The sequence below is a fragment of the Aquabacterium sp. genome (assembly GCF_049317225.1).
Taxonomy (GTDB): Bacteria; Pseudomonadota; Gammaproteobacteria; order Burkholderiales; family Burkholderiaceae_C; genus Aquabacterium.
In genome coordinates, this window is sequence record NZ_JBMOIR010000010.1 from 56945 (window position 1) to 106181 (window position 49237).

Consider the following 49237-nt stretch of genomic DNA (forward strand, 5'->3'; position numbering starts at 1 on the left):
GCCTGAAGGTCGCTGTTTCGCTGTTGAGCGACATTGGCGATGCCAAGACCGCCGAAGCCACGCTCAAGACCTGCAAGGAAATCGACCAGCTGGAATCGGATGCCGACCGCGTGCTGCGCTCTGCCATGAGCAAGCTGTTCCGCGAAGAACCCGATGTGCGCGAACTGATCAAGCTGAAGGCCATCTACGAGTTGCTGGAAACGGTGACAGACCGCTGCGAAGACGTAGCCAAGGTCATCGAGGGCGTGATCCTCGAGAACTCCTGATCAGGGGGCACACATGGGAACAATGCAGGTGGCCCTGTGGGTCATCGTCCTGCTTGTGGCGATGGCTTTGCTGTTCGACTTCATGAACGGCTTCCACGACGCGGCCAATTCGATTGCAACGGTGGTGTCAACGGGCGTGCTGCGCCCCACCCAAGCCGTTGTGTTTGCAGCGTTTTTTAACTTTATCGCCATCTTCATCTTCCACTTGAGTGTCGCAGCGACGGTGGGCAAGGGAATCGCCGACAAGGGGGTGGTTGACGTCTATGTGGTCTTTGGCGCCTTAAGTGGCGCCATCACCTGGAACGTCATCACCTGGTTCTACGGGATCCCCAGTTCGTCTTCGCACGCGCTGATCGGGGGCATCGTGGGCGCCGTCATTGCCAAGGCGGGCACGGGCGCGCTGATGGCGACCGGCATTATTCGCACGGTGGTCTTTATTTTCGTGTCGCCACTGCTGGGATACATCTTCGGCTCGCTGATGATGGTTCTGGTTGCTTGGTTGTTCCGTCGCGTGGCGCCGTCCAAGATCGACCGCTGGTTCCGCCGACTGCAGTTGGTGTCCGCAGGTGCTTACAGCCTGGGCCACGGTGGTAACGATGCACAGAAGACCATCGGCATCATCTGGATGCTGTTGATTGCAACGGGCTACGCACAGGCCGGTGAGACATCGCCACCGACGTGGACCATCATCGCTTGCTATGCCGCCATCGGCTTTGGCACCATGTTTGGCGGCTGGCGCATCGTGAAGACGATGGGCCAGAAGATCACCAAGCTGAAGCCCGTGGGTGGTTTCTGCGCCGAAACTGGTGGCGCAATGACGCTGTTCATCGCCACGGCCTTGGGTGTGCCCGTGTCGACCACGCACACGATCACCGGCGCCATCGTCGGGGTCGGGTCCGTGCAGCGTGCCAGTGCCGTGCGCTGGGGCGTTGCAGGCACGATTGTCTGGGCCTGGATCCTGACGATTCCCGCATCTGCCTTTGTGGCCGGTGTGGCGTATTGGATCAGCCGCCAACTGTTCTGAATCCGCTGAACCAAGCGAAGAAGTCGCGAGCAATCCTCGCGACTTCTTCATCCAATATACTTTCCACGATGTATATTATGTCAACTCTCAGACGAATGTCCGATTGGCTGAAATCAAGTCTGCTGAGACTGCTGCCGATGAAGTTGGCATGAGAACACCTCGCCACCTGCCGACGCTTCCAGTCATTCTGGACAACCTCGGCAATCCTCCTTTGGATGACGTGGCGAAAGAGCTTGGCGTGTCTGTGGCCACAATCAAGCGTTACCTGAAGCACGGCGCCCCGCGGCCCGTGCTTTTGTCTTTGTGGTGGTTCACCAGTTGGGGGCTGTTTGACCTGGACAACGAGCAGCAATACAAACTGCACATGAGTGAGTCACTGCTGCGGGCCACAAAGAAGGAATGCCAAGCTGCCAAGGATCAGGCGGCACGATTGGCGCGCATCGGCAACTTCGGCACCGCCAACGAACCGATGTTTGGTCTTGATGGCGCGAACACGTTGCCAGTGTTGCCACCGAACGAACTCGCGGCCTACGACCTGGACACGCGACCGCCTTTGGTCTTCCTGGTCAAACGCTAACTGTCTGATCCGGCTCCTGCGTCGCCACCACGCAACCGTCACCCCTCTAAGTCGTGCGACGATCACGACATAGCAAAAGGAGGTCGGTAAATGCCATTTGAGCAGCGTAAAGAACCTGTGAGTGTCTGGACGATCGCCATGGGCGTCATGCTGGGCATGCTGTTCGCCCATGCCATCGAATTTGCAGCAGGAGCCATCGTTGCCCGCTACCAAATCGTGACCGCTTTAGAGAGCATGCAGAAGGACGCCGAGCGCATGGAGCGTGAGCAGCGACAACGTGCACAGATCGAACAAGATGCGAAAAGAAATGCAGCTATGCAGCGAGAAGATGCAATGCGCCAAGCAAATGAGGCAGCACAACGCAAAGAAGCAGCATGGAAGGCGTATTTCACACCCGCTGCAGTTTGCTCAAACCCGCCAGATACAGCGACATTCACCAAGTGCGCAAACGATCACCTCAGAGCAAAAACACAGTTCGAGGCGACATACAAGCCTTAACGCCGTACACGAGGCCGTGCAGGGTCTTGCTCAACAACGGCAGGTGACGTATCAGCAAGCGCAACTTGACGACGTGAGAGCGGGATAGCTTGCGTGTAGGGTGTCTCGGCCGGAGGCTTCGCAGGCTGTGCTTGCGCCTGCTGTGCCCTCGGAGACGGGGCGTCATCCCAAGCCATGAAGAAACCACCCTCGGCAATAGACCTACACATGTCATTGGGCACATCGAGCTTGGTGCCCTGCTGCGTGTAGCACTGGCAGCGCGACTTGTTGGCGACGCACGCGGCAGGATATGGCGCACGCACGGGCGTCGTGACTTTGTCGTAAGCGGGCGCTGTGTACGCAAGCCCCCTAACGCGTGGCTCCATGGATTCGACATATTGCGCCGGAGTCATCGCCGCACCGTTGGCCTGGCCGGACTGGACAGGTTGCACGACCTGATCAGCATTTGCCGGCGCCACTGCGCCAACATTCTTACCGGCACGCTGGTTGAGAAAGATGTTCACAACGACATAGACAGCAACAGCCAGGACAACAGGAACAAGCAACAGCAACCAAACCCGCAGGGGTATCGAACGCTTGATTGTGTGCACCTCGGCGGACTTGTACCAACCGAACACCTCTTTTGGATAGGAGAACTTGGTTGCGACGGCATCCTTGTTCGACTTGTCGCAGTTTTCCTTGACCTTGGGCCATTCGTAGACGGTCGCTTTCTGCAAACCGAACGGCCTAACGACATTCATGTGACGACCACAACGCCGACGAACGGCACTGTCAATCTCCATCGGATGCTGCGTGATCAGAATCAGGCTGTGCCCTTGGTGACGCAGCTCAGCAATGGGCTCAACATGCGGGGGCACCTTGGACCCGGTAGGCCGATTGGGAAAGGTCTTATGGGCCTCATCGATAAGGATGATCGCGCCATGAGGGCACTTATGCCAGTCCTCAGGGTTCTCCAGTTCGACCCACGGCAATGCGGCCTTATCAAGAATCTCGATGCCGTGGTAATACACCTGACGGTTTTCCCGCTTAGCCCATTGGCTGACTGCCCAAATAGCGAAAAGCGTTTTGCCGTTGCCGGGTAAGCCAGTGACAAACTGAACGGGTGCGGTAGAAAGCGCGCTCACTTGGTCACCCAACGCTTGATTGAGCCGTTAGTAAGGCCATTGAGTGCGAGCCGCACCAAGTACGCGGAGAACCAGATGTTGACGCAGGTGCCGACTTGCAAAAGGCCCATGTACTGCCCAACTTGAGAGACAGCCGCAGCCTTGTCCAACTGCGAAAAGGCGGCAGTCTTGGCAACATCAACCAACGACGAAACGCCGCTAAAAGTGACAACACCGAGGCCAAAGGCAACAAGCGCCCTACCCGCCAACGTAGACGCAGCTTGAGCAAGAGCACCGATAAGGGAAGCGATCAATACTGGCATATCAACTCAACACGTAACGGGTTGCACCGAGCAAGGAACCAAGGACCGCGCAATAGCCAACGAAGGCCAGGAACGGCGATGCCTTGCTGAACGGGATAGTGAAACTATGAGAGCCAACGGGCACGACCAAATCAGATGGCCCAACAGTGGGGTAAGGGTTCGACTGATCGAATGACCCAACGTCAAGAGAGCCATGTGTAGACCTAGGGTCAGCATTGGGCATCTGGCCCGTGGTGGACTTTTGCCCATCGCCGACCGTGGTATCACCCGCCCCCGGCTGCGTGCTGCAGTAGCTTTGCCAAGCAGCTTGCGCCTGCGCGCACTGGACAGCATCACCGCTGCACTGATACCCGGATGCGCAAGAGCCGCCCCAAGTCCCTTCGCGATCAACCTTGCAGACGATGGCATTGGGATTCTTGTTGCAGAAATCGGCCATGGACTCGGTGACGGTTTCCGTCTTGCTGGCAGACGATCCGTCCGAGTTTTTTTCCGTGGTGGTGCTCTTGGTCGTGCACTTGCCGTCCTCGCAACTGGTGACCTTATCAACGGTGCCTTCGCTGCTTTTGTCGGTGGTACTGCCTGGAATGTCGTTCCCGCTGGCATCCTTGGCCGTGGCCCCGGTTGAGCTACTGTTGCTGTTGCTGCTGCCGGAGCTTGACTCGGTGACACCCTTACAGGCCACACAAACAGACGTGCCGTTGATCGTGCCGGGACACTTGCCGGGTCCGCAGGACGTAGGCGGGTTCGATTCATTGCCACTGCCAGCCCCTGCGCCATCAGACGGCCCGCAACTACCACCAGTTGATGTCCACGGCCCATAGATGTACGTCCACCCACCCTTGGAGCCATTCGAGGAGCCCTTGACGGCGCAACCACCGTCGCAGAACGTCATTGCACCGGCCCGATCCGTTTTCCACGCCCCGCCCTTGTGTGCATCGTCATCACCCCAAGGCTTGCCCTTATCAGCGGCACAGTCCTTTTGACAGTAGCCCGTCTTGGTGCTTTGAACCTGACCGGCAGGACACGTAACCCTTGTGACCTTACACATCGGGACGCCGTTCACGATGGCGATATTGCCCGGGCTACCTTGACAGGTCGCATTGACCTGAATGCCACCGGAACCAGTGCCACCAGAGTTACGGTTTTTCACGTCATAACGGCAGATAGTCCACACGCGAGACAGGAACGCATCGCACCCTGTAAAGATGTAATCAATGTAGCTTGGCTTAACCAAAGCATCCATTGCAGCCCTGCCGACAGTCTCAGCAGCGGAGCCATTAATGCTCGGCGTGTCATACGCGTAAAACATCGTGGGCGGCGTACAAATGGCGTCAGTCGGGCAAGTGCTGTAGCTCGACTGCGCAAAGACCGACGGCGACCACATGGCCACGAGGACAAGCATCAAGCGGACAAGATAAGCCACGCGGCCCCCAACACTGCAACCAAAACCCACACGCCCATAGCGCACCCCTAAAACAAAAGCGGGGGCCGAAGCCCCCACCCAAAGCACCGGATTAGCCGCCTGCGCCGCGAATCCACTTCCAGACCTTGCCGCCAAACGCCATCGCAGTGACAGCAGCGCCAACCACAGCAATGGCAGCACCAGCAGCCGTGACGGCCTCAATGACGGACGAGGTATCGACCGAGGTAGCGGCATGAGCCGAACCAGCGGCGACGGTTGCGGCCAGAACGGCCAAGCGAGCCGCAATGCGGCGACGAGAACTCAAGAACTTGGACATAAGTCACTCCTCATTACCCCCTGACAATTTGCGGATGCTGCGCCAGCAGTACCCAATGCCCCACACGCCCAGGACGGCAGAAGCGAGCAGAGCAGCCTCATCGACGCCCAACCTGAACGGGTTGGACGCCATCAACTCATATTCAGCAGGCGTCAACACGACGGCCGTGGTGCAAGGCGTGGCCTCAACTGGTGACAACACAGTCACACCATTGACCAGGACGAAGGCGACGCACTGAGCCATATCAGGCAGGCGACTTCACAGCCGGGGCCTGACGCATGCCAAGGGGCACAACCGAGACGATCTGCGTCTCACGCTTGCCAAACACCATCACATCCTGCTGCTCGACCTCTGCGTCGAACGGGCATTGCAGGTGCTTGATCTTGTCCAGGACGGAAACGTCCAGTCGGTACGTGTCCCCCATGTACCCCACAGCAGCGTTACCCTCGCCACGAGCAGGAGCCAAAGGCAAAGCGCAGTGCAGCTTGCCGATCGCGTAGGGGTTGCCGGTCTTCTTCGAGATGCCGGAGGAGGTCTCAAACCCGATTACTTGGACTTTCATGGTCGTGTCCTTTCAGACAGATACGCGGAAGGCGACGCCGCAACTTGAAAACCCCCAAGGCTCGCCTTTTCGAGTCGCTTCGGAACACCCGGGAGTGATAGACAAGTGATGACCTCATCCGCCGTCAAGGACGCGCGGAGGGTATGAACAAGCCGCCCGTATGCCTGGCGGCTATGAATGACGAGGTTCTCAAGGGCAATCTCGCCCTCGGCCTGATGCGTGCGGATACGTTCTGCAGCTGCATCAAGGACACGCTCAAGACACCGATACGCACCTACAAAGTGCTCATTGCAACGGATCAACACATCGAGGGGGATGTCACGATCCTTGTTGCGGATCTCGACCTCAAAGCGAGTCCACGGGCTTTGTGGATCGCCCAACTGGCGACCTTTCTCGTAGGCCCGGAGCATCTTGCCGTTCTCCCGGCGCCCTACTTCCAACGTCCGGCCATACTTGGGATCGAACCAATCACCAGGCGTCGAATGTCGAGGCATACGCCCGCCAGCGTTGAACTCGCCCGCCAAATACCAATCACGGGCGTCCTCTACATCGAACTCACCATTCAGGCAGTCGACAGCCAGGTCAACACGCGTCAACGTGTAATCGAACTGCTGACCGATCCAGGTGTGCACAGCAAGCCAATCACGCACCTTTGAGCAGGCCGAACCGGACAAGTCAAGGCGCGCCCTCCCCTTGTGATGGTTGCCACCAAAGTCCAAACGGGCGACGTGATGACTTTTGCCGTCATCCAGGGCGATGAAGTACCGAACACCGGACTCATAGCCAAGCATGCCCGGAGCGTCCAGGCCCTGAACATCACCTAAGACCTCGACCAGGAAGTCATGAACCTGCCGGGGTAGACATTCATCGGGTTCAGGCAACCAGGTCACAGTCAACCAGTCCACCTTTGCACCGCTTCGGAGCCGTGCGGGACTTTCCCCCCCTGTTAGAGCAGGGGGGCAAGTCGCGCGCCGCTGACGCTCGCGCGCCTGCGGCATCGCGGCGCCCTCGGCTCGCGCCTTGTCATTGCGCTCCACCAGTTCGCGGAAGGTCTTCCTGGTCATGCCTGACCCTCCATGCGCCAGGCGCGATTGCGCAGCGCCCAACCGGACGCCGTGAAACCCTGCTTGAACATCAAATCGGCCCGCTGATGCAGTTCCACTGCCTCAGACTGGTGACGACCAGGACGTGCAGACACTCCGGCGGCAACGCCGCAAGAAGCCCCTTCGGTGGCCTGCAAATGCACCTGATCGCCAAAGGCAAAAGCCCTGACCAACGACTGTCCGTTTAACCGGGTTGATGACATAGGTGTACAGTTGAGTTCGCGAAATACGCGAATCGCGCTTAACGCGATCACGTTTTCCGCGAATGTATCACACTGTTCACGCAAAGCGCGAATCAAGGACCCGACATGACGCTCGTTGAACTCATCGAACTGGCTGCAGAGAAGCGTGGCTCACTCAAGGAACTGGCTGCCGATATGGGCAAGCACCAGAACCGACTGACCGAGTGGAAAAAAGGCACGCACAAGCCAGACGCGGACGAGATTGCGTTCTTGGCAAAAACTGCAGAACTTCCAATCGTCGAAACCATCGCGCAGATTCAAAACGAACTCGGCAACCGATATGCCGAAATCTGGCGCGAAACACTGGGAAAACTGACAGCGGCGGGAGTCGCCGCGACCGTGGCCACGATGATGATCGTTACCCCGAAGACCGCTGACGCCTCCCCTTCCCAGGTGAGCGCCGCCACGGTCAGTCTGTATATTATGTCAACTCACAAAGACGAGGAACAAACGTTTGATCAGTGACGTGTCGCACAGATGTGCGCGACAGCGTGGGTCAATGTAGGGAAAGCGACAAGCTCCCGTGGCGCGCAATATCGCCCCCATCTCGTACAGTCATGAAACTTACACACGATGAGTGTTGCGGTTAATGTACGTAGTGTCTTCGGTCTCTCCCAGCTTGCTGAACTACGAATCCACAGGGTTCGTGCCGTCCCAGCTAGAAGTGTCTCAGTTGCCCGAAGACAGGCCTGTAGATGGGCAACTTGTTGACAGTCAGCTTGCCAGCGGCATTCGTACGCTTCGCTTCCCGGCCCAGCTTGAAAAGTACTATCAGGAAGACACCGCAGCCGACAGACTAAAGCTAATGATCAACAGCGGGCTGTTGGTCTGCCTGATGTTCAACTGGATGCTGGTATCTGACTGGTTGTTGATTCCAGACCAGTTCGAGTTGGCGCTGCGGCTACGGCTTTTCATCTACACCCCGGTCACGCTGGTGGGGCTGTTCGTCCTCACGAGGATTCAATCGCCCAGCCTGCGCGAAGTCTTGCTGATCGTCCATGGCAGTGGCGCAGCGTTCATTTCCATCGCTTTGTGTGTTGCGAGCTCAGATCCCTATGCAACGCCCTATGTCGTGAGCCTGTCATCCATCGTGATGTTCACCAACTCCGTCATGCGGATGCGCTTCTACCAGGCCGCCGTTCTGGACGCCATCATTTTGGGGCTGTACGTCTGCGCAGCATTCCTGATTCAAGACGCGCCTTACGAGTTGATCATTCCGGGCGGCTTACTGCTGGTGTCCACCATCGCCTTCACGCTCTATGGGGCCTATCGCCAGGAACAGGACACCCGCATCAACTGGCTGCTTCACCTTCGCGAGCGCTTGCTGCTCAAGGAGCTGGAGACAACCAATCAAGCCTTACATGATGCGTCACGCAGCGACATGCTCACCGATGTGGCAAACCGTCGTCATTTTGACGAACACATCCGTGCGTTGTGGGATGCTGCGCTTGAGGACGGTCGTGAAATTTCGCTGATGATGATCGATGTCGATCACTTCAAAGCCTATAACGATCGCTATGGGCACCCAACTGGCGACGCGTGCCTGAAAGAAGTTGCCGGTGCACTCAAGCGTCGGCTAAGACGTCCTGGCGATCTGATTGCCAGATTCGGGGGAGAGGAATTCATTGCCGTGCTGGATGGCACCCCTCTCAAAACCGCTGCAGGTGCTGCAGAACGGGTACGCAAGGGCATTGAAGGGCTCAATTTACTGCATGCAACGTCCAGTACACACGCGGTAGTGACTGCCAGCATTGGTGTGGCATCGGCGCGCCCTAAAGACGGCACGATGAGCATTCAGCAATTGATCTCTGCTGCTGATGATGCGCTCTACAAAGCGAAGCAAGCTGGCAGAAACCGCGTGCACACACACGGCATGACTGAACTGGAGGCAGCGTGATGACCATCGCCTCGCCATCCATGCCTGAGATCGAACTGGCTGCCTCAGCGCCCGCAGGAGATCAAGCGCACGTCGCCTTGGTGCGAGGCACCTTGTCCAGCGGATTTCCTTGGCTGCTGTTCCCCGCGGCCTTGGAGCAGCGCTTTCTTACAGCACAACACGAGATTCGGCGTCAGCACTTCCTGATCAGCGGATTGTTGGCCCTGCTGGTGTTCAACGGCTTTCTGTATGCAGACTATTTGATGGTGCCCGACGCCTTTGAATTGGCCGTCAAGTTGCGGGTCGGCATCTTCACGCCCACTGCCCTCCTCCTCTTGTACCTGTTTTGGCGCAGCCCATTTTTCACCCAATCTGTGGCGCCATTGACAGTTGAACTCGTCTGCATGACCGCAGGCCTGGTCGCGGCGGTGTGCCTTGCTTTCATCCTGTCCAGCACCGTGAGCCCATACGCCCATCTCTACCATGTCGGGTTCATGGTGGTGATCATGTACGGCAACGTGGTGATGCGCTTGCGCTTTTGGTATGCCGTGGTCTATTCGCTTGCACTGACGGCCATTCACGTGGCGGGGGTCTTCATGCTGCCGGGTTTTCCAGAGCGCATGATCGTTCCCATCATGTCGCTGGTGACATCCACTGCGGCCTTTACGCTCACCGCTTGCTATGTCTTGGAGCGCGACGAGCGTCGGCGCTATCTGATGACCGAGCGTGAGCGTGGCTTGATCTACGAATTGTCGGACGCGCAAGAGCGCCTACGTGAATCGTCCCGTGTCGATGATCTGACCACCCTGTACAACCGCAGACATTTCCAGGAGCAGGCGCAGCAAATGTGGCAGCGCGCACAGTTTGACCGAAGCGCCATGGCCATCTTGATGCTGGACGTCGATCACTTCAAGAAGTTCAATGATCGTTACGGCCATCCCGCTGGAGACACATGTTTGAAGAAGGTTGCCGCGGTTATCCGCGCCGCCATCACGCGTCACAGCGGTTTGGTGGCGCGCTATGGCGGCGAGGAATTCATCGCCGCCCTCCCCGGCCTCAACCCAGATCAACTCCACGCCTTGGCGGCTGAAATTGGGCAGGCGGTGGAAGATCTTGGCATCGAGCACGACGCATCCACTACGGCAGCCGTTGTGACAGCATCCATCGGCGCGGCCAGTTGCGTGGCATCGCCCAAATGGACCTTTGAAAAGCTACTCAATGCAGCAGACGAGGCGCTGTATCACGCCAAGCACGAAGGCCGCAATCGCGCTGTTGTTCAGTCGTGGTGAGCCACAGGGTCCAAGTGAGCCAGCACGTCCAGAACGGGGAGTTGCTTCATCACCCGCTCACGTGCACTGACGGCAATGTCGTGGCCTTCGCGAACTGACAAATCACCATCCACTTCCAGATGGACATCCACCATGATCATGTCGCCCATCTTCCGGGTGCGCAAATCATGAACTCCCAGCACGCCCGGCGCCGAAAGCAGCACCTCACGGATTTGCGCAATGTGCTCATCTGATGCCGAACGATCCATCAGATCGTTCAAGGCATCCCACGCGAACTCCCAGCCCATGTGCGCCACCATGAAGCCGACGATCAGTGCGGCGACCGGATCCAGCAACGGGTAGCCCAGCAAATTGCCCACGATACCCACGGCAACCACCAGTGAAGAGGCGGCATCGGAACGTGCGTGCCAGGCATTGGCCACCAGCATGCTGGAGCGCACCCGCTCGGCTGCAGCCAGCATGTAGCGGAACAGCAATTCTTTGGACGCCAGCGCAACCAGCGCCACGTACAGCGCAACCGGCTTCACCTCGACAATGGTCTCCGGGGATGACAAACGCGTCACCGCAGACCACAACATGCCGATGCCAACGGCCAGCAACAAACCGCCGAGCACAAAGGAGGCGGCGGTTTCATACCGGTGGTGACCATAGTGATGGTCGTCATCCGCCTCCTTGCGGCTGTGCTGATTGGCCAGCAGCACCACAAAGTCAGCGATCAGGTCTGACAGCGAGTGAATGCCATCGGCCACCAAGGCCTGCGACCCCGCCAACACACCCACAACCATCTGCACTGCCGTCAGAAACAGGTTCACCACCACGCTGACGAGCGTGCTTCGTTTGGCGACCTGGTGACGCTCGGGCGTGTCCTGCTCGGGATCGTCTTGTGGCAGGTTTTGCATCACCATGTTCAATCCAGCCAATCAATGTGATGGCCGAGCTTGCGCGCCTTGGTACCCAGGTAGCGCTCGTTTTCCGGCTGAACATCGCTGCGCACCGGCACACGTTCTTCAATCTTGACGCCCGCAGACTCCAGCGTGCTCACTTTGCGTGGATTGTTGGTCATCAGCTTGACCGACGAAACGCCAAGCTGAGACAAGATCTGCGCAGCGATATCGAAGTTGCGCAAATCAGCCGGAAAGCCCAAGTGCTGATTCGCCTCGACCGTATCCATGCCTTGATCCTGCAACTGATACGCGCGCAACTTGTTGGCCAAGCCGATACCACGCCCTTCCTGGCGCAGGTACACCACCACCCCACTGCCCTTTTTGCCGATTTCGCGCATCGCAAAATCAAGCTGTGGGCCGCAATCACAGCGGAGGGAACCGAACACGTCTCCAGTCATGCACTCAGAGTGAACGCGGACCAGCGCACTGCCGGTCACATCCCCCATCACCATGGCAATGTGCTCCAGCCCCGTCGAAGGCTCGCGGAACAGCTTCATGGTGAAGCTGCCGTGCGCTGTGGGCACCCGTGCTTCCGCCAAAAATTCGACCATCGCAGCAGTCACGGCGGTCAAGGGTTGTGGTGGTGTGTTGGCGGACTCAGGGATGGACATTTGACTTCCTCAGGGGGCCGTATTTTGCCAAAAGGCCGAGCCCAGCGAACGGCGGACGAGAAAAAGACCTCAGTGGGATTCAGGCACGGGGGCGGCAGCTTCGGCAACCGCCGCAGCCAACAACTCGCGCAAACCAGCCTCGTCAAGGATTGGTACGCCCAGCGACTGAGCTTTCTCCAATTTGCTACCGGCTTCTTCGCCAGCAACGACGTAGTGCGTCTTCTTGGACACCGAACCGGATACCTTGCCGCCAGCACTCTCGATCATCGCCTTGGCTTCATCTCGTGAAAGGCTGGGCAGGGTTCCGGTTAGCACCAAGGTCTTGCCAGCCAAAGGCAAAGTAGATGAATCGCTTTCGGATAAAGGCTCGTGTTCAGGCCATGTCACGCCCGCAACCCGAAGTTGCTCCACCACCTCACGGTTATGGGGCTGGTCAAAGAAGGTTCGAATGCTGTGTGCGACCACGGGCCCCACATCTCGCACCTCCAGCAACTGTTCGACGCTGGCGTCCATGATTCGATCCATTTGACCGAAGTGGCGGGCAAGGTCTTTTGCCGTGGCCTCACCCACGTGCCGGATACCCAGACCGAACAGGAATCTGGGCAAAGTCGCTTCTTTGCTTTTTTCCAGTGCTGCAAGCAGGTTCTGTGCGCTTTTATCTGCCATGCGCTCCAGGGCGGCAAGCTTGGTCAGGCCCATCTTGTACAACTCAGGCAAGGTGCGCACCAAGCCCGCATCGACCAACTGGTCCACCAGCTTGTCACCCAGCCCCTCGATGTCCATCGCGCGGCGTTGCGCAAAGTGCAGCAAAGCCTGCTTTCGCTGTGCAGCACAGTACAAGCCACCCGTACAGCGGTGGTCCACCTCGCCACGCTCTCGCACGACGTCGCTGCCACAGACCGGACACGATTTCGGCATGGCGAAGTTCGGCACGTAAGACAAACGCTCGCCAGCAACCACGCCAACCACCTCAGGGATGACGTCGCCGGCACGCCGGACAATCACGGTATCACCCACGCGCACCCGCTTGCGACGCAACTCAAAGAGGTTGTGCAAGGTCGCATTCGTGACGGTCACGCCTCCCACAAATACGGGCTTCAGACGTGCCACGGGCGTCAGCTTGCCCGTCCGCCCCACCTGAATGTCAATCGCCTCCACTTGCGTCAACTGCTCTTGCGCCGGGTATTTGTGCGCCACTGCCCAGCGAGGTTCACGCGTGACAAAGCCTAACTCCTCTTGCAAGGCTCGGCGATTGACCTTGTAAACCACGCCGTCAATGTCAAAGGGCAATTGGTCTCGCAATGCACCGATGCAACGGTGAAAACCAACCAAGCCTTCCTCACCCGACGCCCCCTGTGCCACCTTGCGGTGCTCACAAACTGGCAAACCCCATGTAGCGAGTGCATCCAGCAGTTCGCTGTGAGTAGGTGGTACAGCCCAACCTTGGACATCACCCAGGCCATAGGCGAAGAAACTCAATGGACGCTTGGCCGCAATCGCCGGGTCCAGTTGGCGGACCGCACCTGCCGCGGCGTTACGCGGATTGACGAAGGTCTTCTCGCCATGTTCGCGCTGACGCTCGTTGAGACGATCAAAATCGTCACGGCGCATGTAAACCTCGCCGCGAACCTCCAGCACCGCGGGCGCATCGCTACCTGTTGATTTGAGCTTGAGCGGAATCTGTCCCACCGTTCGGATGTTCTGTGTCACATCTTCGCCGGTCTCGCCGTCGCCCCGGGTTGCTGCTTGCGTCAGGACACCGTGTTCATAACGCAAATTGATGGCCAAGCCGTCAAACTTCAGCTCAGCAGCGTATTCGACAGGCGGCGCATCATCCGACAAGCCCAGCTCCCGACGAACTCGGGCGTCAAACGCCTCGGCGCCGCTGGCCTCTGTATCAGTCTCTGTGCGGATGGACAGCATCGGAACGGCATGGCGCACCGGCGTGAAACCATCCAGCACCTTGCCCAACACACGCTGAGTCGGCGAGTCGGCAGTCAACAACTCAGGATGCGCTCGCTCAAGCGCCTGCAATTCATTGAAAAGGCGGTCGTACTCCGCATCTGGAATCAGCGGATCATCCAGCACGTAATAACGGTGCGCGTGAGCATGTAACTGCTCACGTAGAGCGCTGGCACGATCTTGCAGTGATGCCGTTTCATTGTCTGCCGGCAAGTCGGCATCAAACATGTCCGTCTGGGGCATGACAGGCCTTCGTCAGCTGAACAGGCGACGGGTCGACGCAGCACCCGCAGCCAGATCACGTGACGCCAATGCTTCATAGAGGCCGGACAGCGCCTGCTCAATCGACGCAAATGCGGCAGGGGTAAATGGCTGTCCTTGGTCGTCAACCATGATGCCGTCCATGCTCAGCGCCAAAGCCTCACCTGCTGCACACCAGGCCTTGAAGGGCTCTTGTTCGACTGCGGTTTGTGGAACGTCGAAGGAGAGGCTTAGCTCGCGCACAGTGGCCTGATCAGGGTCATCGGCAAAAGCCGCTTGAGCGTCGTATTGCAGCGTGAGAATGGGTGGCGCACCTTCCTCGTGTGACGACAACACCATCCGGCCAGGCAAGGCGCCGGCAACGAACCCATGGCGAGCCGCTTGCTGCTGAACGTAACCGATCGACCAAGCGCTGCCTCGGGCGTAAAGCCGCATGGCCAGTTGTGCATCGTGGTCACTGGCAAAAGCATCCAGCTCTTTGGCACGCGCGACCACATCGAGCATGTCCGGGAACTCCACAGCACCGCCCAAAGCGTCCGCCATGGACTGCACTTTCTGAACAAACTCGGAGTACTCGATTTCATTGAGCCCGCCCGTCCGATTCGCCAACAAGACACCGGCCTGCAATTCGGTGTATTGGACACCAGCTTGCGGAGCCTCCCACTCGCCGCAATCGCGACGCAACCCCTCCACCAACACAGGTTTGCTGCCCGCCCGTCGTGTGGGCGGCATGTGCAGCAAGATGTGGTCACCGCTCAACGGTGAATCGATGGTGACGGTTGCGATGGCATCGATCAGTGCATCCAGTCTTGGCCCGTGACGCTTCACCGGAGGGACCGCTGGCAACCGCCCCCCGCCATCATCCAAGCCCATGGGCTGCGTGGGCTCACCATCGAGCATCGGCTCGGTGTGCGTCAAACCGGACTGGCTGTCTCCGTCAATGGGCTCCAGCGTGGCGCGCTTGGGATGTCGGGCTGCTGCACGCCGTGCTGTCCAGGTGCCGTGCGCGATCACGGCCGCCAAAACGATGCCACCCAGGATCGCCAAGTACAGAGTCAGGGAATGATTCATGGTGTCTTGTCCTTAAGCGGTGTGGGCCATGCCCAATGCCGCTTCCATGTCGACCGCCACAATGCGGGACACGCCTTGTTCTTGCATGGTGACGCCGACGAGCTGTTCGGCCATCTCCATGGCAATCTTGTTGTGAGAGATGAAGAGGAACTGGGTTCCGCCCGACATGTTCTTGACCAGGCGCGCATAACGCTCGGTATTGGCATCGTCCAGCGGCGCATCGACCTCATCGAGCAGACAGAATGGCGCCGGGTTCAGTTGGAAGATGGCGAACACCAGCGCGATGGCCGTCAGGGCCTTTTCACCACCAGACAAAAGGTGAATGGTGCTGTTTTTCTTGCCAGGAGGATGCGCCATGACCTGCACGCCGGCATCCAGGATCTCATCGCCTGTCATCACCAGCTTGGCGCTGCCCCCGCCAAACAGGCTGGGGAACATGCGACCGAAATGCTCGTTGACGGTGTTGAACGTGCTACCCAGCAAGTCACGCGTCTCGATGTCGATTTTGTGGATCGCGTCTTCCAGCGTTTTGATGGCATCCAGCAAATCCGCCATTTGCGAGTCAAGGAATCCCTTGCGTTCGCGCGCCGCCGTCAACTCTTCCAGTGCAGCCAGGTTCACCGCACCCAGCGCGTTGATGTCCCGCTGAATGCGATCGATTTCGGACTGCAAACCATAGAGCTTGATGCCGTCACGTTCGATGGCTTCGGCCAACGCGACCAAATCCACTTCCGCAGCCGTGAGCTGCTCCAGGAATTGCGCGCCGCCCAAGCTGGCAGCCTGCTCTTCCAGCTGCAGCTTGGTGATTTGGTCACGCAGCGGCTGCAAGCTCCGCTCGAACGACATCCGCTGTTCGTCAGCACGCCGCAGTTGGGCAGACAAATCGTCATAGCGATTGCGCGTCTGGGCCAGGGCCGACTCTTTCTCCAGCTTCAATGCCAGGGCTTCGTCCAGGCCCGTGTTGGCGGATGCGTCGCTCAACCGGGCTTGTTCCTCGAGCAATTGCGATGCCGATGCTTCGTTTTGTTGGATCTGTTGCGCTGCCGTCTCAATGCTGCGCTGCAACTCGCCCCGACGGGAGGCCAGCGCACGCGCGCTGAACTGCGCCTCTTGAGCTTGACGCTCCAGGCCGCGCTGCTGCTCACGTGCCTGGGTCAAGCGGCGTTCAGCTTCAATGACCGCTTCTTCAAGCTGTGCGTGCCGCTCTTGCGCATCGGCCAGGCTAAGATCCAGTTCTTCAAAACGAGCTTCCCCGGTCGCGCGGCGCTCTTGAAGATCATCCAACTGCGCGTCAATCTCGGCCAGTTCTTCTGATATCTGCCCGTGGCGTGCACTTGCCTGCTCGGCTTGCTGGCTCAGGCGCAAAACTTCCACCTGCAACTGGTGCCCGCGTTGCTGTGCCTCCGTCGTATCGCGACGGGTCGTCGCCAGCCGCTGCGATGCGTCGGTGTAGGCTGCTTCGGCGCGAATCAACGCCCCACGCGCGTCCTCCGCAATCAAGGCCTGCGCCCGAACCTCTTTTTCAAGGTTTTCGATTTCTTGCGCACGGGCCAGCATGCCTGCCTGTTCCGAGTCAGGCGCATAGAAGCTCACCGCAAACTGACTCACCGCATGTCCGGCCCGCGTCATGATCACTTCGCCATGGGTCAACCTGGCGCGATTGGCCAAGGCCTCTTCCATGGTGGACGCGGTATAGACCCCTTCCAGCCAGTCGTTCATCAGCGCCTTGAGCGAAGGCTCGTGGAGCCGCAGCATCTCAGACAGCCTGGGCAAGGTCTGATGACTGTTCTGAATGGCCGCAGCCGGTGCACTGTAAAACGCCAGCTTGGCAGGCGGCGCGTCCATCTCGAACGCTCGAACGGTTTCAACACGCCCGACCTCAATGGCCGACAGCCGTTCACGCAAAGCTGCTTCCAGGGCGTTTTCCCAGCCAGACTCAATGTGGACACGCGTCCACAAGCCCGGAAGGCCATCCAGGCCATGCTTGGCCAACCAAGGCTTCAATTTGCCTTCGGTTTGCACCTTCTCCTGCAAGGTCCTCAGGGCATCCAGGCGGGCAGCCAGCTCCGCTTGCTTGGCTGCTTGTCTTTGACTCTCTTGCTGCTGGGCTTGTCGAGCCTCGTCCAAGGCCGGTACGGTTTCACCCAACTCACCAAACTGGGCCTCGAACAGCGCCACGTCTTCTTGCGCTGCATCCAGTTGGCGCTTCAAGTCTGTCAGCCGATGCTCGTCAGGCAAGGACAAAGTCTGCTTCTCTGACGCGAGCCGCTCGCGACGCAAGTTTAGCTGTCGTGACTGATCATCTACGTTGCGTGACTCTGCGGCGAGCAACTGAATCTGCTGCTGCACTTGTGCCGCGACACCACGCTGTTCGTTGGCACGTTGCGTAGCCGCGCGCACACCGTCTTCGTAGCCCGGAATGTTCATCGCCAGCTCTTCGGCCTGCGCAGCCAGAATCTCGGCCTGTTCTTCGGCCGCGACCATCTTCTCGGCCAGTTCCTCCAGCTCGAACTCGGCCGAAGTGCGGCGCTCCTCCCACTGATCGTTCTGCGCCTTGATCTCAGCCAGTCGCTGCTCGACCTTCTGCCGGCCTTCAATCACATAGCGGATACGCTCTTCCAACCGGCTGACAGCCAGATTGGCCTCGGCCAGCTCACCTTGCGATGTGTGCAAAGCGTCGCTGGCGGCATAGTGATCCTGTCGCACTTGCTCAAGCTCTGCCTCAACCGAGCGCAGTTCGGCCACTCGTGCCTCCAGGGCGTTCGTGGCCTCGGCCACCGCCAAACGAATGCGCGTTTCCTCTGTCGCGGCGTCGCGGTGCTTCAAGAACCACAGCTGATGCAGTTTCTGCGTGCCCTGCTCTTGCAAAGCGTGGTAGCGAGACGCCACCTCGGCCTGTCGCTCCAGCTTGTCGAGGTTGTTGTTCAACTCCCGCAGGATGTCTTCCACCCGGGTGAGGTTTTCGCGCGTGTCCTTCAGGCGGTTTTCTGTTTCACGACGGCGTTCCTTGTACTTCGAAACACCGGCTGCCTCCTCCAGAAAAAGTCGCAACTCTTCTGGTTTGGATTCAATGATGCGGCTGATCGTGCCCTGCCCGATGATGGCGTAGGCGCGGGGGCCCAGGCCCGTTCCCAGGAACACGTCCTGCACGTCACGACGACGCACAGGCTGGTTATTGATGAAATAGCTGGACGTCCCGTCTCGGGTCAGCACACGCTTGACTGCAATTTCAGCGAACTGGTTCCACTGTCCACCAGCGCGCCCCAGCTCATTACTGAACACCAACTCCACGCTCGCGCGACTGGCAGGCTTGCGGTTACCTGAGCCATTGAAAATGACGTCTTGCATGGACTCGCCACGCAACTCAGACGCTTTCGATTCGCCCAGCACCCAACGCACCGCGTCCATGATGTTGGACTTGCCGCAACCGTTTGGGCCGACAACACCCACCAGCTGCCCAGGCAGATGGAAATGGGTAGGTTCAGCGAATGACTTGAAGCCAGACAGCTTGATCGAATTCAGTCGCATGCTTCAACGGTCTGCAGCACAGGTGCCGACTTTCTAAGTCCTTGATTTATCAAGAGAAACCAACATTGACAGAGGTCAAGGTCAATCAAAGATGATAGCATCGCCTCTTTGCTGGAAAACTGTTACCCCCTGAGTTGATCATCATGGCCAAGAAAACACCCGCATCGACCACGAAAGCCAAAGACGAGACCAAGCTGAGCGTTGGCGAGCGCGCCAAGCCTGCGACCCCGCCTTCGGCCCCCTCCCGCACGCTGGATGTTTTCCCAAACCCTGCGCCTGAGCGTGACTATGTGATCCAGTTCCAGGTGCCCGAGTTCACCTGCTTCTGCCCTCTGACAGGCCAGCCCGATTTTGCGCACTTCACGATTGACTGCATTGCCGACAAGCTTTGCATCGAACTGAAGAGCCTGAAGATGTACATGTGGAGCTACCGTAACGACGGCGCTTTCCACGAAAAGGTCACCAACGACATCCTGACCGACATGGTCAAGGCCATCGACCCGCGCTACCTGCGCATCACCGCCAAGTGGTATGTCCGTGGCGGCATCTACACCAACGTCGTGGTCGAGCACCGCAAGAAGGGGTGGAAGCCTGCGCCCAAGGTCGAGCTGCCCCAGCACAACGCCGAAACGGGTCTGCTCGGCTAATTCGCCCATCAGTCCTCGCGCGCAGTGCCCACCACCCTTCCAACGGGTGACATGCTGGTGATGCTGGCCGTCCTCGCGACGGCCTTTGCATTCAAGCCCTGGCTACCGCTGTCACACCGTCCACTTCAGATGCCATGGCTGGGTGCCATGACTCTGCTGCCGTTCGTCTGGTGGACAGAGCATCTGCTGCCGAATGGGATGGCTCTGCACATCACCGGCTCATTCCTGCTGATTTTGATGTTCGGCTGGCCTCTGGCCATGTGGAGCCTGCTACCGATCGGGTTTGCCGCGGGCCTGATTGGTCAGACTCACTCACCCGAGATCGGTCAGATCCTGCAGCACATTGTGTGGCACGGCATGATTCCCGGCACGCTCGGTCTGTTGATCGGGCTGGGCGTGCGTACTTGGGTGGCGCAACACATGTTTGTGTACATCTTGGGCCGGGCGTTCATGACCACCGCGGTCGCCGTCAGCATCAGTAGCGTGCTGGCCTGGATCACCGGACAAAAGCCCGACACGCTGTCAACCGAAGAATGGATGCTGGCTCACTGGCTGCTCGGCTGGGCCGAAGCCATCAGCACCGGAATGCTGACATCGATCTTTGTCGCTTTCAAACCCGAATGGCTGCTCACCTACTCAGATGAGCGCTACCTCCCCCGCAAACCGGGCACGAAGTGAGGCAAACGCCCACTGACTGACCACTGATGCCCAAGGATAATGGCCTGCCATGAATCCACTGCTGAAAAAACTCCAGCCCTACCCGTTTGAACGCCTGCGCGGCCTCACATCGGGCGTCGTACCCAATGCCGCTTACCGTGCCATCAGCTTGGGAATCGGCGAACCCAAACACGCCACGCCAAGCTTTATCAAAGATGCCTTGACGGCTGGACTGGATGGGTTGGCCAACTATCCCGCAACCGCCGGCGAGCCCACACTGCGTGAAGCGTGCGTTAACTGGATTGAGCGTCGCTACGGCTTGAAGCTTGACGCCGCGACCCAAGTCTTGCCCGTCAACGGCTCGCGTGAGGCCCTGTTTGCGCTGGCTCAGGCCGTGATTGATCCCACGCAGCACCAAGATGTCGGTGGCCCTGCAGTGGTGTGTCCCAACCCCTTCTATCAAATTTACGAAGGCGCTGCGCTGCTGGCTGGCGCTCGAGTGGTGTTTGCCAACTCCGATCCTGCACGTAACTTTGCTGCAGACTGGTCGAGCATCCCCGAATCCACTTGGGCGACGACACAACTGCTTTACGTCTGCTCGCCCGGGAACCCAACCGGTGCGGTCATGCCGCTGGAGGAGTGGAATAAGCTGTTTGACCTCAGCGACCGCTACGGGTTTGTGATCGCTTCGGACGAGTGCTATTCCGAAATCTACTTCCGCGAAGGTGCAGATGCTGCCCCGCTGGGCGGCCTGGAAGCTGCAGCCAAACTCGGTCGCGCAGATTTCAAGAACCTGATTGCGCTGACCAGTCTGTCGAAGCGGTCCAATGTGCCGGGTTTGCGCTCGGGCTTCGTTGCCGGTGATGCCAGCCTGATGAAAGCATTCCTGCTGTACCGCACTTACCATGGCAGCGCCATGGGCCCTGCTGTTCAGCGTGCCAGTGTGGCCGCCTGGAATGACGAGGCTCACGTGGTCGAGAACCGCGCGCTCTATCGCCAGAAGTTTGAGAAAGTCACCCCCATTCTGGCTTCCGTGATGAACGTCGCCCTGCCCGACGCCGGCTTCTACCTCTGGGCAAAGGTGCCTGCACATGTGTGTGGCGGCAGTGACGAAGCGTTCACCCGTGAATTGCTGGCTCAATACAATGTCGCGGTTTTGCCTGGCAGCTACCTGGCCCGTGAAGCAAATGGCATCAATCCGGGCGCTGGCCGTGTTCGCATGGCGCTGGTCGCGGGTGTCGACGAATGCGTCGAAGCCGCTGAGCGCATCAAAGCCTTCATCCAATCTCAATCTGCCTGATTTTCAGAAAGAACATCATGTCTCAAGCTCTGCAATCCGTTATCGACAACGCCTGGGAACAGCGCACCTCGCTGTCTGCCGCATCGGCTCCAGCTGAAATCCGTGACGCAGTCAATCACATCATTGACCAACTGGATACCGGCAAGCTGCGCGTGGCCGAGAAGATCAACGGCCAGTGGGAAACCCATCAGTGGGTCAAGAAGGCTGTCCTGCTGAGCTTCCGCCTGAACGACAACGTGCCCATGGGCCAAGGCGATCTGCAGTTCTTCGACAAGGTGCCCACCAAGTACGCCGGCATGAGCGCCGAGCAACTGGCCGCCACGGGCGTGCGCGTGGTGCCACCCGCTGTGGCCCGCCGTGGCTCGTTCCAGGCCAAGAACGTCATCCTGATGCCTTCTTACGTGAACATCGGCGCCTACGTCGATGAAGGCACCATGGTCGACACCTGGGCCACCGTGGGTTCTTGTGCCCAGATCGGCAAGAACGTTCACCTGTCGGGTGGCGTGGGCATCGGCGGCGTGCTGGAACCCCTGCAAGCCAATCCCACCATCATTGAAGACAACTGCTTCATCGGCGCACGCTCCGAAGTGGTCGAAGGCGTGATCGTGGAAGAAAACTCCGTGATCTCGATGGGTGTGTACATCGGTCAGTCCACCAAGATCTACGACCGTGCCACAGGCGAAGTCACCTACGGCCGCATCCCTGCCGGCTCCGTGGTGGTGTCGGGCAACCTGCCTTCTGCCGATGGCAAGTACAGCCTGTACTGCGCCGTGATCGTCAAGCGCGTGGATGCCCAAACCCGTTCAAAGACCAGCATCAACGATCTGCTGCGTGGCGCCTGATCGGCCCCTGCCGTGATCCTGTCCTAATTCAATCCAACCGGGAGATCATCTGATGAGTGGTGGCAACCTTGAAAAGGTTCTGCGCCTGATGGCGGAGAAGAAGGCGTCGGACGTGTTCTTGTCTGCCAAGACGCCCATCCTCATCAAGATCAATGGACAGATCATGCAACTCACCGACCAGGTGTTGTCGCCGTCACAGCCGCGACAACTCCTGGCGGAATTGATCACGCCCACACAAATGGAAGAGCTCGACGAGACGGGCGAGCTCAATCTGGGTATCACGATCCCAGGTGTCGCCATTTTCCGTCTCAGCGCCTTCAAGCAACGTGGGTCTGTGGCAGCCGTGTTCCGTTACATCCCCACGGACATTCCTGCACTGGATTCATTGAACGTGCCGGATGCGCTGAGCGAACTGGTTCTGGAAAAGCGCGGCCTGATCTTGTTGGTCGGCGCAACGGGTGCCGGTAAAAGCACGACGCTGGCGTCGATGCTGGAGCACCGCAACCAGCGCATGACCGGTCACATCCTAACGATCGAAGATCCGCTGGAATTCCTGTTCACCAACAAAAAATCGGTGGTGAACCAACGCGAAGTGGGCCGAGACACGCAGTCGCTGCAAGTCGGACTGAAAAACGCGCTTCGCCAAGCCCCGGACTGCATCATGATCGGCGAAATTCGCGATCGCGAAACCATGACGGCAGCGCTGTCGTATGCGCTGTCTGGTCACCTGGTTTTGTCGACCCTGCACGCGAACAACAGCTACCACGCGCTGGGACGTATCCTGTCCTTCTACACCCCTGAAGCCCGTCCTGCCCTGCTGAGCGACTTGGCCTCAGGCTTGAAGGCCATCGTGTCGCAGCGACTGCTCAAGTCCACCTCCGGTGGGCGAGTGCCCGCCGTTGAAGTGCTGCTGAACACACAACTGGTGTCTGAAATGATCACGCGTGGTGACTTCACAGAGGTGAAGGAAGCGCTTGAGAAGTCCCTTGCGGAAGGATCGCAGACATTTGAAGCGGCCATCGCCAAGCTCATCAACGACGGACTTGTGACCCGAGATGAGGGCTTGGCACACGCCGACTCGCCGACCAACCTGATGTGGCGACTGGAAAACGAGACGACCATCAAGTCGAAGCTACAAGCCAAAGCGGAAGACCACGACGATGGCCCCTCGTTCACCGAAATCACGCTGGAGGTCGGGGACGATTCCCCCAGCGGGTTCTCCAGCACCCGACTTTGATTTGATTCATGACTGCCACCATTCGCCTCACTGAGGCGCTGATCGCCCGCCCTTCCGTCACGCCTGAAGATCAAGGCTGTCAGACCCTGATGGCCGAGCGCTTGTCGGCCATCGGCTTTGAGTGCCAAACCCTGGTGTTTGGCCCGGAAGCCGCCCCCGTGACCAATTTGTGGGCCATCAAACGGGGGCATGGTTACGCATCGGGCGCTCCCACCCTCGTGTTTGCCGGGCATACCGACGTCGTACCGACAGGCCCATTGGATCAATGGACCTCCCCACCGTTTGTTCCGACTTACCGGGACGGCATGCTCTACGGGCGGGGCTCAGCAGACATGAAAACATCGCTGGCCGCCATGATTGTTGCCAGCGAGGAATTCATTGCCCGTCATCCGGACCACGCTGGCAGCATCGCGTTTTTGATCACCAGTGATGAAGAGGGGCCGTCCATTGACGGCACCGTCAAGGTCTGCGAGTGGCTTCAGGAAAAGGGAGAGCGACTGGATGCCTGCATCGTCGGCGAACCCACCTCGGTCAACCGCGTCGGCGACATGATCAAGAACGGGCGCCGAGGCTCGCTGTCAGGCAAGTTGCGCGTCAAAGGTGTTCAAGGGCACATCGCGTACCCTCATCTGGCCAAAAACCCGATCCACCTTGCTGCTCCGGCTCTGGCTGAGTTGACCAGCATCGTCTGGGATCAGGGCAACGACCATTTCCCACCAACAACCTGGCAGATGTCCAACATCCATGCCGGCACCGGCGCCAACAATGTGATCCCCGGCGAGTTGGTCATTGACTTCAACTTTCGCTTCTCGACCGAATCCACCCCCGAGGGACTCCAGGCTCGCCTTGAAGACGTGCTGCGTCAGCATGGACTCGACTTCCATATTGACTGGGTTCTTGGTGGCCGCCCGTTTTTGACACGCAAAGGCCCCTTGGTGGATGCCATCGCGGCCGCCATCCAGTCCGTGACGGGTATAGAGACGGAGTTGTCGACGTCAGGCGGCACGTCCGATGGCCGATTCATCGCCCAAATCTGCCCTCAGGTCGTGGAATTCGGCCCGGTCAATGCAACGATCCACAAAATCGACGAACACGTCACTGTTGCAGACATTGAGCCGTTGAAGGACATCTACCAGCAGACGCTGGAAAGGCTGCTTGCGTGACCATTTTTGAGCTGATTGAGCGAAGTGCAGTCCAACTGACCCAGGCCCAAGTCGCCTTTGGACACGGCACCACCAACGCGTTTGACGAGGCGGCGTGGCTCACGCTGTGGCGCTTGAACATGCCCCTCGACGCACTGTACGACGTGGCCCAGCAGCCCGTTGCGCCCGACCAGGCTGAACAGGTTCAGGCACTCATCGAACAGCGCATCACCACACGCAAGCCAGCCGCCTACCTCACCCAAGAAGCGTGGTTGCAAGGCATCCCGTTCTACGTCGACGAACGTGTCATCGTGCCGCGCTCCTTCATCGCCGAAGTCTTGGCAGACGGCAGCATTGACCATTGGCTGAGCGACCGGACCCATCGCGTGCTCGACCTTTGCACCGGCAACGGCAGTCTCGCGATTCTGGCTGCGATGGCGTACCCCGAAGTCGTGGTAGATGGCGTAGACATCAGCACCGACGCGCTGGAGGTTGCAAAGATCAATGTGGCTCGCCACGAATTGGATCAACGCATCTCGCTGATTCAAAGCGATGGTTTGGCTTCCGTTCATGGCCCCTACGACCTGATCCTGTGCAACCCACCCTATGTCAATGCGCAATCCATGCAGGCATTGCCGGCGGAGTACCGAGCTGAACCCGAATTGGCCCTGGCTTCGGGTGAAGACGGCATGGATTTCACCCGTGCGCTGTTCTCAGCCATTCGTGCAGAGCCCGATCGCTACATGACCGAAGATGCCGTGCTGATCCTGGAGATCGGCAACGAGCGCCCCAATTTTGAACGCGCATTTCCTGGCCTTCCCGCCGTCTGGCTGGATACCAGTTCGGGCGCAGACCAACTGCTGCTCCTGACCCGTGATGCGCTGCTGCTGGATCCGGCAGCCTGAATCGACAAGCCCATGATCGTTTTGAAGCATGTCTCCCTGATGCGGGGGACCAAGCCTGTGCTTGAGCAAGCCAGCGCCACCATCCATCCAGGAGAGAAGGTGGGTCTCATCGGTCGAAACGGTGCGGGTAAGTCATCGTTGTTTTCCTTGCTGGCCAGTCGCCTGCATCCGGATGCCGGTGACGTCGAGATCCCCCCGAGTTGGTTACAACCTGGGGGCATGGCCGAAGTGGCGCAGAACATGCCCGAGACCGCCGAGCCTGCCACCGAATTCGTACTACAGGGCGACACGCGGCTGATGAAGGCTCGCCAGGATCTGGCCGACGCCGAATCCGCAGGAGATGGTCACGCCATCGGCGAAGCACACGCCGCACTAGCTGAAGCAGGCCACTTCGATGCCGCCGCACGCGCTCAGGCCTTGCTTTTGGGCCTGGGTTTCCGGATGGAACAAACTCAGCAGCCCGTCAACAGCTTCTCGGGCGGTTGGCGGATGCGCCTGCAATTGGCGCGTGCGCTGATGTGTCCAGCGCAATTGCTGCTGCTCGACGAACCCACCAACCACTTGGACTTGGATGCCTTGGTGTGGCTGGAAGGATGGCTTCAGCGCTACGAAGGCACCTTGCTCATCATCAGCCATGACCGCGAATTTCTGGATGCCATCACCCGGGTGACGCTGCATCTCGACGAAGGCAAGCTGACACGCTACACCGGTGGCTACACTGCCTTTGAGTCGTTGCGAGCCGAGCGACTCAACCAACAACAAGCGGCTTACGAAAAGCAGCAAGACCGCATCGCCCACTTGCAACGCTTCATCGACCGATTCAAGGCCAAGGCCACTAAGGCAAAGCAGGCGCAAAGTCGCGTCAAGGCTTTGGAGCGCATGGAGAAACTGGCGCCCGTATTGACTGCCAGCGACTTTGAATTCGAGTTCCCCGAGCCCAGCAGCCTGCCAAACCCCATGTTGGTGATGAAGGACCTGGCTTGCGGTTACAGCCGTGACGACGGCTCGGCTTTGACCATCGTCTCCAGCGTGAACCGATCTGTGCTGCCCGGTCAACGCATCGGCATCCTGGGCGCCAACGGTCAGGGCAAGTCAACCTTGGTCAAGACGCTGGCGCACATGCAATCACCCACAAGCGGTCAGGTCACCGAGGGCAAGGGACTGAGCATTGGCTACTTTGCACAGCAAGAACTCGACGTGCTGCGCCCCGATGAGGGCCCGCTTGCACACATGATCCGTCTGGCCAAGGAAGTCAGCCCTCAAGCCCGCGAACAAGAATTGCGAGACTTCCTGGGCCGCTTCCGGTTCACCGGCGACATGGTGATGCAGCCTGTGGGCCAGTTCAGTGGCGGCGAAAAGGCGCGATTGGTGCTGGCGCTGGTGGTCTGGCAACGTCCCAACTTGTTGCTGCTTGACGAGCCCACCAACCATCTGGATCTCACGACACGTGAAGCACTGAGCATCGCCCTCAACGAGTTTGAAGGAACGGTGATGCTGGTCAGCCATGATCGCGCCTTGCTGCGCGAGGTGTGCGACGAGTTCTGGCTGGTCACCAAAGGTGGGGTATCCACGTTCGATGGTGACCTGGACGACTACCAGCGCTGGCTGCAGGAACAAGCCCGAGAGGTGGCATTAGCAGCCCGGGCCGCGCGTGACACCGAACGGGCAGCCAGCACTGCGGATGCTGCGGCGAGCAATCGCCGTGAGGACCGCAAAGCCCAAGCCCAAGCGCGACAAAAGCTGGCAGAGCAAGCCAAGCCGCTGAAAAACGAACTCAAGAAGGTCGACGACCGGATGGCGCTAGCCAATGCCGAGCAAGAAACCATCATGAATGCGTTAGGCGACTCCGCGCTCCCCGCCACAGAACGAGCAGACTTGGGACGACGCCTCAAGGCTCTGGGCGACGAAATCGAAACGCTCGAATCCCGCTGGCTTGAGTTGACAGACGCCTTGGATCAATTGGGCGCCTGAGCGCCCCATAGATCAATGAACGTGGCGGTGCTCGGCCTTGTCCTGACATGCCACGCAGTGACTGGCCTCTGGCAAAACCTCCAATCGCGCAATGCTGATGTCCTCACCGCACTCGGTGCATTGCCCGTAAGAGCCCTCGCTCATCCGGTCTAGCGCTGCCTGAATGTCTCGCAGTTCAGCTCGATCGTGCTGAATCATGGCGATCACCTCGTCATCCACCTCAGAGATGGCTGCTCCGTCCTGACCTGCCACATAGGTGTTACGGACGAAACTGTCCTCTGCAGCCAAACGTTCGCGCAGAGCATGGTCCTGTTGAGCCAAGTCCTTCAACTTGGACTCCAACTTCTCCTTTAAAGAAGCGACGACAGCGTCATTGAGGCCCTTGGCGTTGTTTGTAATGTTGGTGCTCATTTCAGTCTCCGTTGCTAACCGCTTTTGGTCATTGCTGACAGGTTAGGAGCTTTGAGACACAAGAACTTGCGGCACATCAAGCACTAGCCGAGCCTCACAGCCCCCCCCGTGGAATTCCAGCCAAAACGCCACGCACACCCCTTGACTTTCGGACACCCCCCCTGTTTTCGGTACAAATTTGCCAGTTTCAGGGCGTAAATGAGGTTGACGCCAACGGAAACCGCACGTAGGCTTGCCACCCATGCAGTTTTTGAACCGACATCCAGACTCATCGTTTAACGGTGACCATGCTTGCCGGAGTCGTGAGGCCAGCGCTTGGAGCCGGGCCGTACGGGCTTCTCTGCTGGCTGGGCTGATGAGCACCGGTCTGTTGACGTCCGTCCATGCTCAGCAACAGCCCCCAGCCCCTACCGCGGTTCAGGCTGACACCGATCCCGTATCCCGCTTTTTGTCTGACCGAGGGCTGATCCCTTCGACCCGCCCGGTCGTCGAGTTGGCTCAACAGGTTCGCGACAAAGCAACCGACATGGCGTCTGAGCTGGTTTTGTCCGCCATGAATTTCCTCGGCGTCCCCTACCGTCGCGGTGGTACATCGGCTGAAAGCGGGTTTGACTGCAGCGGGTTCACCCGCCACGTGTTCGAAAACAGTGTGGGCCTGATCCTGCCCCGTCGTGCCATCGAGCAGGCCAACTCCCCTGACTTGGTGCCGGTCAAAAAGAACGAACTCAAGCCTGGCGACTTGGTGTTCTTCAACACACTGCGGCACACTTTCTCGCACGTGGGTATCTATATTGGTGATGACAAGTTCATCCATTCGCCCCGTGCTGGCGGCGAAGTACGTGTGGAAGACATGCGCCAGAGCTATTGGCAGCAGCGCTTTGACGGCGCACGCCGCGCCCCCACCGTCAACGCGCGTCAACAGAACAACAACTGATCAGCCTTCGATTGCTGTCCCTGCTGAATGTAGGGGCAGGTTGTTCACGCAAAATGCGAGCCCATGAGCCAGCAGTTGCGTCCTGACTTCCACAGAGTGATCCCCATTGCGTCCGCCCCCGATGCAATGCCGCTCACTCAATCAGCGGACTTTGCCCCGTCTATCTCGGACAACACGCTCTTGGATCAATTGGGGCGCCCACTGCGTGATTTGCGCATTTCAGTCACGGATCGCTGCAACTTCCGGTGCGGCTACTGCATGCCACGTGACGTTTTTGACAAGCATCACGCGTTCCTGCCCCAAACCCAACTGCTGACCTTTGAGGAGATCACGCACGTTGCCGACGCGTTCGTAGGGTTGGGTGTGCGAAAACTGAGAATCACCGGCGGGGAGCCCCTGCTGCGCAAAGACATCGAGACGCTCATCCGTCGACTCGCCAATCTTCGATGCGCCGACGGCACCCCGCCTGAACTGGCCCTGACCACCAATGGCGTGCTTCTGACGAAGAAGGCCAAACAACTCCGTAAAGCAGGCTTGCAGCGCCTCACCATCAGTCTGGATGCGCTGGACGACGTGATCTTCAAGCGCATGAGCGACACTGATCTCGACGTTCATGCCGTTCTGGACGGCATTGCTGCAGCCCAAGCAGCAGGCTTTGCATCGATCAAGGTCAACACCGTCATTCAACGCGGCGTCAACGATCATCAGATTCTGCCCATCGCACGACACTTTTATGGCACGGGTGTCGAAGTGCGCTTCATCGAGTTCATGGACGTTGGCAACACCAACCTCTGGGAAATGGACAGGGTGCTGACCGCAGAGCAAATCCGCAACGTGTTGCATACAGAGATGCCCCTCCACCCGCTGCCCCGCAACACCCACAGCACAGCACAACGATGGGCCTACACGGACGGTGGCGGGCAGGTCGGCTTCATCGCCAGTGTCACTCAACCGTTTTGCGGCGACTGTTCTCGCATGCGACTGTCAACCGACGGCAAGTTGTTCACATGCTTGTTCGCTGGACAAGGTTACGACCTTCGCCGCGCCATCCGAGACGAGCAACTTGCCATCGATCCACTGCGACAGAAAATCGCAGCAGTTTGGCTGCAGCGCCAGGACCGCTATTCAGAACAACGTGATGTGCGAGGAACCCCAAAGGTCGACACGCAGCCCAAGGTCGAAATGAGCTTCATCGGAGGTTAAGGTGTGGACGACAAACGATTGATCACCGGCTGCCTGTTGGCTGGCGGCGAGGGGCGCCGCATGCAGGGCCGGGACAAAGGACTGGTAGAACTGCAGCGCATTCCCCTCGCCAGCCATGCTTTGGCGAGACTGCTACCCCAAGTAGGCCAGGTTTTCATCAGCGCAAACCGAAATCAAGACCGCTACCTCGAACTGCTGCGCCAAGCACAAGCACAAGCACACTCCGCACAGTTGCCCGACTCCCTTGCTGCGGACACATCCGTATTTCCAGACGATCCGGACCTTGGCGAAAAGGCTGGGCCTCTTGCGGGCATCGTCTCTGCGTTGCGGCGCACGGAAACTGATTGGTTGATGGTGGTGCCATGCGATACCCCATACCTCCCGCCCCACCTAGTCTCTAGTCTGCTTCAGGCTGGGACCCAAAGGAATGCGGACATCGTTGTACCGGAAAGTGGCTCCGGAGATCACTTTCACCAACACTGGGTGTGTGCATTGATGCACAAGAGGGTGTACCCTCAAACTCTGACTGCTTTCGTGAAAGGCGAACGAAAAATGAGTCGATGGATCCAGTCGCAGAACTGGACAAGCGTATCCTTCGCCGACCCTGCGGATTTCGCGAATTTCAATACCCTGGAGACACTGAATGAGCCTGACTGACACATCCGTGCGCATTGCGCGGATCGCGCCGGCAGACTTGAGTGCCTACAAAACGCTTCGTGATCAAGGCTTGCGCCAGTATCCCGATGCTTTTGACTCAGATTTCGATAGTGAACAAGCCCGCCCTCCCGAGAGCTACCTCGGCCGCCTGGGTTTGGGTGAGCCTTTAGGTGGAACCTTTCTCATCGGCGCGTGGGTCGACCGTGAACTGGTCGGCATGGTCGGCCTAGAGCGCCAGTCCTTGCAAAAGCTGCGGCATACCGCCGAACTCAACAGCATGATGGTTCATCCCAAGCACACTGGGCAAGGCATCGGCATCCTGTTGATCAATGCCGCTGTCGCAGAAGCCCGTCATGCCATCGGCCTGGAGCAGATCATTTTGCGCGTCAGTACTTCCAGCGAATCGGCGATTCGCTTGTACGAGCGAGCCGGCTTCAAGGGGTGTGGCGTGCTACCGCATGCCATCAAGTTGGTCGATGCACCGGGACAAGCCCGCTACTTCGACAAACTCACCATGGTCTTGATTCTCTGACGGCGCATTTCAGCGAGCCTCTTCAGCTCCCCTATTGGCCAAGGCATCCGCCCGTTCGTTACCGGGATCGCCGGCATGCCCCTTGACCCATCGCCAGTCGATGTCATGTTGGGCTGCCAACTGGTCCAGTTTCAGCCACAGGTCGGCATTCTTGACCGGCTTGTTGTCTGCTGTTTTCCAGCCTCGACGCTTCCAACCGGAAATCCACTCCGTAATCCCCTTGCGGACGTATTCGCTGTCTGTGTAAATCACGATTCGGCAGCGGCGCTTGAGTGCAGACAACGCCTCAATGACGGCCGTCAACTCCATGCGGTTGTTGGTGGTCACCAGCTCACCACCCCACATTTCTTTCTCGTGTGCGCCACTGACCATCCAAACCCCCCAGCCACCTCGACCAGGGTTTCCTTTACACGCGCCATCGGTGTACATCACAACGGCGGGTTGCACTGACTCAGTCATCCAATTTGATCCTGTTGCACGTGCCTCTGCGCCACCACAGCCGGAGCTGCCGACGACGCGACACGTGTCCGCTTCACTTTACCAATCAATCTCAAGCCTCGCACGCGCTTGACTGCGACCACGCAGTACACAGCACCCAGCACAGGCCACCATCTCGCCCCGGCACGCTCCAACCACTTCAACCGCCCCCAAGCGCGGTCTGTCGGCATCATGGGGCGATAGCAACCGAAGCACCCAGACTCCACATCCAGATTCAATAGCCTCAGCCAGTCTCTCAGCCGCCAGTAGCTGATGAACTCACCTTGAGGCAAAACCGTTGCCGACTCCACACCCCAACGCCCCAATCCCTGCCAGAGGCCCCAGAGACTGTAGGGATTGAAACCAATGATGACCACCCTACCCTCAGGCACCAGCACACGCTCCACCTCACGCAGCACAGCATGAGGGTCGTGCGCAAGTTCCAGCGCATGAGGCAACACCACCAAATCCAAGCTGTGATTGGGATACGGCAGCGCCCCAAAATCACAGTACAGCGCCGCCGCGTTCATTGACAAGTCACTCGGGTGATAACTGCCATCCAGCAAACGCCACTGATGCGGCATGCGGTTGGCACGCAAACCATCCAATTCAGGCAGGCCCAACTGCACTGCATGAAAACCAAAGATGTCTGCGACGAGACGGTCAATTTGATCCTGCTCCCAATCAAGTAAGGCTTTGCCTGAAGGCAAAGCCAGCCAGGGGTGCAACTCTATAATTGGATCGACCTTGCTCATGAACCTCACAGCCCTACCAGCCTTCACTGACAACTACATCTGGATGCTCGACGACGGTCAACAAGCCCTCGTTGTAGATCCCGGTGACGCTACGCCTGTACGAGATGCTCTTCAGCGCATGGGCTTGACACTGACCGCCATTCTAGTGACCCATCGGCACGCAGATCATGTTGGCGGTATCTCTTCGCTTCAGAATGGTCAGATTCCGGTTTACGGCCCCTTGAGCAAAGCCATTCCGCAGATCACAAACATCGTCTCTGACGGCAACCACATTAACTGGGCAAGCAAGGTATTCCAGGTGCTGGGCACCCCGGGGCACACCGATGAGCATCTCAGCTATTTTTGGCAGGGTCAGACTAATCCTGTCAACGAAGCGCCACTGATCTTCGTTGGGGATACACTGTTCAGTGCCGGTTGCGGCAGGGTTTTTGATGGCCGCCTCGATCAGCTGTACAACAGCTTGAAGCGTATTTCCGCCTTGCCAGACGCTACCCGCGTTTGCGCCGCACATGAATACACGATCGGAAATCTGAGTTTTGCTCAGACTGTCGAACCTCTCAATCCAGAGGTGGCACAAGCCTTGCAGCGTTGTATTGCGTTGCGTGGAGAGAGCCGCCCGACCTTGCCGAGCTCTATCGCAAGAGAGCGGCTGATCAATCCGTTTTTGCGCTGCACCCAGCCTGCGGTGCTGGCCAGCGTCCACGCACACGGTTGCAAGGACACACGCCCTGAAGCGGTGTTCGAAGCCCTGCGTACCTGGAAAAACAACTTCTGATGATGCTGACGAAACACCCTGCCCCACGCACCCTGCTGTTGAGCGCATCAACTGTCTTTACTCTGCTGCTTTCTGCCTGCGGCACCACACCACTGCCTGCGCAGCAAGGCCGCGCTGGCATCGATGTTGACAAGTTGCTCGCAGCAGGCAACACGCCCCGTGGCGATGCAATTTCTCGCGGCGCAACGCGCCAAGATCCCACGTCAGGCTTGCAGGTAGAGTTGAGCCCTGCGACCTTGCTGGCACGGACAAGCTCTGCAGCAGACTCCACGGACGGTGCTGCACTTGGTGAAGCCATTGGCGCCCCCACCGATCCACTTCGTCCAGATACCACGATCAATCTCGACGATGCGAGCGCGACCCAAGACCTGTGGGGTCGTATTCGCAAAGGTTACACGCTCCCCGAGCTGGATAGCCCCTTGGTGACGGACCATGAGCGGTGGTACACCAGCCGACCTGATTATGTGCAGCGCATGACACAGCGTGGCAGCCGATACCTCTTTCACGTTGTTGAAGAGATCAGCCGCCGTAACATGCCCACGGAGTTGGCACTCCTGCCATTCATCGAAAGCGCCTTCAATCCCCAGGCCATGTCCTCGGCACGTGCATCTGGCATGTGGCAGTTCATGCCTGCGACAGGCAAGGATTTCGAGCTCAAACAGAACTTGTTCCGTGACGATCGGCGAGACGTTCTGGCATCCACGCGTGCGGCGCTGGATTACCTCCAGCGGCTCAACCGCATGTTTGGCGACTGGCACCTTGCACTCGCCGCCTACAACTGGGGCGAGGGCAATGTTCAGCGCGCGATCAAGCGTAATCAGCAACAGGGGCTGCCCACTGATTACCTCAGCCTGAACATGCCACCGGAGACACGCAACTATGTTCCCAAGTTGCATGCCGTTCGCAACATCATTGCTCGCCCTGAGGCTTATGGGCTCACGCTGACTCCGGTTGAAAATCACCCGTATTTCGTCAGCGTCCCCATTCAGCGCGATATCGATGTGGCACTGGCCACTCGTTTGGCAGGCTTGCCAGTCGATGAGTTCAAGGCACTGAACCCCTCTCAGAACAAGCCCGTGATTCTGGCGGCCGGCACCCCCCAGCTCTTGCTGCCTTACAACAATGCCAACTTGTTTGTTCACAACCTGACCGGCCACAATGGCACGTTGGCCAGTTGGACGGCATGGCAAGTCCCCAAGACCATGCACCCATCGGACGTCGCGAAGCGGGTGGGCATGTCAGAAGCGCAACTGCGAGAGATCAATCACATCCCGCCAAAGATGCTGGTGAAGGCTGGCTCCACCTTGCTGGTGCCACGGTCACAGCACAAGGAGGAGGACGTGTCCGTTGCCTTGGCAGACAACGCGATGATGGCACTTGCGCCGGATGTGCCGCCTCTGCGCCGTATGACCCTCAAAGCTGGCAAACGTGACACGGTCAAGTCGATCGCACAACGCTACGGTGTGTCACCTCAGCAATTGGCGCAGTGGAACAAGGTCGGCTCATCCGCATCCTTCCAGCGCGGCCAGACCGTTGTGGTCTTCGTTGCCAATAAAGCAAATGGCAAAGTGGTCGCATCGAAAGACGGCTCGAAAGACGCCAAGGGACGTCGTGCTGAAGAACGCAGAAGCCCCGCCAAAACCGCTCGCGTGGTGGCCAGCGTGAGTCGCTCGACTACCCAGAAATCAGCCACCAAAACGCGAAACGCGCCAGCGGCGCGTTCCAGTCGAGTTCGGGTGGCCAGCGCCCGCTGACGCCTTGGATCAGCTTGGCGGGCTCCGTGTTCAGCCCGCCAACGCCATGATGGCGACACACAGGCCAAAGCCCAAAGCCCACACCAAGCTGCGAACGACAGCGATATCCAACAGGTACATCGCCACGTAAACCACACGCGCCACCACAAAACCAATGGCCAGGTGATCGATGGACGACTGATCCGCGTGCGCTTGCTGTGCCATCAGTACAGCTGCAATGAACAAAGGCAAAGCCTCAAAACCATTGGCTTGCGCTGCAACAGCACGCTGTTGCCACCCCGTCAACTGACCCAGCCACTGGCGGGGATTGTGATTGTCGTAGCCACCTTTACGGGGCGATTTCATGCCTGCGCTGGCCTTGGCCATCCCAACCGTCAAGATGGGCAAAGCACAAGCAGCCAGTACACACCAGTTCGCAACACTCATTGAAAGTCTCCTCCGGCCTTGTTGAGCGGCCATTTTGTCGTTGATGAAACTCAGCGTCGATCCATGAACGCATGGGCAATCGTTCCGAGGTCGACGTACTCTAATTCACTTCCAACAGGCACACCCCGAGCAAGGCGTGTCACTTTCAATCCACGCGCCTTGAGGTGTTCAGCCAGAACGTGCGCAGTGGCCTCTCCCTCAGCGGTGAAATTGGTCGCCAGGATGACTTCTTTAACCAAGCCGTCACTGGCGCGGTCCAACAAGGCACTCAACCCAATGTCTTTGGCGCCCAGGCCATCCAGCGGGCTCAGCCGACCCAGCAAAACGAAATAGCACCCTTTGTAGCTCCCTGTACGCTCCAGTGCAGCTTGATCTGCAGGTGTCTCAACGACACAAAGCAAGTGCTTGTCTCGACTTTCATCCAGGCAAACATCACAAACAGGAGCCCGACTAAAGGTATGGCATCGCTCGCAATGGCCAATCTCGGTGACGGCACTTTCCAAGGCCAAAGCCAACTTGATCGCACCGGCGCGATCGTGCTGCAGCAGGTGATAGGCCATGCGTTGGGCAGACTTTTGCCCAACCCCAGGCAAACAGCGCAGCGCATCCACCAGCGCATCCAGCGCGGGATCAGCCATTTCGCCAACTCGCCGTTAGAACGGGAACTTCATGCCAGGAGGCATGGGCATACCCGCAGTCAGCTTGCCCATCTTTTCGGCACTGGTTGCTTCCGCCTTACGGACCGCGTCATTGAATGCAGCGGCGACCAAGTCTTCCAGCATGTCCTTATCGTCAGCCAGCAGACTTGGATCAATGGTGACTCGCTTGACATCGTTCTTGCAGGTCATGAGCACCTTGACCAAACCAGCGCCAGACTGGCCTTCCACCTCCACGTGCCCCAGCTCTTCTTGAGCCTTCTTGAGGTTGTCCTGCATTTGTTGGGCCTGTTTCATCAGGCCTGCGAGTTGTCCTTTGAGCATGGCTCATCCTTTCTATGTCAAGAAACATGATTGTCACCGCAAGGCGATGACAGAAAAATCAGAGGGGCTGAATTGAGCCGGGCACGATGCGCGCACCGGGGTAGCGAGCCATCAATCCTTGAACGAGTGCATCGCCTTCGATCAGCGCTTCGGCGTCTCGCTGCTTCACCTCACGCGCGACTTGATCGCGCTGTGCTGGCGTATTGAAGGCTGGCGCTTTTTCAAGTGTGAGCTTGACTGCCTGTCCTTGCTGCTGAGCAATCGCTGCGCTCAACCGCTCACGGTTGACATCGGAACACAAGCTCTCACGGTCAACACGCAGGCGCCAGTGAACACCGCCGCCAGGCTCGTCCGAACATTCGACAGCCTGAGACTGCATTGCGAGCTCTCGCACCAGTGCAGCGATCAAACCTTTGGCATTGAGTTGCTTGACCAATTCCGCCCAACGATCGGATAGCAGATCTGCCCCCAAAGGCGGCAGGTCAAACGACAGAGTTGTCTTCTTTGGGGGAGCAGACCACTCTGGAGAGGGGTGAGCAACAACCACAGGCGACGCAGCCGGTTTTGCCGGCGCCACATTGTCAAAGGCGGCATCCACATCCACAGTTGCATCCCAAGCAGGCTCGACCGAAGTCGTCCAGTCCTCATCGGGTGGCTCTGGCCGCTCATCAAAGTCCTCGGCAACCGACGCAGCCATGCGTGCTGGCGGCTCAATGGCCTGAACCGATGGTGCGCTTGGCTCGACAGCGCTCTTTGGCTCTGCAGGCGCGTCGTCCCACGGCGCGGTCGAGCCTTGAGCAGGCTCACGCACCACAGGCAGCGCTGGCGTTGGCGCCTCTGCAGGCAATGCCTTGGCCTCAACAGGCCGCGTGGCAGGCGCCAATACAGGTGCCGGCTCAGGCTTCGTTACCGGCTTGGGCTCGGCAACCGGGATCTGTGTCCGTGCCGAGCCTTCAGCTTTTGGGCGAGGACTGTCTCCTGCCCCATATGCGTGCCCAGGCTTGAAGGCCAGCAAGCGCAACAGCAGCATCAGCAGGCCGTTGTACTCATCTGGCGCCAAGGCCAACTCAGCTCGCCCTTGAATGCACAAGCTGTAGAACAACTGGGTTTCGTCCGGAGCCAGCACTGGCGCCAACTGCGCCCACACCTGAGCATCCGGGTCATCTTCAGGGGTCTGCATCTGCGGCACGGCTTGAATGACCGCCATGCGCTGCAGCGCCGTCGCCAACTCTTCCAAGGTTCCAGACGCAGACAGACCCAGTTGACGCAATGTATCAACGGCCCCCACCAGTCCAGCCCCGTCGCCCTCACCAACGGCTTCGATGATGCGCTGAACGTGTTGACGATCAACGGCGCCCAGCATTTGCCGAACAGCACCCTCCTCCAGTCGCCCGCCGCCAAATGCAATGGCTTGATCCGTGAGCGACATGGCGTCACGCATCGACCCCCGCGCAGCACGTGCCAGCAATCTCAATGCCCCAGGATCGGACTCAATCTGCTCAACCGACAAGACCTGCGCCAAGTGCTCCTGCACGGTCTGAACGGCCATTGGGCGCAGGTTGAACTGCAAACACCGCGACAAGACCGTAACGGGAACCTTTTGCGGATCCGTTGTCGCAAGGACAAATTTCAAATAGTCTGGCGGCTCCTCCAAGGTCTTCAACATCGCGTTGAACGCCGTGTTCGAGAGCATGTGCACTTCATCGATCATGTAGACCTTGAAGCGCCCCATCACTGGCTTGTAAACAGCCTGCTCCAGCAGTTGGGAAATTTCCTCGACGCCTCGGTTGGACGCCGCATCCAGTTCCACATAATCAACAAATCGGCCCGCATCAATGTCACGGCATGGCTGGCAGTGCCCGCATGGGCTGGCTGTGATCGTGCCCTGCCCGTCGGGGCCAACGCAATTGAGCGACTTAGCCAGAATCCGAGACACCGTTGTCTTACCGACCCCACGGGTACCAGTAAACAGATAGGCATGGTGCAAGCGCTGCTGCGTCAGCGCGTTGGCCAAGGCCTGAACCACGTGACCTTGACCAACCATGCTGTCAAAGCCTCGGGGACGGTATTTGCGAGCAAGAACCATTGAACTCATGCGTCAGATTCTAGGTGCTCTCAGCACTCGTGGCCGGGGGTATTCACTCAGCAGATACGCCGAGATGGCGCCAAAGGTGTCCATCAACCCGTCACACTGTCCTATTTTGGTGCCCCCACACTGCGAAAACCCAGTTTCGGCACCTACAATCAGCCCATCAACACGGCCACCACTGGACTTCCCGGGGTGGCCGAATTCTTTGGGGACATGCGCTCCCCAACGGTTGACTCGTCGTTCTGGCCCGGACGTCACGAGTGCAGTCGCCGACTACCTTCATGGGCCACAGTCGACATGTCTTTTGAAAGTCTGGGGCTCATTGAGCCACTATTGCGAGCCGTCCAAGAAACCGGCTACACATCCCCTACCCCCATCCAAGCACAAGCCATCCCTGCGGTATTGACCGGAGGAGATTTGCTAGCGGGTGCACAGACCGGCACCGGCAAGACCGCCGGATTCACGCTGCCCCTGCTGCACAAGATGGCCGCCAGGCCCCGTCAAGCCGGGCAAAAGCGTGTCATCCGCGCCCTGATCCTGACCCCAACACGTGAACTTGCGGCCCAGGTCGAAGAAAACGTGCGCATTTACGGAAAGTACCTGCCCATCAAGTCCATGGTGATGTTTGGTGGCGTGGGCATGAACCCGCAGGTCGACGCGCTGCGCCGAGGCGTGGACATCCTGGTGGCCACACCCGGCCGCCTGCTCGACCACCACCAGCAGGGCAACCTGGATCTGAGTCACGTCGAGTACTTCGTGCTGGACGAAGCCGATCGCATGCTGGACATGGGCTTCATCCATGACATCCGCCGTGTGCTGGCCATCCTGCCGCAAAAGAAGCAAAGCCTGCTGTTCTCGGCCACGTTCTCCGACGAGATCAAGGCACTGGCCGAGCGTCTGCTGAATTCACCCAAGGTGATTGAAGTGGCTCGTCGCAATGCCACGGCCGACACCATCGCCCAGAAGGTGCACCCGGTGGATCGCGACCGCAAGAAAGAGTTGCTGGCGCACCTGATCAAAGAGAACAACTGGCATCAGGTGCTGGTGTTCACTCGCATGAAGCACGGCGCCAATCGTTTGGCCGAATTCCTGGAAAAGCAGGACATCACGGCGATGGCCATTCACGGCAACAAGAGCCAAGGGGCGCGCACCCGCGCCTTGTCTGAGTTCAAGTCCGGACAACTGCAGGTTCTGGTCGCCACCGACATCGCCGCCCGTGGTATCGACATCGACCAGTTGCCTCACGTGGTGAACTACGAACTGCCCAATGTGGCAGAAGACTACGTGCACCGCATTGGCCGAACCGGTCGTGCGGGCGCCGAAGGCGAGGCGCTGTCCCTGGTCTGCATCGATGAAGAAGGCTTCCTGGCCGACATCGAAAAGCTGATCAAGCGCCCCATTCCGCGCGAAACCGTTCCCGGTTTTGAACCAGATCCGCACGCGCGCCCCGAGCCCATCCAACTGGGCCGACGCGTCTTGCACGGCGCACCGGGCTCGCGCGGGGGGCAACGTGCCCCTTCGGCACAAGGTGTTGCCAACGACCGTCGCCCTGCTGATCGCAACGCAGCGGGTCGTCGCCCCGGCGCTGGCGCCCCCAATGGCGCACGCCAATCCGACGGTCGACGTCAGGACAAATGCGGCAACGCCACGTCGGGCTCGCGCGCGGGGGGCAAGCCTCGCCACACTGCCAGCGGCAACCGCTGAGTGCGAAATGAAAAAAGCCCGGAGTCATCCGGGCTTTTTTGTACCGAGCTGCACCGATCAGCGGCGCAGCATCAGATCACTTGGAGGCAGCAGCCGAAGCGGCAGCAGCAGCCTTCTTGGCCTTGTGATGAGCCTTCTTGGCAGCCTTCTTGGCAGCAGGGGCAGACGCAGCAGCAGAAGCAGCAGGTGCTGCAGGCTCAGCGGCGAAAGCGCCAACGGCAAACACGGAAGCAATCACAGCGGCAATCAGCTTTTTCATGGAAATCTCCAGTGAATCTAACGGTTGAATGTGCAGACCAGAAAAGTCGGCCTGTGCAACCTTAACGAGCGTCAATGAAAGCCGGTTGACGCACTTAACGAAAAATCTTCAACTTTCTGCGCGCCGACGAAACACCATACGATCCGCCGTCGATGAGGCTTCATCAAACGCGTAGCCTTCGCTGTCGAAGGCCAGCAAATCCGCGGCTGTTTTCGCCCGTTTCTGAATGGCATAGCGAGCCATCAGTCCCCTGGCTCGCTTGGCGTGAAAGCTGACCACCTTCCACTTGCCCGCCTTCCAGTCTTCAAACACGCACTCGACCACGCGCGCTCGCAAGGCCTTGCGCTTGACCGACTTGAAATACTCCTGGGACGCCAGGTTGATGATCAGGTCGTCCCCCTGCTCGCTCAGGCGCTCATTCAGGTAACGGGCCAGGGTGTCGCCCCACCAGGCATACAGGTCCTTGCCGCGCGCATTGGCCAGCTTGGTGCCCATTTCCAGTCGATAGGGCTGCATCCAATCAAGCGGGCGCAGCACACCATACAGGCCACTCAAGATGCCAACATGGTTTTGCGCCCAATCGAGCTCGGCCTCCGACAGGCTGTTGGCATCCAGCCCTTCGTACACATCACCATTGAAGGCCAAAACTGCCTGCTTGCAGTTTTCGGCAGAAAACTCGCTCGACCATGCGGCATAACGCGCCACATTCAAGGAGGACAGGGCATCACTGAGGTCCATCAGCGAGGCGATTTGCGCGGGGGTGTACGGTCGCAAGACATCAATCAAGGCCGCAGACTCTTGAATGAACTGCGGCAACGTGTGTCGGTCCGTCGAGGCGGGCGTCTCGTAATCAAGGCTCTTGGCCGGAGAAAGCAGAATGATCATGGCACTCAGAGCGTCTCGCCACCGACCTCACGATTGCACACACACGGGGCCTCGGTCTGCAGCGCATCCAAAACGCGCAGCGTTTCTTCGGGATTGCGCCCCACGAAGATGCCATTGACCGTGACGTGACGAATCACGTTATCGGGATCCACGACGAACGTCGCGCGCAGGGCAATACCCTTTTCCTTGTCGCGCACACCAAGTTGGTCAAGCAGTGACCCGGTTTCGTCGGCAAAACTGTAGTGGGCCAACTGTTGAAGGTCTTTGCTCTCGCGGCGCCAACCCAGCTTGGAGTGCTCGTTGTCGGTCGACCCGCCCATGAGCACGGCATTGCGATCGGAAAACGCCTTGGAAAGCCTATCAAACCCGACCACCTCGCTGCCGCACACAGCGGTGAAGTCCTTCGGGTAAAAGTAGATCACCTTCCACTTGCCCGGAAAGCTCTTTTCCGTGATGTCTTCGAACGCGGAATGACCGTGCTCGACCTCTTGCAGAAAGCCGGGCTTGACCCCCACGACCTTGAAAGACTCGAGCTTGTCTCCGACAGTTTTCATACCTTGATCCGATCCAGAACGTTTGGGTGATGTGGAATGTCCCTGATCATAAATTCTTGGGCCGACAAAGTCGCCACGGTCGGCTCGCGTCCCTCGTAAAATTGCGGCATTTCCACTTCAGGTCTGCCTCGTTGAGCAGCCCGGCTCGTCATGGCGCTCTACCGGATCAAGGACAAGACTCCAACCGTGCACCCATCGGCCTACGTGGCCGAATCGGCAGATGTGATCGGTCAGGTCACGCTATCGGAAGGTAGCAGCGTGTGGTCTCATGTGACCATGCGCGGCGACAACGAACCCATCGTGCTGGGGCGTAACTCGAATGTGCAGGAGTCGTCGGTGCTGCACACCGACATTGGCTTCCCGCTCACGATTGGCGAAAACGTCACAGTGGGGCATCAGGCCATGCTGCATGGCTGCGCCGTCGGGGACGGTGCCCTGATCGGCATCCAGGCCGTGGTGCTCAACGGTGCCGTCATTGGCAAGAACTGCCTGGTGGCGGCCGGCGCCCTGGTCACCGAGGGCAAGGTGTTCGACGACGGCATGCTGATCATGGGCTCGCCCGCCAAGGCCGTGCGGCCACTGACCGAGGCCGACTTTGCCCGCATGCACATGGGCACTGCCTTGTATGTGAACAAAGCGGCCCAATATCAGACCGACATGGTACGAATCGACGCACCGAAAGAATGAGTTTTCATGAGTGAATTGCACAAGTTTTTGTTCGAAGGCCTGCCCGTTCGCGGGATGCTCGTCCGCCTGACCGACAGTTGGCAGGAGGTGCTGCGCCGCCGCGAAGGGGCCGGACACTTCGATGCGCCGCTGCGCCGCCTGCTAGGTGAGATGAGTGCGGCGGGCGTCTTGATGCAGTCGAACATCAAGTTCAACGGTGCGGTGGTCATGCAAATTTTCGGCGATGGCCCCGTGAAGGTGGCGGTTACCGAAGTCCAACCCGACATGAGCTTTCGCAGCACGGCCAAAGTCGTTGGCGAGTTACCCGCCACAGACAATGGCCGACTGCCGCTCGGTGAAATGGTGAATGTGCATGGCCGGGGCCGATGCGCCATCACCCTGGACCCCAAAGACCGCTTGCCCGGCCAGCAACCTTACCAAGGTGTCGTGCCCCTCAACGATGCCCACAGTCAGCCCTTGCATGACTTGGCCTCGGTTCTGGAGCAGTACATGCGCCAGTCTGAACAACTGGACAGCAAGCTAATTCTTGCCGCCAACGACGAAGTGGCAGCAGGCCTGTTGATTCAGCGCTTGCCAGTAGAGGGCGAATCCAACCTCGCACAAGGCGCCCGCAGTGCCGAAGACATCGACTTGGCCGAGGCATACAACCGCGTGTCCTACCTGGCAGCCACTCTCAAAGAGGAAGAGTTGCTGACGCTAGACGCCGACACCATTCTGCGTCGGCTCTTCTGGGAAGAGGACATCCGCCGCTTCCCAGCCATGCAGGGCGTCAATGGCCCCAAATTCGCTTGCTCGTGCTCACGCGGGCGCGTGGCAGGCATGCTCAAGGGCTTGGGCAAGGAAGAAGTTGACGCCATCATTGCCGAGCAGGGGCAAGTCGAGATCGGTTGCGACTTCTGCGGCCTGCACTATCAGTTTGATCCGGTAGATGCCGCCGAATTGTTCGCCGAAGGTGACATCGCGTTGCCTCCCGCCGACAAACTTCAGTAAGTGGACTCATCCGGGCGAACCCATGCATGGGTTCGCCACAGTTGCGCCCAGTCCGGGTTGAGGCCCTCGTCGAGCCAGTCAGACTGCAAGCGTATGACCTGTCCGTCGAAGGGGTGCTCAAACCGCAGCGATGTGGCATGCAACCACAGTCGCTGAAGGCCCAACCGGTCCGCCCACCACCGATTGTGCGCACCTTTGCCGTGCGTGGCATCGCCGATGATGGGATGCGCCACATGTTTGAGGTGTCGCCGAATCTGGTGGCGCCGCCCCGTCAAAGGCTCGGCCGTAACCAGCGCCACGCGCGTGGTCGGGTAGCGGTCCACCGGCACATCCAATTGCAGGCGAGCCATCGCTCGAAAATGCGTCTGCGCCGCCTGAGCCTGCGCATCCGCGGGGGCGTCATCCGGTTTCAGCGCGTGGTCCACCGTCCATGCCGCTTCAGCGGGCCACCCCCTCACCATGGCCACGTAGTGTTTGTCGATCTGGTGAGCTTCGAAGACCTGCGCCATGGCGCGGGCGGCTTCGCTGCTCAATGCCATCAACAAAACACCGGACGTCCCCTTGTCCAACCTGTGGACGGGGTATACCGGGCGCCCGAGTTGATCACGCAAATGCTGCAACACGATGCGCGTTTCATGCGCATCCAGACCCGTGCGGTGAACGAGCCAGCCCGAGGGCTTGTGAATGGCCACATAGTGCGCGTCCTGCCACAAGACGGTGAGCGCGGGATGGTTGCGTTCGGGGGCCGACGTCATGTCATCGCAGTCGCGTCAGCCAATGTTGCTCACACTCGCCATCGTCGCAATTGTCACAGAACCAGCGCCACGTCGAGCGCCCCGGGACGGCCTGCGTCGGTGACCGCTGGGCCGCAGTGATCAGGTGCTCCACTGCACTCAAGGCATGGTTCACGCGTGCCACACCGGTGCCGGCCACCACTTGAAAGGACAGCCCATTCGCCATCAAGGCCTGCCTGATCAGGGCGTCCACCGGCTCGCGAACGTGTGCACCGTCTCGGATGAAGCCATCCGGCGTCCACGACACATCCAACGACGTCAGCAAGGTGAGTGCCACGCCCGCATGGTCGCGCGTTGCCTCTTCGTACAGGCTCGGATCCTGAAAAATGTAGTCGCTGTACACCGCCGTCATCAAAGCCGTGGTGTCGGCGACGACCCAGGCATGCTGTTTGGCCGCATGCTCGATGCGTGCAGTTTGCGCCCGGGCGATGGCCAATTGTTCGTGAACATGCGGTGTCCGGTCGTGGTCGTCGCAAAACTCGCGCAACACCTCGGGCACCATGGCCACATCCAGCCCTTTGCAGACGAGCAGGCGCACCAATTCCTGCACCAGTGATGTCTTGCCGGTGCTTTCCGCGCCGACAACGGCAATCACGTTGCGCTGCCCAGCACTCATGACATCTCTGTGGGCGGCAGCATCTGTCGCCAGGCACGCCACCCGATCACCGACAACGCGGCAAATACGCCGTACAGCAACACGGTCAGCCACAACTGCTTGTAAGCGAACAAGACCATGCTGACGACGTTCACCATCAACCACACGGGCCAGTTTTCCACGCGTTTGCGAGCCAGCAGATACTGACCAATCAGGCTGCCTGCCGTGGGCAACGCATCCAGCCAAGGCACATCGGAATCGGTGGCACGCGACAGCAGCAAACCGATCGCTGGCCACAAGAGGGTAAAGGTGATCCATGCCATCCAGCGTGCACGAGGCGTCATGGCGCGAACCACCAGCGCCTGATCAGATGCATCGCGCCCGCGCAACCATTGCCACCAGCCCCAGACCGACATGACGATGAACACCCACTGCAAGGCCGCCTCTCCGTAAAGGCGACTGCGCACAAACAGCAAGCCATACAGTACCGAGCTGGCGATGGCCAAAGGCCACCCCGTGGGGTTGACGCGCAGATTGCAGCCAACCATCCAGATGGAGAGCGCAAATGCCACGGACTCGAGCGTGCTAACGGGGGTTCCCCATCCGATCCACAAGGGCGCCAGAAAAGGGTCTAGCCAAGCCAGATGGCTGGTCACATCTGCAAGAGAAAACATCAAGGCGAGACAGGAGCCGATGCTGCCTGCATGGGCTGGGGCAGGCTGTGTGTCAACTGCACATAAATTTCGTCAGGCTTCACCATACCCAACTCGACACGGGCCTTTTCTTCCACCATCTCGAGTCCTTCTTGAAGGTCTCGCACCTCGGCGGCCAACTGATCGTTACGCGCCTGCGCGGCACTGTTGGCCTGGTGCTGCGCTTCAACCTGCGTACGCAGCGACATCACGCGCGGCACACCACCCTTGCCGAACCAGAGTTCGGCATGTACTACCGCAATGAGCGCAAGCAGGACAAGAGTGGCGAAACGCATCTTCATATTATCCACGGTCATGCGCAAAAAAGACGGGACCCGAAGGTCCCGTCTTTTTGGGGATGACACCTAGCGGTGTCATCGCACTTGCATGAATCAACGCAAGTTGTAGAAAGCAGCGCGGCCAGGGTACTCAGCCACATTGCCCAGATCTTCTTCGATGCGCAGCAGTTGGTTGTACTTGCTCATGCGATCCGAACGGCTCATCGAACCGGTCTTGATCTGGCCAGCGTTCAGGCCCACGGCGATGTCGGAGATCGTGTTGTCTTCGGTTTCACCCGAACGGTGCGAGATCACGGCGGTGTAGCCTGCGCGCTTGGCCATTTCGATGGCAGCAAACGTTTCGGTCAGGGTGCCGATCTGGTTGATCTTGATGAGGATCGAGTTGGCGATGTCCTTCTCGATGCCTTCCTTCAGGATCTTGGTATTGGTCACGAACAGGTCGTCACCCACCAGCTGAACCTTCTTGCCCAGACGCTCGGTCAAGTGCTTCCAGCCAGCCCAGTCACCTTCAGCCATGGCATCTTCGATCGAGATGATGGGGTACTTGTCGCACCAGGTCGCCAGCATGTCGGTCCACTGCTCGGCGGTCAGGGTCAGGCCTTCGCCTTCCAGGTGGTACTTGCCGTCCTTGTAGAACTCGGAAGCGGCGCAGTCCAGGCCCAGAGCGATTTGCTCGCCGGCCACGTAACCGGCCTTCTCGATGGCTTCCAGGATCAGCTGAATGGCTGCTTCGTGGCTTTCAACGGAAGGTGCGAAACCGCCTTCGTCACCCACGGCCGTGGACATACCCTTGTCGTGGATGATCTTCTTCAGTGCGTGAAACACTTCAGCGCCGTAACGCAGGGCTTCGCGGAACGAAGGAGCGCCCACGGGAAGGATCATGAACTCTTGCAGGTCCAGGTTGTTGTTGGCGTGTGCACCACCGTTGATGACGTTCATCATCGGAACGGGCATCTGCACGGCACCCATGCCACCAAAGTAGCGGTACAGGGGGATGCCTGCCTCTTCGGCTGCGGCACGGGCCACGGCCATGGACACAGCCAGAATGGCGTTGGCGCCCAGGCGAGCCTTGTTGTCGGTGCCGTCGAGGTCGATCAGGGTCTTGTCCAGGAAAGCTTGCTCGGAAGCGTCCAGGCCCAGCACGGCTTCGGCGATTTCGGTGTTGATGTGCTCAACGGCCTTCAGCACGCCCTTGCCCAGGTAACGGCTCTTGTCGCCGTCACGCAGTTCAATCGCTTCACGCGAACCGGTCGAAGCGCCAGACGGCACGGCCGCACGGCCCATGACGCCGCTTTCCAGCAGGACGTCGCATTCGACGGTGGGGTTACCGCGGCTGTCAATCACTTCGCGGCCGATGATGTCAACGATGGCGCTCATCTGGGGTTCCTCAAAAGATAGATAGTTTGAAAAGCGAAAGACGGCTTGCTCTTCTAGCAAACCGCAGATTTTATGGGCTCAGTTGAAGTTGGTTTCCAGGAAACCATTCTTCTTGGTGACGCGGTCGAGCTCCACCAGGGTTTCGAGCAGGGCCTTCATGTGCTTGAGCGGCACGGCATTGGGGCCGTCGCTCCAGGCCTTGGCGGGGTCGGGGTGGGTTTCCATGAAAAGGCCGGCCACGCCAGCCGCCACGCCGGCACGCGCCAGCACCGGCACCATCTCGCGGGCACCACCGCTGGCACCGCCCAGGCCGCCGGGCTTCTGCACCGAGTGGGTCACGTCAAAGACCACCGGTGCGCCGGACTTGCGCATCTCGGCCAAGCTGGTCATGTCGGCCACGAGGTTGTTGTAGCCAAAGCTCACACCTCGTTCACAGGCCAGAAATCGGTCAGGCGACAGGCCAGCCTCCTGCGCGGCAGCGCGGGCCTTGTCAATGACGTTCTTCATGTCCCAGGGCGCGAGGAACTGGCCCTTCTTGATGTTGACCGGCTTGCCCGACTTGGCCACCGCACGGATGAAGTCGGTCTGGCGGCACAGGAAGGCCGGCGTCTGCAACACGTCGACCACGCTGGCGACTTCGGCCACCTGTGATTCGTCGTGCACATCGGTCAGCACCGGCAGGCCGGTCTGGCGGCGAACCTCATCGAGGATTTGAAGGCCCTTGTCGATGCCCAAGCCACGGGCGGTGGTGCCCGAGGATCGGTTGGCCTTGTCGAAGGAGCCCTTGTAAATCAGCGGGATGCCCAGAGGCGCGCAAGCCTCCTGGAGGCGGCCCGCCACCTCAAGCGACAGCTCCAGACCTTCGATGGAGCAGGTGCCAGCGATCAGGAAGAAGGGGTGCTCAAGGCCAGCATCAAAACCGCAGAGTTTCATGGCGTCAATCCTTTGTTCGATCGGGTCACTTCTTGGCCGCAGCCTGGTGATCCAGCGCAGCCTTGATGTAAGCCGTGAACAGCGGATGGCCGTCCCAGGGGGTGGACTTGAATTCCGGGTGGAACTGCACGCCGACGTACCAGGGGTGAACCGTCTTGGGCAACTCGATCATCTCGGTCAGCTTTTCGCGCTGCGTGATGGCCGAAATCACCAGACCTGCTTCGCGCAGCTTGTCGAGGTAACGTTCGTTGGCTTCGTAGCGGTGGCGGTGACGTTCCGTGACCACTGGGCCATAGATGTCGTGAGCGATCGTGCCCGCAGCCACGTCGGAGCTTTGCGCGCCCAGACGCATCGTGCCGCCCAGGTCGGACGAGGCATCCCGCTTTTGCACGGTGCCATCAGCATCCAGCCACTCGTCAATCAAAGCGATGACGGGGTGCGGTGTGCTGGGTTCAAACTCGGTCGAGTTGGCATCGGTCAGGCCAGCCTTGTGACGGGCGTACTCGATGGTGGCCACTTGCATACCCAGGCAGATACCCAAGTACGGAATGCTGTTTTCACGGGCAAACTGCGCTGCGCAGATCTTGCCTTCGACACCGCGCTTGCCGAAACCGCCGGGCACGAGGATGGCGTCGTACTGAGCCAATGCGCTGACGGTGTCGGGATTGAGCGTTTCCGAATCCACGTACTCGATGTTGACGCGAACGTGGTTGTGGATGCCGGCGTGACGCAGTGCTTCGTTGAGCGACTTGTACGAGTCCGACAGGTCGGTGTACTTGCCGCACATGGCGATGG

54 protein-coding genes (1 of these 54 only partly in view) are annotated in these 49237 nt (G+C 59.2%); 24 read left to right on the forward strand and 30 right to left on the reverse strand.

All coding sequences use genetic code 11. The annotated features are described in order from the left end of the window. The 4 genes from ACOYNB_RS08655 to ACOYNB_RS08670 all read left to right on the forward strand — a co-directional run. Window positions 1-266, forward strand: partial view of a DUF47 domain-containing protein gene (locus tag ACOYNB_RS08655; protein WP_422838694.1) — the end only. Its footprint begins 382 nt before the window's first position; the window shows 266 of its 648 coding nt (coding positions 383-648); its start codon lies beyond the left edge, outside the window; the stop codon is at window positions 264-266. A gap of 13 nt (window positions 267-279) precedes the next feature. Next, window positions 280-1290: an inorganic phosphate transporter gene (locus ACOYNB_RS08660; protein ID WP_422838695.1), complete on the forward strand. Its 1011-nt coding sequence runs from the start codon at window positions 280-282 to the stop codon at window positions 1288-1290. Beyond that, window positions 1256-1867, forward strand: coding sequence for a hypothetical protein (locus ACOYNB_RS08665; protein ID WP_422838696.1), 612 nt, complete (start codon window positions 1256-1258; stop codon window positions 1865-1867). The genes ACOYNB_RS08660 and ACOYNB_RS08665 overlap by 35 nt, the downstream gene beginning before the upstream one ends. A gap of 90 nt (window positions 1868-1957) precedes the next feature. Beyond that, complete coding sequence (locus ACOYNB_RS08670) at window positions 1958-2365, forward strand: hypothetical protein (protein ID WP_422838697.1); 408 nt, start codon at window positions 1958-1960, stop codon at window positions 2363-2365. Here ACOYNB_RS08670 and ACOYNB_RS08675 read toward each other — a convergent pair. The 8 genes from ACOYNB_RS08675 to ACOYNB_RS08710 form a co-directional block, all read right to left on the reverse strand. After that, window positions 2362-3489: a zonular occludens toxin domain-containing protein gene (locus tag ACOYNB_RS08675; RefSeq protein ID WP_422838698.1), complete on the reverse strand. Its 1128-nt coding sequence runs from the start codon at window positions 3487-3489 to the stop codon at window positions 2362-2364. The two genes, ACOYNB_RS08670 and ACOYNB_RS08675, sit on opposite strands and share 4 nt — an antisense overlap. Then, window positions 3486-3791, reverse strand: a complete 306-nt coding sequence (locus ACOYNB_RS08680) for a DUF2523 family protein (protein ID WP_422838699.1) — start codon at window positions 3789-3791, stop codon at window positions 3486-3488. The genes ACOYNB_RS08675 and ACOYNB_RS08680 overlap by 4 nt, the downstream gene beginning before the upstream one ends. 1 nt (window position 3792) lies before the next feature. Beyond that, entirely contained in the window at window positions 3793-5100 is a 1308-nt protein-coding gene (locus ACOYNB_RS08685) for a hypothetical protein (protein ID WP_422838700.1), read from the reverse strand. A 205-nt stretch (window positions 5101-5305) separates the two neighbouring features. Next, window positions 5306-5530: a major capsid protein gene (locus tag ACOYNB_RS08690; protein WP_422838701.1), complete on the reverse strand. Its 225-nt coding sequence runs from the start codon at window positions 5528-5530 to the stop codon at window positions 5306-5308. A gap of 3 nt (window positions 5531-5533) precedes the next feature. Then, window positions 5534-5773 carry a hypothetical protein gene (locus ACOYNB_RS08695; RefSeq protein WP_422838702.1) on the reverse strand — a complete coding sequence of 80 codons (240 nt, stop codon included), beginning with the start codon at window positions 5771-5773 and terminating at the stop codon, window positions 5534-5536. Window position 5774: 1 nt separating this feature from the next. Beyond that, entirely contained in the window at window positions 5775-6092 is a 318-nt protein-coding gene (locus tag ACOYNB_RS08700) for a hypothetical protein (RefSeq protein ID WP_422838703.1), read from the reverse strand. Next, on the reverse strand, window positions 6089-7156 hold the full coding sequence (locus tag ACOYNB_RS08705; RefSeq protein WP_422838704.1) for a replication initiation factor domain-containing protein: 1068 nt from the start codon (window positions 7154-7156) through the stop codon (window positions 6089-6091). The genes ACOYNB_RS08700 and ACOYNB_RS08705 overlap by 4 nt, the downstream gene beginning before the upstream one ends. Beyond that, window positions 7153-7494 carry a hypothetical protein gene (locus ACOYNB_RS08710; RefSeq protein ID WP_422838705.1) on the reverse strand — a complete coding sequence of 114 codons (342 nt, stop codon included), beginning with the start codon at window positions 7492-7494 and terminating at the stop codon, window positions 7153-7155. The genes ACOYNB_RS08705 and ACOYNB_RS08710 overlap by 4 nt, the downstream gene beginning before the upstream one ends. Window positions 7495-7503: 9 nt before the next feature. Here ACOYNB_RS08710 and ACOYNB_RS08715 point away from each other — a divergent pair, with 9 nt between their 5' ends. The 3 genes from ACOYNB_RS08715 (at window position 7504) to ACOYNB_RS08725 (ending at window position 10602) form a co-directional block, all read left to right on the forward strand. Further along, window positions 7504-7902: a helix-turn-helix domain-containing protein gene (locus ACOYNB_RS08715; protein WP_422838706.1), complete on the forward strand. Its 399-nt coding sequence runs from the start codon at window positions 7504-7506 to the stop codon at window positions 7900-7902. 133 nt (window positions 7903-8035) lie between these two features. Continuing rightward, a complete protein-coding gene (locus ACOYNB_RS08720) occupies window positions 8036-9334 on the forward strand; it encodes a diguanylate cyclase (protein ID WP_422838707.1) in 1299 nt (432 codons plus the stop codon). Beyond that, window positions 9334-10602, forward strand: a complete 1269-nt coding sequence (locus ACOYNB_RS08725; RefSeq protein WP_422838708.1) for a GGDEF domain-containing protein — start codon at window positions 9334-9336, stop codon at window positions 10600-10602. The genes ACOYNB_RS08720 and ACOYNB_RS08725 overlap by 1 nt, the downstream gene beginning before the upstream one ends. Here ACOYNB_RS08725 and ACOYNB_RS08730 read toward each other — a convergent pair. From ACOYNB_RS08730 to smc, 5 genes are all read right to left on the reverse strand, one after another. Beyond that, entirely contained in the window at window positions 10590-11501 is a 912-nt protein-coding gene (locus tag ACOYNB_RS08730) for a cation diffusion facilitator family transporter (protein ID WP_422838740.1), read from the reverse strand. The genes ACOYNB_RS08725 and ACOYNB_RS08730 overlap by 13 nt on opposite strands. Before the next feature lie 8 nt (window positions 11502-11509). After that, a complete protein-coding gene (gene ribA, locus ACOYNB_RS08735; RefSeq protein ID WP_374256054.1) occupies window positions 11510-12157 on the reverse strand; it encodes a GTP cyclohydrolase II in 648 nt (215 codons plus the stop codon). 69 nt (window positions 12158-12226) lie between these two features. Beyond that, the gene (gene ligA / locus ACOYNB_RS08740; protein WP_422838709.1) at window positions 12227-14362 is read right to left on the reverse strand and encodes an NAD-dependent DNA ligase LigA; all 2136 of its coding nucleotides are present in this window, start codon (window positions 14360-14362) and stop codon (window positions 12227-12229) included. Between the two features lie 12 nt (window positions 14363-14374). Continuing rightward, window positions 14375-15451 carry a cell division protein ZipA C-terminal FtsZ-binding domain-containing protein gene (locus ACOYNB_RS08745; protein ID WP_422838710.1) on the reverse strand — a complete coding sequence of 359 codons (1077 nt, stop codon included), beginning with the start codon at window positions 15449-15451 and terminating at the stop codon, window positions 14375-14377. 12 nt (window positions 15452-15463) lie between these two features. Then, window positions 15464-18979: a chromosome segregation protein SMC gene (gene smc, locus ACOYNB_RS08750; RefSeq protein ID WP_422838711.1), complete on the reverse strand. Its 3516-nt coding sequence runs from the start codon at window positions 18977-18979 to the stop codon at window positions 15464-15466. A gap of 143 nt (window positions 18980-19122) precedes the next feature. Between smc and queF the strand changes: the two genes are divergently transcribed. Genes queF through ACOYNB_RS08790 form a run of 8 tightly spaced genes read left to right on the forward strand, consistent with a single transcriptional unit; the run spans window position 19123 to window position 27680 of the window. After that, window positions 19123-19626: a preQ(1) synthase gene (queF, locus tag ACOYNB_RS08755; protein WP_374256059.1), complete on the forward strand. Its 504-nt coding sequence runs from the start codon at window positions 19123-19125 to the stop codon at window positions 19624-19626. A 24-nt stretch (window positions 19627-19650) separates the two neighbouring features. After that, complete coding sequence (locus tag ACOYNB_RS08760) at window positions 19651-20304, forward strand: energy-coupling factor ABC transporter permease (protein ID WP_422838712.1); 654 nt, start codon at window positions 19651-19653, stop codon at window positions 20302-20304. A 49-nt stretch (window positions 20305-20353) separates the two neighbouring features. Beyond that, complete coding sequence (gene dapC / locus ACOYNB_RS08765; RefSeq protein WP_422838713.1) at window positions 20354-21583, forward strand: succinyldiaminopimelate transaminase; 1230 nt, start codon at window positions 20354-20356, stop codon at window positions 21581-21583. Between the two features lie 17 nt (window positions 21584-21600). Next, on the forward strand, window positions 21601-22425 hold the full coding sequence (gene dapD / locus ACOYNB_RS08770) for a 2,3,4,5-tetrahydropyridine-2,6-dicarboxylate N-succinyltransferase (RefSeq protein ID WP_420816919.1): 825 nt from the start codon (window positions 21601-21603) through the stop codon (window positions 22423-22425). Between the two features lie 52 nt (window positions 22426-22477). Beyond that, a complete protein-coding gene (locus ACOYNB_RS08775; protein WP_422838714.1) occupies window positions 22478-23662 on the forward strand; it encodes a PilT/PilU family type 4a pilus ATPase in 1185 nt (394 codons plus the stop codon). 8 nt (window positions 23663-23670) lie between these two features. Beyond that, the gene (gene dapE / locus ACOYNB_RS08780; RefSeq protein ID WP_422838715.1) at window positions 23671-24825 is read left to right on the forward strand and encodes a succinyl-diaminopimelate desuccinylase; all 1155 of its coding nucleotides are present in this window, start codon (window positions 23671-23673) and stop codon (window positions 24823-24825) included. Next, window positions 24822-25709, forward strand: coding sequence for a 50S ribosomal protein L3 N(5)-glutamine methyltransferase (gene prmB, locus ACOYNB_RS08785; RefSeq protein ID WP_422838716.1), 888 nt, complete (start codon window positions 24822-24824; stop codon window positions 25707-25709). The genes dapE and prmB overlap by 4 nt, the downstream gene beginning before the upstream one ends. Before the next feature lie 12 nt (window positions 25710-25721). Continuing rightward, the gene (locus ACOYNB_RS08790; protein WP_422838717.1) at window positions 25722-27680 is read left to right on the forward strand and encodes an ABC-F family ATP-binding cassette domain-containing protein; all 1959 of its coding nucleotides are present in this window, start codon (window positions 25722-25724) and stop codon (window positions 27678-27680) included. Window positions 27681-27692: 12 nt separating this feature from the next. Here ACOYNB_RS08790 and ACOYNB_RS08795 read toward each other — a convergent pair whose 3' ends face one another. Continuing rightward, window positions 27693-28091, reverse strand: coding sequence for a TraR/DksA family transcriptional regulator (locus tag ACOYNB_RS08795; protein WP_422838718.1), 399 nt, complete (start codon window positions 28089-28091; stop codon window positions 27693-27695). A gap of 355 nt (window positions 28092-28446) precedes the next feature. Between ACOYNB_RS08795 and ACOYNB_RS08800 the strand changes: the two genes are divergently transcribed. From ACOYNB_RS08800 to ACOYNB_RS08815, 4 genes are all read left to right on the forward strand, one after another. Further along, entirely contained in the window at window positions 28447-29025 is a 579-nt protein-coding gene (locus tag ACOYNB_RS08800; protein WP_422838719.1) for a C40 family peptidase, read from the forward strand. 63 nt (window positions 29026-29088) lie between these two features. Further along, complete coding sequence (gene moaA, locus ACOYNB_RS08805; protein WP_422838720.1) at window positions 29089-30228, forward strand: GTP 3',8-cyclase MoaA; 1140 nt, start codon at window positions 29089-29091, stop codon at window positions 30226-30228. A gap of 3 nt (window positions 30229-30231) precedes the next feature. Next, complete coding sequence (gene mobA, locus ACOYNB_RS08810; protein WP_422838721.1) at window positions 30232-30885, forward strand: molybdenum cofactor guanylyltransferase MobA; 654 nt, start codon at window positions 30232-30234, stop codon at window positions 30883-30885. Next, entirely contained in the window at window positions 30872-31417 is a 546-nt protein-coding gene (locus ACOYNB_RS08815; RefSeq protein ID WP_422838722.1) for a GNAT family N-acetyltransferase, read from the forward strand. The genes mobA and ACOYNB_RS08815 overlap by 14 nt, the downstream gene beginning before the upstream one ends. Before the next feature lie 9 nt (window positions 31418-31426). On the opposite strand, the gene rnhA is transcribed toward ACOYNB_RS08815, so the two are convergent. After that, window positions 31427-31876 carry a ribonuclease HI gene (gene rnhA, locus ACOYNB_RS08820; protein WP_374256078.1) on the reverse strand — a complete coding sequence of 150 codons (450 nt, stop codon included), beginning with the start codon at window positions 31874-31876 and terminating at the stop codon, window positions 31427-31429. Then, on the reverse strand, window positions 31873-32649 hold the full coding sequence (locus ACOYNB_RS08825; protein ID WP_422838723.1) for a class I SAM-dependent methyltransferase: 777 nt from the start codon (window positions 32647-32649) through the stop codon (window positions 31873-31875). Before ACOYNB_RS08825 ends, rnhA begins: the two co-directional genes overlap by 4 nt. Between ACOYNB_RS08825 and gloB the strand changes: the two genes are divergently transcribed. Together gloB and ACOYNB_RS08835 are read left to right on the forward strand one after the other, a co-directional pair. Continuing rightward, window positions 32648-33424 carry a hydroxyacylglutathione hydrolase gene (gloB, locus tag ACOYNB_RS08830; RefSeq protein ID WP_422838724.1) on the forward strand — a complete coding sequence of 259 codons (777 nt, stop codon included), beginning with the start codon at window positions 32648-32650 and terminating at the stop codon, window positions 33422-33424. The two genes, ACOYNB_RS08825 and gloB, sit on opposite strands and share 2 nt — an antisense overlap. A 2-nt stretch (window positions 33425-33426) precedes the next feature. Then, entirely contained in the window at window positions 33427-35178 is a 1752-nt protein-coding gene (locus ACOYNB_RS08835; protein ID WP_422838741.1) for a transglycosylase SLT domain-containing protein, read from the forward strand. A 30-nt stretch (window positions 35179-35208) separates the two neighbouring features. Here the strand turns inward: ACOYNB_RS08835 and ACOYNB_RS08840 are convergent, their stop codons facing one another. From ACOYNB_RS08840 to dnaX, 4 genes are read right to left on the reverse strand one after another with little or no spacing between them, the layout of a single operon-like run. Further along, window positions 35209-35604 carry an MAPEG family protein gene (locus tag ACOYNB_RS08840; RefSeq protein WP_422838725.1) on the reverse strand — a complete coding sequence of 132 codons (396 nt, stop codon included), beginning with the start codon at window positions 35602-35604 and terminating at the stop codon, window positions 35209-35211. Between the two features lie 50 nt (window positions 35605-35654). Then, the gene (recR, locus tag ACOYNB_RS08845) at window positions 35655-36242 is read right to left on the reverse strand and encodes a recombination mediator RecR (protein ID WP_422838726.1); all 588 of its coding nucleotides are present in this window, start codon (window positions 36240-36242) and stop codon (window positions 35655-35657) included. A 15-nt stretch (window positions 36243-36257) separates the two neighbouring features. Continuing rightward, window positions 36258-36584 carry a YbaB/EbfC family nucleoid-associated protein gene (locus ACOYNB_RS08850; RefSeq protein WP_420817266.1) on the reverse strand — a complete coding sequence of 109 codons (327 nt, stop codon included), beginning with the start codon at window positions 36582-36584 and terminating at the stop codon, window positions 36258-36260. Window positions 36585-36642: 58 nt separating this feature from the next. Beyond that, window positions 36643-38679 (reverse strand): DNA polymerase III subunit gamma/tau, encoded by a 2037-nt coding sequence (dnaX, locus tag ACOYNB_RS08855; protein WP_422838727.1) that lies wholly within the window; start codon window positions 38677-38679, stop codon window positions 36643-36645. Window positions 38680-38970: 291 nt separating this feature from the next. Here dnaX and ACOYNB_RS08860 point away from each other — a divergent pair, with 291 nt between their 5' ends. Then, on the forward strand, window positions 38971-40377 hold the full coding sequence (locus ACOYNB_RS08860; protein WP_422838728.1) for a DEAD/DEAH box helicase: 1407 nt from the start codon (window positions 38971-38973) through the stop codon (window positions 40375-40377). A 76-nt stretch (window positions 40378-40453) separates the two neighbouring features. Here the strand turns inward: ACOYNB_RS08860 and ACOYNB_RS08865 are convergent, their stop codons facing one another. The 3 genes from ACOYNB_RS08865 to ACOYNB_RS08875 form a co-directional block, all read right to left on the reverse strand. After that, window positions 40454-40636, reverse strand: coding sequence for a hypothetical protein (locus ACOYNB_RS08865; protein ID WP_422838729.1), 183 nt, complete (start codon window positions 40634-40636; stop codon window positions 40454-40456). Window positions 40637-40744: 108 nt separating this feature from the next. Beyond that, window positions 40745-41521, reverse strand: a complete 777-nt coding sequence (yaaA, locus tag ACOYNB_RS08870; protein WP_422838730.1) for a peroxide stress protein YaaA — start codon at window positions 41519-41521, stop codon at window positions 40745-40747. Between the two features lie 5 nt (window positions 41522-41526). Next, entirely contained in the window at window positions 41527-42075 is a 549-nt protein-coding gene (locus ACOYNB_RS08875) for a peroxiredoxin (protein ID WP_422838731.1), read from the reverse strand. A 150-nt stretch (window positions 42076-42225) separates the two neighbouring features. Here ACOYNB_RS08875 and ACOYNB_RS08880 point away from each other — a divergent pair, with 150 nt between their 5' ends. Together ACOYNB_RS08880 and ACOYNB_RS08885 are read left to right on the forward strand one after the other, a co-directional pair. Beyond that, complete coding sequence (locus ACOYNB_RS08880) at window positions 42226-42762, forward strand: gamma carbonic anhydrase family protein (RefSeq protein ID WP_422838732.1); 537 nt, start codon at window positions 42226-42228, stop codon at window positions 42760-42762. A gap of 6 nt (window positions 42763-42768) precedes the next feature. Then, entirely contained in the window at window positions 42769-43752 is a 984-nt protein-coding gene (locus tag ACOYNB_RS08885) for an Hsp33 family molecular chaperone HslO (RefSeq protein ID WP_422838733.1), read from the forward strand. Here the strand turns inward: ACOYNB_RS08885 and ACOYNB_RS08890 are convergent. The 7 genes from ACOYNB_RS08890 to ACOYNB_RS08920 all read right to left on the reverse strand — a co-directional run. Beyond that, the gene (locus ACOYNB_RS08890; protein WP_422838734.1) at window positions 43746-44507 is read right to left on the reverse strand and encodes a pseudouridine synthase; all 762 of its coding nucleotides are present in this window, start codon (window positions 44505-44507) and stop codon (window positions 43746-43748) included. The two genes, ACOYNB_RS08885 and ACOYNB_RS08890, sit on opposite strands and share 7 nt — an antisense overlap. A gap of 1 nt (window position 44508) precedes the next feature. Beyond that, window positions 44509-45162 carry an AAA family ATPase gene (locus tag ACOYNB_RS08895; protein WP_422838735.1) on the reverse strand — a complete coding sequence of 218 codons (654 nt, stop codon included), beginning with the start codon at window positions 45160-45162 and terminating at the stop codon, window positions 44509-44511. Beyond that, on the reverse strand, window positions 45159-45815 hold the full coding sequence (gene pnuC, locus ACOYNB_RS08900) for a nicotinamide riboside transporter PnuC (protein ID WP_422838742.1): 657 nt from the start codon (window positions 45813-45815) through the stop codon (window positions 45159-45161). Before pnuC ends, ACOYNB_RS08895 begins: the two co-directional genes overlap by 4 nt. Further along, window positions 45815-46135: a cell division protein FtsB gene (gene ftsB / locus ACOYNB_RS08905; protein WP_422838736.1), complete on the reverse strand. Its 321-nt coding sequence runs from the start codon at window positions 46133-46135 to the stop codon at window positions 45815-45817. The genes pnuC and ftsB overlap by 1 nt, the downstream gene beginning before the upstream one ends. Before the next feature lie 90 nt (window positions 46136-46225). After that, window positions 46226-47509, reverse strand: a complete 1284-nt coding sequence (eno, locus tag ACOYNB_RS08910) for a phosphopyruvate hydratase (protein WP_374259216.1) — start codon at window positions 47507-47509, stop codon at window positions 46226-46228. Between the two features lie 78 nt (window positions 47510-47587). Further along, complete coding sequence (gene kdsA, locus ACOYNB_RS08915) at window positions 47588-48442, reverse strand: 3-deoxy-8-phosphooctulonate synthase (RefSeq protein WP_422838737.1); 855 nt, start codon at window positions 48440-48442, stop codon at window positions 47588-47590. A gap of 25 nt (window positions 48443-48467) precedes the next feature. Beyond that, window positions 48468-49237, reverse strand: a 770-nt coding sequence (locus ACOYNB_RS08920; RefSeq protein ID WP_422838738.1) for a CTP synthase, incomplete at its 5' end; no start/stop codon positions are given.

Bases quoted from the DNA above. Each gene is read 5' to 3' on its own strand.
- ACOYNB_RS08660 (WP_422838695.1), top strand. From the start codon at position 280: ATGGGAACAATGCAGGTGGCCCTGTGGGTCATCGTCCTGCTTGTGGCG.
- ACOYNB_RS08670 (WP_422838697.1), top strand. From the start codon at position 1,958: ATGCCATTTGAGCAGCGTAAAGAACCTGTGAGTGTCTGGACGATCGCC.
- ACOYNB_RS08680 (WP_422838699.1), bottom strand. From the start codon at position 3,791: ATGCCAGTATTGATCGCTTCCCTTATCGGTGCTCTTGCTCAAGCTGCG.
- ACOYNB_RS08685 (WP_422838700.1), bottom strand. From the start codon at position 5,100: ATGTTTTACGCGTATGACACGCCGAGCATTAATGGCTCCGCTGCTGAG.
- ACOYNB_RS08690 (WP_422838701.1), bottom strand. From the start codon at position 5,530: ATGTCCAAGTTCTTGAGTTCTCGTCGCCGCATTGCGGCTCGCTTGGCC.
- ACOYNB_RS08695 (WP_422838702.1), bottom strand. From the start codon at position 5,773: ATGGCTCAGTGCGTCGCCTTCGTCCTGGTCAATGGTGTGACTGTGTTG.
- ACOYNB_RS08700 (WP_422838703.1), bottom strand. From the start codon at position 6,092: ATGAAAGTCCAAGTAATCGGGTTTGAGACCTCCTCCGGCATCTCGAAG.
- ACOYNB_RS08705 (WP_422838704.1), bottom strand. From the start codon at position 7,156: ATGACCAGGAAGACCTTCCGCGAACTGGTGGAGCGCAATGACAAGGCG.
- ACOYNB_RS08715 (WP_422838706.1), top strand. From the start codon at position 7,504: ATGACGCTCGTTGAACTCATCGAACTGGCTGCAGAGAAGCGTGGCTCA.
- ACOYNB_RS08725 (WP_422838708.1), top strand. From the start codon at position 9,334: ATGACCATCGCCTCGCCATCCATGCCTGAGATCGAACTGGCTGCCTCA.
- ACOYNB_RS08730 (WP_422838740.1), bottom strand. From the start codon at position 11,501: ATGCAAAACCTGCCACAAGACGATCCCGAGCAGGACACGCCCGAGCGT.
- ribA (WP_374256054.1), bottom strand. From the start codon at position 12,157: ATGTCCATCCCTGAGTCCGCCAACACACCACCACAACCCTTGACCGCC.
- ligA (WP_422838709.1), bottom strand. From the start codon at position 14,362: ATGCCCCAGACGGACATGTTTGATGCCGACTTGCCGGCAGACAATGAA.
- ACOYNB_RS08745 (WP_422838710.1), bottom strand. From the start codon at position 15,451: ATGAATCATTCCCTGACTCTGTACTTGGCGATCCTGGGTGGCATCGTT.
- smc (WP_422838711.1), bottom strand. From the start codon at position 18,979: ATGCGACTGAATTCGATCAAGCTGTCTGGCTTCAAGTCATTCGCTGAA.
- queF (WP_374256059.1), top strand. From the start codon at position 19,123: ATGGCCAAGAAAACACCCGCATCGACCACGAAAGCCAAAGACGAGACC.
- dapC (WP_422838713.1), top strand. From the start codon at position 20,354: ATGAATCCACTGCTGAAAAAACTCCAGCCCTACCCGTTTGAACGCCTG.
- dapD (WP_420816919.1), top strand. From the start codon at position 21,601: ATGTCTCAAGCTCTGCAATCCGTTATCGACAACGCCTGGGAACAGCGC.
- ACOYNB_RS08775 (WP_422838714.1), top strand. From the start codon at position 22,478: ATGAGTGGTGGCAACCTTGAAAAGGTTCTGCGCCTGATGGCGGAGAAG.
- dapE (WP_422838715.1), top strand. From the start codon at position 23,671: ATGACTGCCACCATTCGCCTCACTGAGGCGCTGATCGCCCGCCCTTCC.
- ACOYNB_RS08790 (WP_422838717.1), top strand. From the start codon at position 25,722: ATGATCGTTTTGAAGCATGTCTCCCTGATGCGGGGGACCAAGCCTGTG.
- ACOYNB_RS08795 (WP_422838718.1), bottom strand. From the start codon at position 28,091: ATGAGCACCAACATTACAAACAACGCCAAGGGCCTCAATGACGCTGTC.
- ACOYNB_RS08800 (WP_422838719.1), top strand. From the start codon at position 28,447: ATGAGCACCGGTCTGTTGACGTCCGTCCATGCTCAGCAACAGCCCCCA.
- moaA (WP_422838720.1), top strand. From the start codon at position 29,089: ATGAGCCAGCAGTTGCGTCCTGACTTCCACAGAGTGATCCCCATTGCG.
- ACOYNB_RS08815 (WP_422838722.1), top strand. From the start codon at position 30,872: ATGAGCCTGACTGACACATCCGTGCGCATTGCGCGGATCGCGCCGGCA.
- rnhA (WP_374256078.1), bottom strand. From the start codon at position 31,876: ATGACTGAGTCAGTGCAACCCGCCGTTGTGATGTACACCGATGGCGCG.
- gloB (WP_422838724.1), top strand. From the start codon at position 32,648: ATGAACCTCACAGCCCTACCAGCCTTCACTGACAACTACATCTGGATG.
- ACOYNB_RS08825 (WP_422838723.1), bottom strand. From the start codon at position 32,649: ATGAGCAAGGTCGATCCAATTATAGAGTTGCACCCCTGGCTGGCTTTG.
- ACOYNB_RS08835 (WP_422838741.1), top strand. From the start codon at position 33,427: ATGCTGACGAAACACCCTGCCCCACGCACCCTGCTGTTGAGCGCATCA.
- ACOYNB_RS08840 (WP_422838725.1), bottom strand. From the start codon at position 35,604: ATGAGTGTTGCGAACTGGTGTGTACTGGCTGCTTGTGCTTTGCCCATC.
- recR (WP_422838726.1), bottom strand. From the start codon at position 36,242: ATGGCTGATCCCGCGCTGGATGCGCTGGTGGATGCGCTGCGCTGTTTG.
- ACOYNB_RS08850 (WP_420817266.1), bottom strand. From the start codon at position 36,584: ATGCTCAAAGGACAACTCGCAGGCCTGATGAAACAGGCCCAACAAATG.
- dnaX (WP_422838727.1), bottom strand. From the start codon at position 38,679: ATGAGTTCAATGGTTCTTGCTCGCAAATACCGTCCCCGAGGCTTTGAC.
- ACOYNB_RS08860 (WP_422838728.1), top strand. From the start codon at position 38,971: ATGTCTTTTGAAAGTCTGGGGCTCATTGAGCCACTATTGCGAGCCGTC.
- ACOYNB_RS08865 (WP_422838729.1), bottom strand. From the start codon at position 40,636: ATGAAAAAGCTGATTGCCGCTGTGATTGCTTCCGTGTTTGCCGTTGGC.
- yaaA (WP_422838730.1), bottom strand. From the start codon at position 41,521: ATGATCATTCTGCTTTCTCCGGCCAAGAGCCTTGATTACGAGACGCCC.
- ACOYNB_RS08875 (WP_422838731.1), bottom strand. From the start codon at position 42,075: ATGAAAACTGTCGGAGACAAGCTCGAGTCTTTCAAGGTCGTGGGGGTC.
- ACOYNB_RS08880 (WP_422838732.1), top strand. From the start codon at position 42,226: ATGGCGCTCTACCGGATCAAGGACAAGACTCCAACCGTGCACCCATCG.
- ACOYNB_RS08885 (WP_422838733.1), top strand. From the start codon at position 42,769: ATGAGTGAATTGCACAAGTTTTTGTTCGAAGGCCTGCCCGTTCGCGGG.
- ACOYNB_RS08890 (WP_422838734.1), bottom strand. From the start codon at position 44,507: ATGACGTCGGCCCCCGAACGCAACCATCCCGCGCTCACCGTCTTGTGG.
- ACOYNB_RS08895 (WP_422838735.1), bottom strand. From the start codon at position 45,162: ATGAGTGCTGGGCAGCGCAACGTGATTGCCGTTGTCGGCGCGGAAAGC.
- pnuC (WP_422838742.1), bottom strand. From the start codon at position 45,815: ATGTTTTCTCTTGCAGATGTGACCAGCCATCTGGCTTGGCTAGACCCT.
- ftsB (WP_422838736.1), bottom strand. From the start codon at position 46,135: ATGAAGATGCGTTTCGCCACTCTTGTCCTGCTTGCGCTCATTGCGGTA.
- eno (WP_374259216.1), bottom strand. From the start codon at position 47,509: ATGAGCGCCATCGTTGACATCATCGGCCGCGAAGTGATTGACAGCCGC.
- kdsA (WP_422838737.1), bottom strand. From the start codon at position 48,442: ATGAAACTCTGCGGTTTTGATGCTGGCCTTGAGCACCCCTTCTTCCTG.